Source organism: Acinetobacter sp. CY17 (assembly GCF_059515825.1).
In genome coordinates this window covers 1-57,671 of record NZ_JCAKMX010000008.1, presented here as the reverse complement: position 1 = coordinate 57,671, position 57,671 = coordinate 1, and the positions used below count along the sequence as shown (strand labels likewise).

Here is a 57,671-nt window from a genome sequence, read left to right as displayed (position 1 = left end):
AAATCGGACCACGTAAGGTGCCGTCGGACTTTTCTAGTCCAAAGGTCCATTCGGTGAAAATATGCGCTTCCGCTGCAAAATCTGTTGATTCCCAATCCTCAGTCACAATGTCTTCATCAGCGGCATATTCCCAGGCACCACCAAATGGGGTGAGGAAATACCAGAAACATGCTGAAGAAACACGATGACGGCCTGGACCTGCAAAGGTTTGCCAACCTCGACTGTCAATATGCTGACCGCCAAAAATCACTTCATGGATGTCGCGAACTTTAAAAGCAAGATGGTTAAAGCGAGTGCCTGGTGCTTTACCATTCATAAAGAACAGGTGATGATGATTGCCCTCAACGGAACAACGAATGAATACACCACGATCTGCATAGCGGTCAGAAACCAGAAAGCCTAAACGTTCAAGATAAAACTTTACTGCTTCACCGGCATCATCAACACCAATGGCCAAGTGACTAATTTCATAAGGCTGAGCTTTTTCGTAACGGGGAGCTCGGCTATTGACACGTTTAGGCTGGCTTGGCGAGTTAAATTGTGTATCGGTAAACGGAACATAGCTGCGCTGTGCTATACGGAAAGCAATGTGAATGCCCAAATCATCCTGACTGTGTATGGTGCCGTCAGCATCTACAGTCACTTCACGGTCAGTGCTCAGCTCTGCAGCAATCGCATCTAAGCCGGCCTGATCTTCAACGCCCCATACCATTTCACACATGCCACTTGGATTGCCGATAGGTGTGCGGTCAGGATGGGTTGTATCAGCTTGGAAAATCTCGACTTGAGAATTGTCTGTGGTCACAAAAAGGTAACTATTGTCCTGATCGCTTTCGACCTGCTTCAGGCCCCAATCATTGGCAAAGCGTAAAGCATCATCTAGCTGTTCAACGCCAAAGCGTATACGGTCTAAGCCTTTTATTTTAAAATTTTGTGCTGTGGTCATATCGTGCTCCGTTGGTCAGTACCAAAGTGTTATTCATCCTTGGTCTTCACTGTACGAAGCATTGGCATGTGAAAATAGCATTTAACTCATAAAGCAGTTATGCATATTCTGGATATCTGATTTAGGATTTCAAACCTAGGATGCATCACTCAATTTTGTTTAATTAAGTTCAAACAAGATATGAGTGGAGTTCAACTGACATGACGTCATTACCGTTATTTAATCATCATGTTCAAGGCAAAGTAGACGCGGCATGGATTACCTTTATTCCGGGTATAGGCAATGATGCAAGTTTCTGGGCAATGCATGCTGAAATTCTGGCAGAGCATTTTCAGGTACTGACCTTTGATCCCTGGGGACATAACCTTAGTCCATTACCGCCAGAACCATGTTCTTTTCAAGCAATTGTCGATGGGGTGATTGCGTTATGGGATCATTTAGGCATTCAAAAAAGTAGTGTGGTTGGTCTGGGTTTTGGCGGTTCTGTCAGTTTATCGCTGGGGCTGATATCTCCGGAACGGATTGAAAAAATTGTGGCGTGCTGCTGCCGTCCTCGTCAGCCAGATGACCGTCACGAATTTTGGCGTGACCGTTGTGCCAAAGCGCAGGCCAATGGCTTGGATAAATTAGGTGATGTTACGGTGGATCGTTGGTTATCTGAAGAATTTCGTGACACGCATCCTGAGGCTGACCAGCAACTACGCGCTATGATTAAACGTACCACAGTAGAAGGTTACTGTGCCTATGTGAATGCTTTTATTGAAATGGACTTTTCAAGCTCACTCGGACAGATTCAAACTCCAGTATTGCTATTGGCCGCAGAGCATGATCATGGTGGTGGTCCGGTGGAAGATATGCAGGCGATGGCAGCGCAATTGCCGAATGCGAAATTAGAAATTATTCAGGGCAGTGGTCATATCTGTAATTTTGAAGCGCCTGATCAGGTCAGCCAATATTTAACAAATTTTTTAACCCATAAATGATTTTCATGGAGTGAATTCACGATGAATAACAATAAAAGAGTGGTAATTATCGGTGGTGGACATGCCGGCTGCAGCTGTGCCAAAGCTTTACGTCATGAGCGCTTTACTGGTGAAATTGTATTGATTAGTAATGAGGCGGACTTACCCTATCATCGTCCGCCATTGTCAAAAAGTTTTATTAAAGATGTAGATGAGTTGGATTTATCCAAACTCTGTCTACAGCCAGAAACTTTTTATGAAAAATATCAAATCGATTTACGTTTAAATACTGCAGTGAGCGAAATTGACCCCGATGAAAACGTGGTCAAGCTCTATCATGGCGATCTGCTTGAATATGATTATCTGGTATTAGCCACAGGAACCCGCCCACGTCAATTGCCTTTACCGGGAATTGAACTACAAGGTGTCATGAGTCTGCGCACTTTACAGGATGCACGGCAATTACGTTCAGCACTTAACACAACTGAAAATGTCGTGATTATTGGTGGTGGATTTATTGGTTTAGAGTTGGCCTCTACAGCACGTAGTTTAGGTAAGAATGTTACGGTGCTCGAGCATATGCCACGGGTTTTGGGTCGTTCTGTATCGCCATTGGTGTCGGATTATATTGCCGATATACACCGTAAAAATGGCATTCAGATTGAAACCGGTGCATTTATCAATGAATTTGTTGGTGAAAATAGCAAAGTGACAGGGGTACGCTGTGCCAATGGCATTATTCCTGCTGAATTGGTGTTGGTGGGCGTAGGGGCAATTCCAAATACCGAACTGGCAGAGCAGGCAGGCATTCAATGTGATAATGGGATTAGCGTCAATCGTACCATGCAAACCAATATCGCCAATATTTTTGCCATTGGTGATTGTGCCAACCATGAAAATCATTTTGCAGGCGAACGTCGTATCCGATTAGAATCGGTACAAAATGCGAATGATCAGGCCATTACCGTAGCCAAGTTCGTTACCGAACAGCCTGCGGAATATAAAAATGTACCGTGGTTCTGGACAGATCAGGGCGACATTCGTTTACAGATGACCGGGCTTTCTTTTGATACCAGTGATTATGTAATTCGTGGCGATATGAAAAGCGGCCGTTTTTCCGTGTTCCATTATGCCAAAGATAAACTTGTCGCTATTGATTCGGTGAATCAACCAGTAGATCATATGATGGCAAGAAAATTGCTGGAAGCAGGGATCACGCCGTCTAAGCACCAAGTTGCAGATATTCATACCAATTTGAAGAGTTTTTTGACTCTTAATTCGGTATAAAAATCTGAACCGGTCTGTGCTTCAGACTCATTTTTTATAGGGAACATGAATAGGGAAATATGCATGCCATCAATACTGGATTCTAAATGGCTGGTGTTTATTAAAGTCGCAGAGTTAGGCAGCCTGTCCAAGGCAGCGCATGCGTTTAATGTACCCCAGTCTATGATTAGCAGGCATATTGCCCAACTTGAAGAACAATGCAGCACACGCCTATTTAAACGTACTGGGCGTGGTGTGGTCTTGACAGAATTGGGTGCCGAATTACTGCCTCGCATTATTAAACTAGCAATTGAGTGTGGTGTGATTGAGGATGATATTCGCACTTATGGTGGTGAACCGATAGGTGAAGTCCGTGTAGGTTTGTTACCCGCTTTGGTGCATCAGCTTTCAGGTGCGCTTTATAGTTATATACAGCAAAATTATCCCCGTATTAATTTACATTTGAGCGAAGGTTCAAATGTGCATTTAGAAGAAATGATTGAGGAGGGGCGTATTGATATGGCTTTACTTCTTCGTGAAGGGGAAGTTATTAAGCCAGAAGAAGCTGTGATTGCTGAATTTGGCTTAATGCTAGTGGGGAAGATCAATGATCCCTTAGTGGAACAGCCGACTATTAAACTAAGGGATTTACAAGATTTGCCCCTGATTGTACCAAGTCGACCCCACCCTTTACGTGCCCGTCTAGATCAGTTGGCAAGGCAGATGGACTATAACTTTGAATGTGTCTTAGAAGCAGACTCGAACCGTTTACAGCATGAGATTGTGGCTGCAGGTGGTGGATATGCCATTTCTTCGGGTCTATTTGGTCTTGAAAACCAACAGCGTTTAACAGCCAGTTTGATTGTAGAGCCAGAATTGTCACGCAGTGTTGTCTTGTCACATACCATACGCCGTCCAAATACACGTGCATCACGGGTGATTCAGCAATGGTTTGAGAAACAAGCGCCGCTGATATTGAAAGGGATGATTGTGAATCGATAATGTTTTGTATGAATCAATAGAGTACAAAAAATGGGAGCATTTCATTAGCTCCCATTTTTTATAGGTCGTTCATTTTAGACTTAGATACTTAAAGTTTAAACTTGAACAGTTTTCCACTAATAGCGAAAGCGAGTGGAGAAATTACAAGGGAGAATAAAAACGCAACAGGCCAAGCGATAGCAAAGCTTGTTAACCATTCTTGAATCATTAAAGAGGTCAAACCTAAGTTTAGGATCGAAAAGAAGAGCGTCATAACAAACGCCATCATTCCTGAAATAAAAACTTGGGTGATGATAATGAATTTTTTCTGGTTCATTGCGTAAAAACCTTTATGTAACATTGATTCAGCATGTGCTGAATGATGGTTAACGCCAAGGGTTCTAAACAGACTAATTCTCATATAGATGAGGGCCAGAATAACCAACTGACCTATCATTTTTAGGCAATAAACGTGCATTATAATTTTTTTGTTTATTTAATTCAAATGAGCATGAAGCTGTATGGCAGCAGTTTTGTGATTTCTTCGTATTTATTTTTTTGAAAATCAGCAGCATCTAGCTTCAAGTTTGATTGTAGATTCTAATCTTTCACACAGTGTTAATAGTGATCCTAGAAAAAATAATGGACCTTACGAAGCCGTGCTTCTCACTGATCCAAAGCTAACGTAACATTAAATTTAGAGATGTAATAAATAGCCAGACGCTTTAGTCCAGCATTTAAACAACAACCCATTCATTATGTGCTTGCAAACTCACATAGGCCTATAGCTGAAATTTCTCAGAAATTAGGTGTGGGTTATGTAAATAGATTCGTAAAAGCAATCCAGTTGCTTCAAGCGAACGTCAACTTTCACAAGAACAACAGCGGATCTTAGAATTTGAGAAAGAGGTCAAGCGGCGAAAGGAAGCCAATAACATCTTAAAAAAAGCGTATGTGTACTTTCTGATAGATCATGCTAAGAAAAGTATAGTCTAGTTCAAGATTTGAATATGAGTGAAATTACTGTATTTGCTGCCTGTAAATAAATGGGTATCAACACTGCAGAATACTCTGCTTGCTAAGCCAATAATATAGCCTAGAAATACAATGATTTAAAAGTCCAGCATTGGCAGAATCATATGTGATTGGGTATACCTGGATTAGTATAAACCATCAACTTTCCCTAAGATTGCTTAGGAAATCATTGTACCTTGCAATCAAAATATTCTTGTCCTATCCATCCATTTTATAGATATCTGCTTTACACCTTACATGCTAGCTCCGCATATCGCAGATCAGTACATTAGAAAAAAATGACTGAAACGGAGTTCAGCAGTGAACCACGCACACCATCCAACCTTATTTATTAATGACGACCATGTTGCACAACTCGCAACTTGGTCAAGTGCCATCGAAGCACTCAGTCATGCTTATAGCCAACCTATTTCTAATGCCATGGTGCCACCACGTACTATGGCACGCGGTGATGGTTTTTGGTTACGTAGCCTTTGTGCAGTTTCACCTTCTAAAGAATACATGGGTTGTAAACTCATCGCTGCAAGCCCAAAAAACAAAAAAGCCAGCTACCTGATTTCATTATTCGATCAAGACACTATGCGCTTGGCTGCACTTATTGATGGCAACCGTATTACCGACATCCGCACCGCAGCTAGCTCTGCTGTAGCGGTGAATGTTTTGGCAGATGCAGATCAATTCGATGTTGTGATCTTAGGATCAAGTGCACTCGCACGTAGCCATCTACATGCACTCAATGCTACAGGTCGTGTGGCAAAAGTACGTGTATTTAGCCCAACTGAAGCCAACCGTGAAAAATTCGCACAAGAATTTCATGCTCAATATGGCTTAGATATTCAAGCCGTTGCAACAGCAGAAGAGGCTGTTAAGGGTGCCAATGTGGTGATCTGTGCGTCACGCAGCCGTGACGGTGGGCCAGTCTTTGATGCTGCATGGCTTGAACCGGGGATGACCGTGGTATCAGTCAGTTCAACCTTGCCAGAACAACGTGAACTAGATGTTGAAACCATGAAAGCTGCAAGTCTGATTGTGGCAGATATGCCAGAAGAAGTGATTCATGAAACAGGTGACGCGCTAGTTGCACAGCAAGAAGGCTGTGATGTGGCTGCAAAGACAGTTTCTTTATCTGATGTCATGTCAGGAAAAGCCAAAGTACGTAATTCACCAGAAGAGATTGTCATCTACAAATCTGTTGGCTCAGCGCTACAAGACATCGTGACTGCTGAAATGCTGCTACGTAATGCCAAAACCGCAGACAAATACCAAGAAATGAGCGACAGCATTGTCACCATCGACCGTTAATTCAAAATTTAAAACATCAATATTTAAGAACGTAACCCAACAGGGAAAGGAGAATTTTCATGGCTAACTATAAACGCAGTGAAGCACGTGCATGGGCAAAAGAATATTTAAAAGGTTGCTCATCAGTCACTATTCCAAGTTATAGCCAAGACTTAAGCCGCTTAAATGAGAAGGGTATTCGCCACGATATTCAGAAAGTCATCGATTTGGGTTACACCTATACATTGTTATGTACAGAAGTGGCAATTACCCCTGAGGAAAATGCGCAATTTACCGCATGGGCAAAAGATCAGGCAGGTGACAAATTGGGTTTATTCTTCCACGCAGGCTTTGGCACACTGGAAGAAAATATTCGTGCAGTAAAACTGGCGGAAAAAGCGGGTGCAGATATTGTGCTGCTGTCTTATCCATCCAATTTCTGGCCGACTTCTGAACAAGATATTTATGACTATACCAAAGCTTTCTGTGATGCGACAGATTTAGGGGTGATGTTGTTTGCTATTCCACTTTGGGGCTTTGAGCGTGTACATCCACAAGGCATGTCACCAGAACTGATTCAACGATTAATTGATGACTGTCCGAATGTGGTGTCATTAAAAGCAGAACAGGGTTTCCCGCATATTGCCGGTTTAGTGGATAGCTTTGAACGTTTTAACGATCAGATCGTTGTGACCTGCCCGATTGAAAGTGACGTGATTCCACTTCTTCGTTACATGGATATGCAATTCTCAGGAACCAGCTATACGCAGTGGATGGGTGATCATTTTGTCAAAACCTTTAATCTAGCGAAAGAAGGCAACTTTGATGAAGCGATGCAATTGTACTGGCAAGCTCAGCCGGCTCGCGGTGCAGTAGGTGCTGCAACTGGAGCCTATATGCCAGGTTCTAACTATATTAACCGTGCGCATTGGAAATACATGGACTGGTTAGCGGGTTTCAATGGTGGTCCGCTTCGCGCGCCGATTGCCCGTATTCCAGATCGTCAGATGAAAGTATTGCGTCAAGGCTTAATCGCTTCAGGTTTGCCATGCACCGATGACCCAGACAGTGAATTCTTGGTTGGTCGTTTTCCAGAGTAAGGCTTAATAAATTAAGGATAGATAAATGAATAGTTTTGCACATTTAAATCCAGCAGACCTCCTGAAAGATCCTGGCCTTTGGAAAACTGGTGCCTTCATTAATGGCCAGTGGATTCAAGAAACTGCTCATGGTAGTTACAGCTTAAATAACCCAGCAACAGGATTAGAGCTGGTTAAATTGCCACGTTGCAAGGAAGAAGAAACCAATCAGGCGATTGCCACTGCACAAACAGCTTTTGAGAAATGGCGTAAAACCACAGCCAAACAGCGTTATGAAATTATTAACCGCTGGTATCAGCTGGTTGTGGAACATAAAGAAGACTTAGCCACCATCATTACTTTGGAAGAAGGCAAACCTTTATCTGAAGCGCGCGGTGAGATGGATTACGCCGCTTCATTCTTGCAATGGTTTGCTGAAGAAGCGAAACGTATCCGCGGTGATATATTGCCAGCACCGAAAGACACTCAACGTATTGTGGTGTTGAAGCAGCCGATAGGTGTCTGTGCAGCGATTACGCCTTGGAATTTCCCAGCAGCGATGATTACCCGTAAAGCAGGACCTGCATTGGCAGCTGGTTGTACCATGGTGGTAAAACCAGCAAGTCAAACGCCGATGACGGCGTTGGCGCTGGCAGAACTTGCTCGCCGTGCCGGTGTGCCGGATGGTGTATTCAGTGTGTTGACCGGTAATGATACGCGTGTCATTGGTGGTATTCTGACTTCACATCCTTTAGTCCGTAAAATTACCTTCACAGGCTCGACGGAAGTGGGTCGCACACTGCTAGAACAATCAGCAGCCACCATTAAGAAATGTTCAATGGAACTGGGCGGTAATGCACCCTCCATTGTATTTGATGATGCAGACCTCAACTTGGCGGTAGATGGCGTCATTGCCTCTAAATTCCGTAACACAGGTCAAGCCTGTATTTCTGCCAACCGTATCTATGTGCAGGATGCCATTTATGACGAATTTGCACAGCGCTTGGTAGCTAAAGTTAAAGCGCTGAAAGTCGGCAACGGCCTGGAAGAGGGCGTAGTTCAAGGCCCGCTGATTGATGCTGGCGCAGTCGAAAAAGTGCAGTCGCATATTGCCAATGCTGTGGAGCATGGCGCATCGGTAGTGTGCGGCGGACGCCGCAGCGAGTTAGGTGGATTCTTCTTTGAGCCGACAGTCTTGACCAATGTCACTAAAGACATGGTAATTGCGCATGATGAAACTTTTGGTCCAGTTGCGCCCTTGATCCGCTTCAGCACAGATGAAGATGTCATTGCGCAAGCCAACGATACCGAATTTGGACTGGCAGCATATCTGTATAGTCAGAACTCTGCGCGTGTTTGGCGTACTTCTGAGGCTTTAGAAGCGGGCATGATCGGTATTAATACTGGACTGATTTCAAATGAAGTTGCGCCATTTGGAGGCGTGAAACAAAGCGGTTTGGGCCGTGAAGGTTCACATTACGGCATCGATGAATTTCTTGAAATGAAATACATGTGTTGGGATGGATTGTACACAGACTAAGTCAATCGTCAATTGGTCTTAGATCTAATATTGGGCTGTTTCAACTTTATTCACAATGCGGGACAGCTCAATAGCCAATGCAAGATGCAGTAAAACGGCGATATAAAAATACAAGGCAACAGGGGTATTCCGAGGAATGGGATACAGGAGAAATGGAATGAATATTATTGGTATAGATCAATTGATCTACGGCGCAAATGACTTAGCTGCCTCAGTCAAATTTATGCAGGATTTTGGTTTGATTGAAGTGCCACATCAAGTTTTTGGCCGCTATTTTGAAACTTTAGATGGTACAGGTATTCTGATTGCAGAAGCAGATCATGAAGCTTTGCCGCCAAAGCTCCCATCTATGAGTCAATTACGCAAAATGGTCTATGGTGTTGCAGATCAGGCGACTTTAGATGCTATTCAAGCAGAGCTGAGTACCGACCGTGAAGTGAAAGTACTCGATAATGGTGCTTTGGAAACTGTAGATGACTCAGGCATTAGTATTGGTTTTCAAATCAGTATTCGCCGTGAATTAAATTTGTCTGTAGAAAAAATCAATGCACCAGGTGCTCCACAAGGTCGTGAATATAATCAACTTGGTGTAGATCATTCTATCCAAATTCAACCTCGGACTTTAGGCCATACTGCTGTTTTTGTGCCGGATGCCGCGAAGGCGGAGCATTTTTTTGTCAACCGTTTAGGGTTCCGTGTCAGTGACCGTCTAGGTGGTGGACCATTCCTGCGTGCTGGCGGTACTACAGATCACCATACCTTATTTCTCATTCAGGCACCGGAACATATTAAAGGTGTTGAACATATTTCATTCCATCTTTCTGGGCCAAGCGAGTTGATGCTGGCAGGCCAGCGTTTTGAAAAAGCGGGGCACGAAAGCTTTTGGGGTCCAGGTCGCCATGGTTTAGGTTCGAACTGGTTCTGGTATTTCGACGGACCATTGGGTTGCCGTTTTGAATACGATGCTGATATGGATCAGCTCGATACCAACTGGGTGCCACGTGAGCTTCCATTACATGAAGACAATGCCCAAGCGTATTTGCTGGAATTCAGAAAGCAGAACTGGGCACCATTTAATGGTCCAGTCAAAAAAGCAGGCTAATCATTTTTTAACCGAACAGTGTTAAACCGAGATGCCCAGCAACGCTCAGGATGAGCGCAAGCCAGGGATACAAAACAACAATCAGGGAGATGTCGCATGTTTAAATATATTCAAGTGACTGCAGGAAGTGATGAAGACTACGTAGATCATTTATGTGATCGCGTAGAGGAAAGTTTAAATAACGGTTTTTTACCGATTGACGTGTTCAATGACGATGCGGTATTCCGTGCAGAAATGGAACGTATTTATACCCGCAACTGGATTTTTATTGCGCATGAAACTGAAATTCCGAATTCAGGCGACTATGTATTGCGCCGTTTAGGTTTGGATAAAGTGATTGTGACACGTGACAGCGAAAATAAAATCAATGTTTTGCTGAATCATTGCCGTCACCGCGGGACAGAGGTATGTCATAACGACCGTGGTAATGCAACCAGTTTTAAATGCCCGTACCATGGCTGGGTGTATAAAAATAACGGCGACTGGATGGGCGCACCGCATATGAAAGATGCCTATGGCGGCAAACTTGATGCGAAAGAATGGGGATTACTTCGCGCGGCTAAAGTTGAAAGCTTATATGGTTTTATCTTCGCCTCTTTAAATGAAGATGTGCCTGATCTACGTGAGTATCTCGGTGACACGGTATGGGCCTTGGATGCGATTTTCGGTATTCACCCTGATGGCGTGAAATTACTTAAAGAACCAGAGCGTTTCCAAGTCAAAGCCGACTGGAAAAGTGGTGCAGAAAACTTTTGTGGCGATGCCTACCATGTGAGTACGGCACATATGTCTGCGGCGAGTTCAGGTTTTATTCCAAGCGTCAATCAAGTCAGCACCCATGCATCGGGTTATGACTTTGGTAACGGCAACAGTTTTATTGGTCATAACTTGTCCGATATGGTCGGTATTCCCTTGCCAAATTGGGGTTATCCACCAGAGCTGCAGGCGCAGTTTGATTTGTCTAATCTAGATGAAACCCAAATTAAAATGATTAAGGAAATTCCGCCAACCATTGGTACGATTTTCCCGAACTTCAGTTATATGCGTTTACCGCATCCTTCTGCACCGGGTGAAATGCCTATTCCATTTACCAACATCCGTATGTGGCAACCGGTTGCACCTGGAGTGATGGAACTATGGAACTACGAGTTTGAATTTAGTTTTGTACCAGAACAGTATGCTGAAAAAGCCTATGCTGCAGGCCAGTATGCCTTTGGTTCAGGTGGGATTTTTGAAGCGGATGATACTGCGGTTTGGGAAGGCATTGCCAAAGGTGCGCAAAGCCCGTGGTTGCGCAAAGAGAAAGTCAATTTGCACTACAGCCAAAAACAGACCGGTAAAGATCCAAGCTGGACTGGCCCAGGCGAATTCCATCCATCCATTTATGGTGAATACTGTCAAATCGGGTTCTGGCGCCGCTGGCTGAAAGAAATGCGTGAAGGCAAACAAGCCAAAGTGACTTGCCTGGTTGATGAAAATGAACAGCAAAAAGGAGTGGCGTAATGGATTATTCAACTCACAACACTGTACACAAATTTTTGGCGCAGGAAGCGCTGCTGCTGGATGAACGCCGTTTTGACGAATGGTTTGCACTTTTGGATGATGAGATTGTCTATGAAGTGCCATTGCGGATCAGTTCATATCATTTTAAAGATGAGTTTCCTGGTGAAGCCTACCGTGTTCTAGATCGTAAAGCGCATATTAAAACCCGTATCGATCGTATGGCATCGGGTCAGGCATGGGCAGAAGTGCCACCATCGCGCACATTACGTGTGATTGGTAGTGTGATGATTGAGCCGACTGAACAAACCGATGTCGTCAATGTCCACAGTGCGACGATTATGTACCGCCAACGTGGTCATGATGAACAGGGCGATATCATTCCTTACCGCCGTGTAGACACGCTAAAAATTACAGAGCAGGGTGCTCGCTTATTGAAACGCAAGGCTATTTTAACCGAAGCGGTGTTACGTACGCCAAACTTGGGCGTGTTTCTGTAAATCAGAAACCGTCCTCTGGACTTGAAATTAAAGGATGAATCTCATGAGTAATCAAAAAATTGAAATTATTTTAGACACACATCAATGTCAGGGCTATGGCATGTGCCTGATGTCGGAAGACATTTTTGAAATACCACAAGGTAGTCAAGTGGCCAATTTAAAAATGCATTTTGTAGATATTGACCGTGAAGATGAAGTGAAAGAACTAGTAGGCTCTTGTCCGGCACAGGCGATTAGTTTTCGTATTTTAGAATCTGCATAGGGAATCTTGTTATGTCAGTTGTACACAATATGCTGAGTAAGCGCTTTGATCAAATCTGTTTTGTGGTGGAGGATTTGCAGCAAGCGATGGATTTCTTCAGCAAGACCAATGGTGTTGAAGTGTGGAATGTCGCAGAAGGCCTTTCTCAAACCCAAAAAGAGAAAGAGTATTATGGTCAAGCAGGCGATTTCCAATTTAGCTGTGCTTATGGCTTTGCGGGTGAAACCCTGATTGAACTGGCACGCCATGACGGTGGTCAAAGCGTCTATAAAGACTGGCTGGATGATAAAGGCAAAGGCCCACATCACATCGGCTTCCGCCAAAAAGATGCCACTGAATATGCACAAGCAGAACAGCATTATCTTGATTTAGGAATTCAAAAAGCCATGGCAGGTTTCTTTGAAGGACCATTTGGTAACTGTCGCTGGGCATATTTTGATACTCGGGAGCAAATTGGTTGCTTTACTGAGCTCTATTATGTCGATGGTGAACTTGATCAACGTATGTCAGAACTGAAAAGCGGTAAAAACGTCAGCATTACAGACTAATTTATCTCGAGGTCAGCCCATTTTAAAGTAGAGAGTAACATGGGCTGAAACACTTATCCTTAAATTTAAAAATAATGGGCAGTCATGCTTAGGCGGAGCTTTGCCTAAAAATCGCTTGAAATAAGAAAAGGAGCAGAGGATGGCAGCCACAGAAATATCGATTGCGGATGCATTGTATAAGGCTGAACTAAATCAGCAAGCCATTGCACCGATTGGGGAAATTTTAGGTGAAACTGAAACAGTAGATCGTGCTTATGCTGTTCAGGATATCAATACCCAGCGTGCGCTGAATCAAGGTCGTCGCCTAGTCGGGAAGAAAATTGGCCTCACCTCATTTGCAGTACAAAAACAGCTTGGCGTGGATTCACCTGATTTCGGTATGCTATTTGAAGATATGGCATTTCAAGATGGTGAAACTATTCCATTCCAAAAGCTGATTCAGCCTAAAGTTGAGGCGGAAATTGCCTTGGTGCTGAAAAGCAGTTTAACCCATAGCCAACATTGTGTGGCTGACATTATTGCAGCTACAGATTATGCCGTGGCTGCCATTGAAGTCGTGGATAGCCGTATTGAAAACTGGAAAATTTCCTTACTGGATACAGTCGCAGACAATGCTTCAAGTGCAGCCTTCGTTCTTGGAACGCAAAAAGTACAGTTGGCGGATGTTGATCTGGTGAATTGTCGTATGCAAATGACACGTTTTGATAAGGTGGTTTCAGAGGGACAAGGTAAGGCCTGTCTGGATAATCCACTCAATGCTGCGGTTTGGCTGGCAGATGAAATGGTGCGGCGTGGACGGCCTTTGAAAGTTGGTGACATTGTTCTGACCGGTGCATTAGGTCCAATGGTGGCAGTAAAAGCAGGTGAGGAATTTAAGGTCGAGATTGAAGGCTTTGGCTCAGTCTCTGTACGTTTTAGTACATAACAAATAGGGATACATATTATGGCAAAGATTCAATGCGCCATCATTGGTTCGGGCAATATTGGTACCGACTTGATGATCAAAATTATGCGCAATCCAAAATATCTGGAAATGGCTGCAATGGTCGGTGCAGATCCTCAGTCTGATGGTTTGGCGCGTGCTGCACGTTTTGGTTTTGAAACCACCGCTGAAAGTGTAGAAGGCTTGCTCAAACTGCCATCATTTAAAGACATTAAGATTGTCTTTGATGCCACGTCTGCTGGAGCACATGCCCATCACAATGCAGTATTGCAAAAATATGGCATTCAAGTAATTGACTTAACACCTGCGGCAATAGGACCTTATGTGGTGCCGGTCGTAAATCTGGATCAACATTTGGATGCAGTCAATATTAATATGGTGACTTGCGGTGGTCAGGCAACTATCCCAATGGTACATGCAGTGTCAAAAGTAGCGAAAGTGCACTATGCTGAAATTATTGCCTCAATTGCAAGTAAATCAGCAGGACCAGGGACTCGTGCCAATATTGACGAATTTACCGAAACCACATCCAAGGCTATTGAAGAAGTTGGTGGAGCAAAGAAAGGTAAAGCGATCATTATTATGAATCCTGCTGAACCACCACTCATCATGCGTGATACTGTTTATTGCTTTGCGGAGTTAGGAGCTGATCAAGAGGCAATTCGACAATCAGTACAAGAAATGGTGACGGCTGTGAATGCTTATGTACCTGGTTATCGCTTAAAACAAGAAGTTCAGTTTGAAGAGTTTAATTCAGCCCAACCGTTAAATATTCCAAGTCTTGGGAAGATGGCCGGACTTAAAGTTTCGATCTTTTTGGAAGTAGAAGGCGCAGCACATTACCTACCAGCTTATGCGGGCAACCTCGACATTATGACTAGCGCAGCTTTAGCCGCAGCGGAGCGTTTTGCCCAAATGCACTTAACCAATTTAAACACTCAACCAACTACAGTAGGAGCATAAAATGATTGATCCGCAACGTAAAATTTATGTTTCTGATGTGACCCTGCGTGATGGCATGCATGCGATCCGCCATCAATATTCCTTGGATCATGTTCGTCAAATTGCCCGTGCTTTAGATGAGGCTGGGGTAGATAGTATTGAAGTGGCACATGGCGATGGGCTACAAGGTTCAAGTTTTAACTATGGTTTTGGTGCACATACCGATTTGGAGTGGATAGAAGCAGTTGCCAGTGAAGTCAAAAATGCCAAGGTTGCAACGTTATTACTGCCTGGAATTGGTACTATTCACGATTTAAAAGCAGCCTATAATGCTGGCGCACGCGTGGTTCGGGTTGCGACACATTGTACCGAAGCCGATGTATCTAAACAGCATATTGAACATGCGCGTGAACTGGGCATGGATACAGTCGGCTTCTTAATGATGAGTCATATGAATACGCCGCAAGGTTTGGCACAGCAAGGTAAGCTTATGGAAAGCTATGGCGCGCAGTGTATCTATGTGGTGGATTCTGGCGGTGCAATGAATATGTATGACATCGCTGAACGATTCAAAGCCATGAAAGATGTACTCAACCCTGAAACACAAACTGGTATGCATGCACATCATAATCTAAGTTTGGGCGTAGCAAACAATATTGTGGCGTTGGAACATGGCTGTAATCGTATTGATGCCAGCTTAACAGGTATGGGGGCGGGAGCAGGCAATGCACCACTCGAAGTATTTATTGCAGCTGCCCAGCGTATGGGTTTAAACCATGGCTGTGACGTGAAAAAACTGATTGATGCTGCCGAAGATATTGTGCGTCCATTACAGGAGCGTCCAGTGCGTGTAGACCGTGAAACCTTGGCACTCGGTTATGCAGGCGTCTATTCAAGTTTCCTACGTCATACGGAAACAGTCGCTGCAAAGTATGGTTTATCCGCTTTTGATATCTTAGTTGAGTTAGGTAAACGCCGTATGGTCGGTGGTCAAGAAGATATGATTGTAGATGTAGCATTAAACATGCTCAAAGTACGATCTGCATAAATTTAAATGTGCATGCTAATGCAGTATTGGCTAGAACAACTTTGGTGGGTCTGACGTCCTCGTACAGAAAGAGATTGTTGAGGATGATTATAATCCGAAGAGTGTAATGACATCCTAGATAGCGCCCCTTAAGCCTGGATATCTCCAGTGAGGTGTCATGGGCTTAAGGAAAACATAGTAACTTTTAAGTTTTTTCTATATTCATGATCTTTATATTATGTTGAGTGGTTCTCATTTTTGATCAATTTATGAATTGTAATGATAATAATTATTGATACTGATTGAGTTGAGATATTATTCTGTTACACTTTGAAACTGAAAAATCATGATCCTTTCATAATTGAGTTGCACAGAGTATGAGTACGCCATTTCTAAAATCAACATTAGCTTTTTCTGTATTAACGGCAATGGCTGGTCACACGCTAGCGAATGAAGTGAGTACAGCAGAGACAGAAGCTGTCAAACTGCAGACGATTGTTGTCACAGCAGCAGGTTACGAACAGAATGTAAATCAAGCGCCTGCTGCAATGACCGTGATTACTCGTGAAGAGTTAGATAAACGCAATTACAATGATATTAATGACGTTCTACGTAATACTCCCGGTGTTGTAGTCACCGGTTCTGGTTCTGCGCAAAGTATCAGTATTCGCGGTATGGGTTCTAACTACACGCTGTTTTTAGTTGATGGTAAGCGTCAATATTCAAAAGATGTCAATCCAAATGGTGATGACAGCGGTTTTGAAAAAAATATTCTGCCGCCTATGGCCTCGATTGAGCGTATTGAAATCATTCGTGGTCCAGCATCTACATTGTATGGTACTGATGCGATGGGTGGTGTCATTAATATCATCACTAAAAAAGTGACTGATGAATGGACTGGAACATTCGAGCTAGGAACAGTATTACAAGACAGCAATGCGTCTGGTGATATTAAAGAAGGATCAGCTTACTTGGCTGGGCCATTAATCGCGAATAAACTTGGCTTACAGTTAGGTATAAATAAGCAAGAACGTGAAGAAGATAGTTATGTTGGCGGCTTCCGTAATACAGAACGAGAAAGTGTTAACAGTCGATTGACTTATATATTGAATGATAATCATGATTTGAAGTTTGATGCGAACTTTATTAAGCAAACAGGTGAAACGACAGTAGGTAAAACGGTTGCTGTTGCAGGCCCAGGTGAAACACAGGCAGTAGGAAGTAAAGGTCGAAATTATCGTAGTGTATATAGCTTAACCCATAATGGTCGCTATACGGATGCGTTGACCAGTAGCAGCTATGTGCAACTTGAAAATTCAAAAAATCCTGATCGTAGCAATGGTCTTACAAGTGGTATTGAAGCAGATACTTGGATTGCAAATACTCAATGGGATTGGGACTTAAATAAACATCAATTCGTTTTCGGTGCTTATTTTAAAAATGAAGAATTAGTCGACCGCGCGACGAATCAAAATGATGCACTTCCTATTACAGAGTTAGAGCGTTGGGGATTTGCTTTATTTGCTGAAGATACGTGGTCAATCACGGATCAATTTAACCTAACCACAGGTTTACGTTATGATCATGACGAAAACTATGATGGTAATTTTTCACCACGTATTTACGGGGTATACAACTTTAATGATGCTTGGACTGTAAAGGGTGGGGTATCTACAGGTTATAAACAACCAGACTTAAAACAATCTTCAAGTGATGTACATTCAGCAACCGGTAAAGGTAGTGCCTTTATTATGGGGAATGATGATTTAAAACCTGAAAAATCTATCACTTATGAGTTAGGTACAGCTTGGCAAGGTGATCGCTCAAATGCAACTCTAACTGCATATTATACTCAATTTAAAGATCGTATTAGTGAAGATCGTACTTGCCAATCACCAAATGGTGCAAACAATAAACCATCTACATGGGTATGTCCTGATCCGTTTGACCGTTTAGATGAGAATGGCAATCCACTTATGTGGAACTTCTACGGCAGCCGCTTTAATATTGATGAAGCCATCATGCAAGGTGTGGAAGCAACTTATGATGTAGCGTTAGCTGAGAATGTGAATCTAGCTGCAAATTATACATATACCGATACTGAAATTAAATCAGGTCAATATAAAGGTAATCCATTAAATCAAATGCCAGAACATATGTTCAATATTACCGTTGACTATAACGTTAATGATCAATTGAATGTCTGGAATCGTTTACATTATCGTAGTGAAACATCACAATCTTTAGGCCGTTCATCAATGACGGTAGAAAATCCTGGTTATACTTTCCTTGATGTTGGTTTCAATTACCAATTTAATCAAAACTTAAAAGGCAAGTTTGGTGTATATAACCTGTTAGATGAGAAGGCTGAAGATGCAGATGGTGATCAACTGCTAGATGGACGTCGTTACGGAGTAGGACTGGTGGCAACATTCTAATAGTGCCAAGCTATGAGATGATTTAAAATAATCGCCTGATATCCTCTCAGAGTAGATCCTCATGACTCAGTATGAGGATATCAGCGATTGGCATAAGCCATTTCTATGATGCAGACAATTATCCCAGTTATTCACTTATCATGTGGTTGAGGTTTCATCGGACTCTTTAGCTATAAAAATAAATAATAGTCTAATGCGTTAAATTTCTAACACATCACTTTTAAATTCATATATTTTGCTATGATGATTTTTATTTTCATTCAAAAAATGTATGTCTGATTTAACGTTAGCGTTGCAGCGTGTCCCTAAATACATGCCCATTCGAGATGCACTTGCTCATCAAATAGAATCGGGTCAATTAAAAAGTAATGAAAAACTACCTTCTGAGCGAACGCTCTCTGAGGGGCTCTCTACAACTCGTGTCGCTGTTAGAGAAGCCTTGTTGATGTTGGAAATGGAAGGTTTAATTTATCGCTTAGATCGACGAGGCTGGTTTGTACGTTCTCCACGTATTGTCTACTGTCCTCAATCAACAAAAAGCTTTAACCAATATGTCTCTGAGCAAGGTGCTTTACCTAGTACATTATTGCTATCCTCGCAGTGTATACCTGCCACGGCGTGGGATGCTCAGCATTTGCACGTAGAGGTGGGTCAACAGATTTACTCAGTTTGGCGTAAAAGAAGTATTAATGGACGCCCTGTGATGGTCGAACATCTGCGTATTAAAGCGAATATCTTTCCTGGTTTACTCAATCATGATCTAAGTCAATCTATGACTCAATTAATGGCTGAGCATTATCAACGCTATTTAACACGTGCCCATATTCAGTTATATCCAGCGGCCTTAGCTGAACAACAGGCCAAAGCCTTACATGTCAATGTCGGAAGTATGGGCTTATATATTTCGAGAACCAATCGGGATCAATCTGGCAGCATTACCGATGTAAATCAAGAATACTGGTTACATGATATTTTGGAATTACACTTTGAAGCGAATTAATCTGGTTTAAACCAGATTAATTAAACTGTCACAAAGTATTGTTTAAATAACACGCATAAAAGAATGACATTCATTGGGAATGTACAATGCGTTTAAATAAGATCAATCATAAAAAACATATATGGATAAGCAGTTTAGCTGTATTTGGCATGTTATTCGGCTCAGGTTGTACGACCAGTACAGTAGGTCAAGAGCAAGAAGAGTTAACGGTCTATACGGCTGTAGAAACCGACCAACTTAAACGATACCAATGGGCGCTTAAAAAAGCATATCCTGAACTTAAAGTGAAATGGGTTCGCGATTCAACTGGCATTATTACGGCTAAATTATTAGCTGAGAAAAATAACCCGCAAGCTGATGTAGTAATGGGATTGGCATTAACCAGTCTCTTGGTGATGGAGCAAGAGCACTTACTGCATCCGTATCGTCCAAAAAATGTAGAGGCTTTAAAAACGAGTTTTTATAGCCAAGCGTCAACCCCGACTTGGACAGGAATGGCAGCTTGGGAGTCAGCTTTATGTGTCAATACAGTTGAATTAAAAAAGCGTAATCTACCGATTCCTCGCTCTTGGCAAGATTTAACCCAGCCTTACTATAAAGGGCTCATTGTGATGCCGAACCCAGCCTCTAGTGGGACTGGCTATTTAGATGTGACCGCATGGATGCAGTTGTTTGGTGAAGAACAGGCTTGGCAGTATATGCAGGCTTTAGATCGTAATATCGCCCAATATGTTCATTCTGGTTCTAAACCTTGCAAGATGGCAGCTCAAGGTGAAGCGGTCATCGGCATTTCTTTTGGATATCCTGGTCTTAAATTAAAAGCACAGGGTGCGCCATTAGAACTAATTCATCCTCAAGAAGGCTTGGGCTGGGAAATGGAAGCCTCGGCGATTGTCAAAGGAACCTCCAATTTAAGCAGTGCGCAAAAATTTATTGATTGGACCGTGAGTGAAGCTGCCAATCAATCTTATGCACAAAACTTTGCTTTAGTTGCTCATCAAACTGTTCAACCGCAACATGCAGGTATGCCCACAAATCTTGAAGAAAAGTTAATCCCACATGACTTTGCTTGGGCAGCACAACAACGAGACCGCATTTTAAAACGCTGGTCAGCACAATTCGAAAACTAATTGATATTTCAACGATAATATAATGAATATTCCATCCGCTTTACAGCACGCGACTGCGCACAATAGATCGCAATTAGAGTCTTATTTCAGACGCTATGATCAGCGACAGCAAGAGGTAATTTTACAAATTACCGATATCCAAAAATCGTATCGAGATAAACAGGTACTTGAACATATCAACCTAGATTTACGAGCGGGTGAGCTGATTAGTTTTTTAGGACCATCTGGCTGCGGAAAGACCACATTGCTGCGTATTATTGCGGGCCTTGAGCAGCCGAATTACGGAAAAATCATTAAAAAAGGTCAGGAGATTACCCGCTTAAAAGCAGCAAAACGTCAATGCGGAGTGGTGTTCCAAAATTATGCACTTTTTCCAAATTTAACCATTTCAGAGAACATTGCATTTGGACTAGATGCGAAGCAATGGCCGAAACCACAAAAAGAAGCACGTATTAGTGATTTGCTAGATTTAATTGAATTACCGCAGATTGCAGCACGTTATCCTCATGAGCTTTCTGGTGGACAGCAACAACGTGTAGCACTTGCTCGGGCATTGGCTATACAGCCCGATCTTCTGTTACTTGATGAACCCTTGTCTGCACTTGACGCCGTAGTGAGAGTCAAACTTCGACAAAATATTCGTTTAATTCAGCAGCAATTTAATATCCCAACAATCTTAGTGACACACGATCAAGAAGAAGCCTTAAGTGTATCTGATCGGATTGCAGTGATGTGTGACGGAAGAATTGAACAGCTCGATACCCCGCATAATATTTACTATGCACCCCAAACACGCTTTGTGGCTGCATTTATTGGTAATATGAACTTTTTAGCTGGGCATGTAGATCAAAATCATCAACTTCAACTGTCGATGTCTACCACCCAACTCACCAAGCAACACAGTTTACAAAAAGGTGAGACATTTGAAATCGGGTTTAGACCCGAAAGTGCATATTTAAGTTTGGACTATCCAGATAATCCTCAAGGCATCATCGTCAAGGTTCGTCCTATACAAATAGAATTCTTAGGGGCAAAAAAACGTGTGCTGTGTCATGTGTCGATATCTGATGGAAAGCCGATTGATCTACAAGTCGATCTTGAACATCACACGGTCATTACTTTAAATCAAGACATGTGGCTTTGTGTCTGTGCACCTGATCTGTATTTATTTGATCAGCAGGGGCATGTACGATGCTAGATTCAAATACAGCTGCGGCAATACTGAAGAGTAGTGTTGTGAATCGAGGCGGTCAATCCTCATTACGCGCCAATACCTTATTAGGGGGTATTGCATGTGTATTTACCTTATGTTTACTCATTCCGTTAATTCTATTGTTACGTAGTGCATTTTTAGATTCAGATGCAAACTTTGTAGGTTGGGACAATTTCACGCATTACTTTTCCAATCCTGCGCTTGTGTCTTCAATCGGCCATTCACTTTGGATTGCGCTACTTGCAATTTTAATTACGCTCCCTATCGCGGCGTTGTATGCTTTTGCTATTACCAATACGCATATGGCGGGTAAAGCTTGGTTTAAGAGCATTGCTTTTTTACCTATTCTGGCACCTTCGATTTTGCCTGCTTTAGCCTTAGTGTATTTATTTGGTCAGCAAGGTGTATTTAAGCACGTCCTGGGTGAGATCAGCATTTATGGACCTTTAGGTATTTTAATCAGTTACTGTTTTTGGTTATTTCCAGCAGTATTTATTTTAATGTTAGGCGCCTTTCGTCAAGTAGATCGTCGTCTCATAGAAGCAGCACATACTTTAGGCAAAAATAGTCTACAAACGCACTGGTATGTAACGCGTCCTGCCATTCAATATGGCTTAGTTAGTGCAAGTCTAGTGGCGTTTACTTATGTGGTCACCGATTTTGGTATTCCAAAAGTGATTGGTGGGTCATTTAATATGATGGCACTTGATGTCTATAAGCAAATTATCGGTCAACAAAACCTCAATGTAGGGGCAGTAATTTCAATTTTACTGCTCTGTCCGGCAGTACTCGCTTTTTTAATTGATCGCTACCAAGCCAGTCGGCAACATCTTCGTCAGCAAAATATTGCTCAGCCTTACTACTTACCTAAACATCGGGTATGGGACAAATTACTCTTCGGGTTTTGTAGTCTTGTTGCAGGTAGCATTGTTCTGATTTTAATGACAGCCATTCTAGCTTCTTTAATTCGCTACTGGCCTTATGATCTATCACTTACCTTCAACCATTATCGTTTTGAATATGTGAATGGGGGGTGGAAGAGTTATTGGAATTCTTTGCAGCTGGCATTTTGGACCAGTATTGTCGGAACAATTTTAATATTCACAACTGTTTGGTGTATGGAGCGTTTGGATCCTCATCCTCAGCTCAAACACTATATACGTATCTTATCGCTTTTGCCTTTGGCCATCCCCGGCTTAGTGCTCGGCATTGCATATATTCTGTTTTTTAATCATCCGAGTAATCCTTTAACCATGCTCTATGGCAGCATGACTTTATTGGTGATCTCAACGTTAATGCATTACTACACTGTACCGCACTTAGCTTTAACACAAAGTATTCAACATATTCCCCAGCAACTTGATCAGGCGGCACAAACCCTCGGGGCTTCACGTTTTAAGCTCTTATCGAAAGTGTATCTTCCCATCATGCTGCCTGCTTTAGGGGATGTATGGGTGTATTTGTTTGTCAATGCAATGACCACAGTCTCAGCAGCAATTTTTTTATATTCCCCAGAAACCAGTCTTGCCGCTATTGATATTCTCAATATGGATGATGCCGGGGATACAGTATCTGCTGTCGCACTGAGTGTTGTGATCTTGATCACCTCTTGCTTGGTCAAGCTGCTGCATTGGGGGGTAAGTAGAACATATTTGCAGCGTACTGAACGATGGCGTGATCGAACCTCTGCATAACAAGATATTAAAAAATAAAACTGAATGAAGACTATATCTATGGTTACCGATTTAAATATTGTCGGCGCAGGCATCTTAGGCCTTGCAGCTGCGATTCAAGCCAAACAACAGGGCTTAGCTGTTCGGTTATTTGAAAAAGATGCTGTACCTAGCGGGGCAACTCGACGCAATTTTGGAATATTAGGCAGTGCAACGCTCAGCCATCCGGCGGATTGCTGGCACGGTTATGCCAATGCAAGTGTTGAATTTTATCAACATATTCAGGCCAACATGGACATTTCCTTTAAAGCACGTACAGGTGTGTATCTCGCGACAGATCCTGTTCAGGATCAAGTCTTACACGAATTCGAACAAGCAGCAGCAGACTATGACATTCAAGCTCAATATCTGAATAAAGATGCCTTATTAGAGCGTTATCACTACCTAGATCCCGACTCAGCTTTACACGGTGGCCTCATTGTAACTGGTGAATATAGTGTCGAACCTGATCAAGTGGCGCTGCGTTTAATTCAATATGCAAAGCAAATTGGTGTCGAAATTTATCAGCAGGCTTGTGTTGTAAGTGCACAATCAGAGCGTGGGTCTACCTATATTCAATTGGCTACAGGCGAACGTTTTGAGTCGAAAAACTTGCTGATTTGTCATGGGGCTATCACCGATATTCTCTATCCTCAGGCTTTACAGGGCTTAGATGTACAGCGTTGCCATTTAAATATGGCGATGACGGCAGCATTACCTTATCAACTGAATGCATCGATTTACTCGGGTCTTTCAATTGCACGTTATCCAGGATTTTCAATTTGTCCAAGTTATCAGACGTTGCTTTCCCAGCCACAAGATGAAATCGTAGAGCGTTATGGCATTCATATTTTGCTTAAGCAAAATCATCTCGGACAGTTGATTGTTGGTGATAGTCATGAATATACCACTTTAGACCAGCCCGCTTTATTCGAACAGCAAGACCATATTTATCATTTCATTCAAACTTACTGTAAAGAGCAGCTTGGCTTTAGCTTGCCACCATTCATCAAGCGCTGGCAAGGACAGTATTTATCACATCCTGAACAGGCCGCGTGTTTTTTTGAAGTAGAACCCAACATTTACATTGCCAACGCAATCGCAGGCAAAGGAATGACAACAGGTCCGGGGTGGATCAAACACCAATTAAATCAACACATCTTCTAATTTTATTAAAAATTTTAATTGAGGGAAAATGGATATGAACGCACAATTTGAAGCAGATAATCCGTACTTATTACTTACACCTGGACCCTTATCAACATCAGTAGGGGTACGCCGTGCTATGCAACGTGATTGGTGTACATGGGATCAAGAATATAACCTTTTGGTTCAAGAGATTCGTCAGCGCTTAATAAAAATCGCAACCACACAGGTCGATGATTACACAGCTGTGTTAATGCAGGGGAGTGGAAGTTTCTCTGTGGAGGCCGTATTGGGTACCTGTATACCCGAACATGGAAAAATTTTAATTGTTAACAATGGTGCTTATGGTGCACGTATGGTCCAGATGGCCAAGCGTTTAAAGCTCAATGTTGTGGAGTTAGCTTACGCTGAAACTGAGGTACCTGATTTAAACGATATTTCGACCATGCTGTGTGATACACAAATTACTCACGTGGCATGTGTGCATTGTGAAACGACGACAGGCATGCTTAACCCAATTCAAGACATAGGAAAACTGGTCAAAGCTAAAGATAAAATTTGGATTGTGGATGCGATGAGTTCATTTGGGGGAGTACCTTTTGATATTGCCGATTGGCAGATCGACTTTTTAATTTCGAGTGCCAATAAATGTATTCAAGGGGTTCCAGGTTTTGGCTTTGTACTGGCAAAAAGGGAACACCTTGAACAATGCCAAGGACAAGCTCGATCTGTTAGTTTAGATCTGTATGACCAATGGTTCACCATGGAACAGCAAACAGGAAAATGGCGCTTCACTTCACCGACTCATGTAATACATGCATTTCATCATGCTCTACTAGAACTAGAACAAGAGGGCGGGGTAAACGCACGTTACCAACGCTATCTTAAAAATCAAACAACACTGGCGACCGGAATGCAAACATTAGGGTTTGAATGTGTTATTCCACAAAACCAATATCAATCTCCGATTATTAGTACTTTTCTATATCCACAGCATACTGCTTTTAATTTTGACGCATTTTATCAACAGCTCAAAAAAGCAGGCTTTGTAATTTATCCAGGAAAGATCAGCGACTTAGCATGTTTCCGCATTGGCAATATTGGCGAAGTATATCCTGAAGATATTGAGCACCTTTTACACGCAGTTGCCGAATACCAGACACATATTTCAGCTTAATTTAGCAATCGTCACGTTAAAGAGAATAAATATATGAATACCTCACCAATACAAGCCATTATTTTTGACTGGGCCGGCACGACTGTCGACTTCGGATCTTGTGCTCCAATTTTAGCGTTTCAACGTCTTTTTGCAGATCAAGGCGTCGAGATTGATGTGAATGAGGCACGTGCCCCGATGGGGCTTGAAAAACGTGATCATATTGTTGCTTTACTTAAGATGCCGCGTATTGCGCAAGTCTGGAGAGCTGTACATGGCCAAGACGCAAATGAAGCCGATATTGACCGTTTGTACCAAGAATTTATTCCCCATCAACTCGAAGCTATTCCTCAGTGCGCCGATTTGATCCCGGGTGCCTTAGAAACATTTAAAGATTTACGTAATCGTAAAATTAAGATTGGGAGTAATACGGGCTACGCAAGTATGATGATGCCTGAATTAATCGAAAAAGCTGCTCAACAAGGTTATCTGCCAGATTGTATTGTAACTGCGACTGATGTCACACGTGGACGTCCATATCCGGATATGCTATGGAAAAACCTGATGCAATTAGGGACTTCTGATATTAAAAGCGTGGTGAAAGTAGACGATACAGTTGTTGGAATTTATGAAGGGCTGAATGCAGGTTGTTGGACAGTTGGTCTTGCTGTAAGCGGTAATGAGGTAGGAATGTCATATCAAGCATGGCAAAATTGTACAATTGAAGAACAAGGACAGCTTAAAACAAAAGCCTATAAAAAAATGCAAAGTAGTGGCGCACATTATGTTATTGACACTATTGCTGATTTACCAAGTGTATTAGATCAAATCGAAATACGTCTAGCCCAAGGTGAAACACCTTAGTTACACCATGTTGACCTGCTCACCTCCCTCCAGGGAGGAGGTTAACCTAATCGTATTAGTATTAAATTCACTTCAAATCTTCTTCCTACCAGATCAAAAAATCTATTAAACAAGCTCCTTCCGTTGGGTCAGGAGCTGTTAATAGAGGTTAATTTCAAAGTCTTAATGCACCTGAATACCAAAAAACATACTTTTTTGCTCATTTGGTTGTAATTCTTCGAAAGTGACCTGAACAGCTTTATCATTATGCTTAATCTTAGCCGGTACATTACTCATCGGTAGTATGTCACCTGAGTACCAGGGTTGAGTATAAGCTGGATAACTATCATTCAAGCTGATGTTATATAGAACTTTTGAGCCTAAATTTTTAACCTCTATTTGATAAATTAAACAATCTTGAGGCTTAATCAAAGTATTTGCTGCTGAGAAAGGAGCTTCAAATACTTGTGACTTCGAAAAAATGCTGCAATTTTCAACCTTAAATTGTCTTTTTATAACTTTAATTGGACTTGTACTTACAATAATAGTATCTGTATTAGCCAATGCACCTAAAGCATTTGTTTGATTGTGATTATTTGGAATAACAATCAATTGCACTTGACTACGTGTACCATGAACACTGGTGATCGGCGCCTCAACTTTTAGCAAAATTGTAAGTTCAGTTGATTTTGCTAAAGATATTCTATGTTCCTTGATTGCAGTATCTTCAGTATCTAATACGCCATTATGATTGGTATCGATAAACAGACTATATAAAAATCCATTATTCTCTTGTGGGACTAATTGAATATCAAGGTCATTTTCATCAATTTGTCCACGATTAAATAAACGGTGGTTAAATACATAGGTACCACCAATATCAATTTGTGCATTTTGATCGTTAATTAACTCAAGTAAACGATGTTGTGTATGTGATGAAACTACTTCATTTTTTACAATATCAGTTAACCCGAACTGCAAAGATGAAATTGCAAACCAAATTGGATGACTGGCTTGAGCAGATGAACGTATCTGAACTACAGCACACACAACTTTTTCTGACAAAGGACCGACGCTTACTTGATTGATCGCTTTGCTAGAAGCTAGGAGATCTGATTTACACTGCTCAGTTGTAGCATCATAAAATTCAATATTGAGCTGTTCATTATATGGTACAACACTATTAGGAATTAACGAGCTATAACCACCTTCAGTTAGTATCTGGTGTTCAAGTTCACGTCGTGAAGCATAAAGTTGATAATCTTGGCTCATTTGGCTTGAATTTTTAATTCCAAGTGGAAAGTAAGCAAATCCATTGTCGGCGAACTGTTGCCAAAGTGCCCGACCATTATCTTGAACGATCATTAAGCCTGTACCGCTTTGTCGTGTGTCGAGGTTAAATAAGTCGCTGCCTGCTGCATAGCGATTACTGACGACACTTGTATTATCCTCCAAATAAATGTCATTAAATTCTGTCAGTACACTGACCTGATTCTGAATTGAAGCAACATATTCGGGGATGCTTTGATCTTGCGCTGTGGTCTTAAGGTTATATAGATGAAAACGTAGGTGACTCTCTGAATCTATATTACCCAAATTCAATGTATTAGTTAATAACTGTTGTACAGCATCTTTAGGTAATTTAGGGCAAGTACTTTTTTCAGTTAAACTCTCACAATGCAGTGTCGTGTTAGCATCAGCGATTAAATTTGAAATAAGACGGTCATGTAATGAGACATTATTTGCAGGTAAAGCAGTCTTATTAATTAAATCAAAATGATATGAGATTCGTTCATTTGGATAAAACATGCGGGTGGTGGGTTGATTGGTCAATGGGTCAACCGTAGTTTTTATAATTTTGAGATCTGTATCATTATCTTTGATAATGAAATCAAAATTATAATTCGCTGTGCCTTGGCTGCAACTCTTCATAGAAGCAATAATTGCTTGGCTACTGCTATCTAGCTTGAATGAAAAAGGTAGTGTTTTATCACCTTCAATTTTATCATTATCAAATAATTCAATTACTAATCCATTGATTTCAACACCCTGAGTATAGTCTAGGTTTGCTTTATAGTCAGGTGTATAGGAAAAACTGACATTATGATTACTGTCGATAGTTAAACCATCTACACTTGAAAGCTCAATATAGTTTTCTCCTACACGCCGATATAGTCGATAATCTCTGCCGTAGACTGGACGCTTTGCCATACCAGTTGTAGAATTATGGGTGATGTTAAAATTGAGTTTCGGCATATCAGATGCTTTATTGATTTGCCCTACAATTTTGAATGCCACAGGTAGTTTATTTTTGTTATTTTCAATATATTGGCCATTATCGGTAGTAAATTCGACAGCAGGCTTGAGTTTTAGTACGATATTGTCAAGAAAGTTACCTAATGTAGAGCCATTGGTGGCACGGAAAATAAAAGAATAAACCCCTCCTTTCTCTGGAACGTTACTACTGACTGTTGCTGTGCCACTACGTGTGACCCATCGACCCTGTTGTGAGCGGGTAACTGAACTAGTTGCAATACTTTGGACAGAGGTAACTGCATAAGTTGCATTACCTGCTACTTGATCTGCCACTGTACCAATTAAAAATTCAGCAGTTTCTGTACTAGTAGTTCGTGCAGCATGTTGAAATGACCAACTAAAACTTTCATTTCGAAATAAACATACTTTTTGATATAAGGCTGCTGCTTCTTCAGCATTTAATTCTGCATATTGATCATTAGTGGCATTAGGCATACCCCCAGATGACTCATGACCTGCGCCACGCCAAATTTCAATAATGCGACCTGTATTACCCCAAAATCGATGTGTAGTACGCCATCCAGGGATAAGATCTTGGGAAAGTTGAGTGAATTGTGGCGTAATCGTAGGTTGACTAAAATCCAAATTTACAAAGCTACGTTGAATTCCTACATTTGCTGCTTGATCTGCGACTACTGAGGCAAAACTAGATGAGGCGATTGTATAGACGAAAAAAAGTGCCATTACAGGACGTAAAAAAGCCGACATATTAATGAGAGACCTCAGGAGATAATGCGTCATGCGTAGATAAACGCGGTGGTATTTTTGGCGAATAACTGAGCGGCCAAAATGTAGTGTTAACGCCTTCACAACCTTTTTGATTAAGTTGTAGCAAAGACGGTAGATCATCGTGTTGGGGAATAATATCTACATCAATACTTTTTAAACTGCGTCTGATTGCTTGTTGAGCTGCAAAAAAATGTGGTTTCGCATGTCTCCAACCTAACTCACAATATTCAGCAGCTCCCCAAACCAATTGCACTTCTGCATGTGCAATTGTTTCAGGTAATAGTTGCATGGCATTACTTTGTTTGAGGTAAGCAAGTTGTAACCACAGATCACGACGCATTACTTGAGCATTCGTTAGGATGTGAGTACTATCACTTAAAGGTTGTTGATTGGTTAAGGCAAGATGTATCTTTCTTGCTTCATCAAACGCCTCGTACTTCGCTAAAGAAAGCCCTTTCTCTGACCATTCATGCTTTGCATAACTTAGCCACATTTTCGCTTTATAGTGATAATAGCGTTGCTGTGAATTATGAGGAGAAAATTTTCCTAATGCATGACTTAATTGCTCTAGATCCTGTTCAAAACCTCCATGAACAGAGGGAGAGAATATTAGAAAAAGTAGGCACAGTTTAGAATAATTGATATGCATATTTAACGAGTTCCCTTGGGTTCTAAGCTCGGATTTAGCTGAGCTTTACGACTGGCAAAGAGTTGTTCGTCAAACTTGAATCTAAATTTAAAATACGCACCATCAGCATCAATATTTTCGTAAGCCAAATCTTCTTCCTGATAGCCAAAGAAGTTATAACCTACAGATATCCACACATTAGTAGCAACTAAGTATCCGACTTCAGCACCTAGTAAATATTGGGTGTTATTCTGATCCCAAAGAGTTCCCATATTGATACTGCTATCCCAGCGTTCATTAAGATCATAGAGCACTCGACCTCGTATTAATTGAGAAATAGCATTACTTTGTAAACTATTATGCTGCTCTATGGCCCATTTGGCTGCATATTGACTTGATACGGTTAAGGCACGTAGAGGATGAAAATTGGTATGAATTGAACCAATGTAGTTTTGACGCTGTACTGGTTTGATTAAGTCTTGCTTATTATCTTCATAATAATGTTCAAATTTACCAAGTAAATCAAAGCGATTACGGAGCTGATCACGCCATGCAAGGCCCACTTGAGCACGGTTACGTAACACATCACCACGTTCACTCGATTGTGCTTTAGTGAGGTTAAAACTATTTTTCACCAACAGACTGAGTTCAGGGTACATCTGACGTGCATATGCAAGGCTATGTAAAAAGTCATTTTGCTGCTCAGCATAGCGTGCCTCGAAACGAGTCGAAGCTTTCCAGTTATCCGCAACTAGATATTCAAAAGCTAAACTTAGAGCAGTACTATCATTAGTAGCGGTCTGTGTTTCGCCCAAAGTTTCTGTCCGCTCAAAACTAGTGCTTAAGTAAACTTTAGGTTGAATTTGCCAGCGATTACGTAAGCCAACAGCCGCCTCGGCTTCACGTTGACTCATACTGTCAGCTACACGATATTCACTAAATACAGTAGCGTCTTTCATATATTGGCTTGAAATGCCAAATAGAGTCCGATTAGTTTTATTTTGACTATTTAATGCATATAATCCGTCTAAAGACGAAATTAGTTCGTGACGTGCATATAATTCTGTATTCGGTAAAACTTGTGCTGTACCACCTACGGCAAGAACCTGGCGATCCTCCTTCACTACGTCCTGCTCGTATTCTAAGAAAGCTGTTGATGCACGCCAAGGTAAGCGTGTATTCGCTTTTAGGCGAGCGGTTGTACCATTATACGTCTCGGAGTAACCTTCAACTGATTGATTGCTTTCATCGTAATGACGTACACCTGCTTCAAGAGAGAAACTTGGATTAAATTGGTGTTCAACACTGGCTAACATGCCTTGTTTGATATAATTGTTATTTTCATCCTCATTGCGGATTGCTTCAATGCGAACGAGACCTATCTTCTCAGCAGGAAGCGAAAATTTAATACCAGTTTCAATTTGGCCTGCTGAAATAGTTGCTGCATCATTATAAAAGGAGGTCTCAGCTTGGTGATGATAAGCACGTATTTGCCCAATTTTACTTTGATGAGCAAATTCAATACGTGCAGCTACACCATCTTGTATTTTACCTACGCTATTTTGGTTGAGGCTTTTGTTATGGTCTTCACTTTGTGCAATTTCTGTCAATAATTGACTGCTTTTTGCAAGCTGGATGACGCTGTTTAGACTTTTTAATTTTTGTGGGTGTAGAGGATCATTGTTGTTAACCCATGAGCCACCAATTTTTACATTAGAATTTAAGTTATAGCGTAAGCTGCTACCACTTACATTATACTCTGCACCTATATCTTCTGCTTCGACAGTGACTCGAATATAACGTGGATTAAACTCAGCGTCTACACTGCTAACTGGTTGTTTTAAGTAAATAGTTTTATTGTAGGTGTCAATCTCATAATCTACAAAACGTGTTAAGAGTTCACGTTCAATAATTTGTGTACTGTTATTACGATCACGCGTAATAATCTCTACCTTTTCACTGTTCTCTAGCATCAAATCTGTAGAGATGCCTGTTAGTGAGTAAGGTCCAGTTAATCCAAAAGCACGTTGTTCTTGAGTAACCTGACGTGATTTGGTGTTTGATGAGAAAGCGCTAGTAGACAAACGATCACTGTCGTAACCTACTTTAATACCTGTTAATGAACGATTATATTGACCTAAAGCTAAACCTTCATCTTGCTCTGTACGAGTCACATAATCACCATACATAGCATAGTGACGACCTTTATCCAAGCGTAAATATAGTTTGCCTGTAGACTGAGCCTCAAATCCTTTACTTGCAGCATCGCCATAAATAGGATAGTACTCATCAGGCTGAATATCACGGAACAAACGTGTACTACTACTTTTGGTTGAGTCGTATGCTAAAGTCAGTAAGTAATCACCACGTACTTTGCCCTTTAGAAATAGCGCCGCGCGGCCATTGAGTTGGCTTTTATCCCAAGCAGCAATTTCATTGAGTTGTTCTTCGAAGCCTTCATTTCGTGTAGTACTTTGAATATTATTTAAATCAAATGCATTAAAATTGAGGTGACCTTCAAGTAAACCAACAGCAATCAAAGGGCGTAGATCAGCAGTAAAGTCTAAACTTAGTTCTTGTTGTAGTAAGCCACTGCTGATTTTTAGGGTGCCTTTGGCTGGAGCAGTAGGTGAGAGCACATTAATGAGCAGCTCACCCCCTTCGATAAATTGTTGAATTCCTGGTTCGTTTGGATTTAAGTCTTTTAGTTGAACTAGACCTAAATTACTTTCAATGTTTATAGGACTGCGTGTACCTACTTTCACGCCGTGTTTGTCAAGAAGTTGCACACGAATTTGCATATGGTCGCGACCATTCGCCATAACCTGTTCTTGAACACGTATTAAGTGTAAACGCTCAATTGCACCAGGAACAATTAGCTGAATCGTTTTGGTTTCGCGTACATTACCGGCAAAATCGAGTTGTTCCAAACGTAAATTATTTTTACCTGCTTGTAGATCTAAGCCAATATATTCCAGCCCTTGTTTATTTTTTTCTACCAAAGTACTTAATTTGGAGCGGCGATGATCTTCTACTAAGTTTCCATTGAGCCATAGGCGTTGTGTTGCACCCATTAGCCCTTGCAGTTGAATATGTGTCTGATTACTTAATAACACTTGTTGGTCATAAACATTTAAGAAAACCAAATTTGAATCAGGGTGTTGCTGTAATTGCTGTTCAAGACTTAAATTTGATAGCTTTAAGTTTAAAGCTTGAGTGTCAAGGAGTTCAGTTGGACGGAGTGGCAGGCAATTTTTACCATCATTTTGTGTTAAACATCCTTCGCTTTGTTCAAGACGACGACTACGGCTAATGTATTGAGGTGCATCAATGGATAACTGCTGATTGATAGCTTTTTCTAAATTTAACTGACTCAGAGCACTTTGTTGCTGACGTTGTACAATCTCAGTCAGCAGATCTGTAGAACAAATTTCTGCTTGATCAGCAATTGCGAAATCAGCACGATGGATTTCACCACGTTTCAAATCAATAAAACGTGAGCTTGCATCTCCTGCCTGACGACTAGATAGCAATACTAATTCTGCATGAGGGAGGGTAGTTGGATCAATCTTTAAGACATGAGTAATTGGGCGAATACCATAAAAATCATATTTGCCCTCACGATCAGTAATTACATAGCTGCCATCTTCTAAATAGAGGCGTACGCCTGGAACACCTGATTCGCCTAGGTCTTGTATACCGTTTCGATTACAGTCAGTGAAAACCTTGCCAATAATGAATCCTTCACTTCGAAAAATCCCCGCATTTATATTTACTTTGGCCTGTGCTTCATTAGAGCGTAACTGACTCTCTTTATCGTGAGCACGAGCTCGGTTAATTCCGTCTCCATTAAGGGCAGAATGACCGACTAAAACTTTATACTCTAATTTTGCAGTTTGTTGAGTAGCTAAGGTACCTATATCAAAACGTAAGGTTGATGTCGCTGCACCCTGAGGCTCATGAAGATTTTGACCGTTGAGCTTTACGCTTTTAACTATGTATTTAAAACCATAAGGAAGTTGGTCTTCTAACTCTACGTTACTTAGATTGCGTTCACTGTTGTTGGTAATCGTGATGTCATAATAACTAAAGTCTCCGACTTCAACATTTGTACTGCGTACAGTTTTTTCAATAGTTAGATTTCCTTGCTCGATTATAGGGTCTAAAGGAATATCAGTGAGATGATTCATCTCCTTAGCATTTAGTGTAAATGTATTGCCATAAGCACTTACTGCGTCAACGTTATATTGAGTAAAGGACGCTAATGGGTAGTGTTCTTTATTACTAGCGAACTGATAATTTTTCCCAGCGATACCAGTTGTATCTACGACCAATTTATATCGACCAGCCTGCAACTCAGGATAATAAAACTCACCTAAATTATTGGTTGATTCTGGCGCTATAACTTTATTACTTTCGTTATTTAAATACTCTACTGGCTGTCCTAATTCATTTAACAAAATAACTTTTGCACCTGAAATAGGTAGTTGTGTTTTAGCATCAAATACAATGCTGTAAGGTTCTATTAAAACACTGCTATTAACATCTTGTAATGGGATCGTATTTTGATTGGTACTAGATACGCAACTTGTAGCAATTACAGATACCTGGTCGCGCTTTAAAGTTTGCAATATTTCATCATCTAGATCAGCTTGTGCCTTATTTTCTAAGGTAAGGCTAAAATGAAAAACACCACTATCTATATCACTTTCTTCTACGATGAGATCAACAACATCATGTGTAAGTTGTGAATAGACTTTGAGTCTTACTTGTTCAATAAGATTAGAATTTTGATTGCATTGGGCTGCAATTGTTTCGATATACAATGGACGTATGAGTTTGCTTGTTAAAATTGTATTTTTAAAATCAATATTTTTAAAAGCAATCGTAGCAGGTTTTGTTGGAGAAATAGTAGGTTGTTCTATTTGGACGTAGACTGCATTAGATGGAAGTTGAGCCAATGGTAATTGGTTATCTAAAAGCCCTTGGTAACTCATGTAAGCGATATTTTCAATTTTTGCATTGAAAACTTCCCCTTGAGCAAAAGTGATTTGAGGCATAGTAGTTAATACTAAAACACAGATCCATACGGGTTGACGTGAGCTTTTCTTAATTCGTTGCACAAATACCACACACAAAAAACATAAAAGAGATCTGACCCTAACTTTAGGGTCAGATGAAACGAGAACTTATTGGTCGATTTTGACTGCGAACTCGAGAGTTACAGTTTCGCTTGGTAGGAGGGTTTCAACTGTATAGCTGATCTGACGATTACTATAAGTGGCCGTTGCAGGTTGCAAAGAACCTTCTACAATTTTGGTATAATTAGGCACCACGTCAGATAGCGTGATTTTACTTGCTTTTACATTACCATCGTTGCTTGCGACAATCTTGTAGTAAACACATTGACCTGGTTTGGCTTTAAGATCACTAGTAACATAACTAGTATTCAAGCTAGTGCAATTTTCAGAAAGGGCTTGTGTTTTAAGCAAACGTACTTGACTTAAGTTAATGACGGTACGGTCAGTAATACTTACTTTGCCTTTATCATTGCCTGCAGGTGTAAGAGTGATTACTGTGGTATCTGATTCACCAGATACAGCATTGACCGGTGCTTCAACCTTAACAAAAATCGTAACTGATTCATTCTGTGATAGACCAGCTTCATTTCCTACTTTTGTTAATAAATCTTTTAAAGAGGCATTACGTTCTTCAGAAGTAATACCAGTAATCATTTCATTTTGAGTTAAATTTCCATCATTATTGGTGTCAATATAAACTGAAGTCACGCTTCCTTCTAAAGTGGAAGACCAATCAATATTCAGTGGGTAGGTTGAGTTGTCACCTTCAAGTACGTTACCGACGTTAGTTAAGGTGTGGCTATATGCAATCGTACCGCCCGGAGCAACTTGACCTTGACGATCTGGTGTAAAAATCAATTGACGTTGTTCTTCTACTTTTATAGCAAAAGTAATATCGTCTTTGGTACCTGAGGTAGGTGAGTTAATCTCAACTTTGATATTTTCTACAGTGCCCGCCGGTGTGCCAGCAGGAGGGGTTACTACTAAACAGAAACTCTTAGCTTCGCTAGGTGCAATACTATTCGAATTGGTAACTTTGCTGGTCGTGCAGTTGCCTACATCATCTTTTTCAAAGATTTCAACAATCCAATTGTTTGGTATGTTTGGAACACGAATAATATAGTTATCAGAGATATTGCCGGTATTTACAATAGTAATGTCAAATACTTCTGGAGTCGCAGGTGGGGTTGTCCCTGTATCTACAGGAATAGTATTCCCAGGACCTTGGCCTTTATCAGAAGTTGGGTCTTTGAAGATCGGACGGTGAACCAAATCAACCGAATTACCTTGTAAAGTTGATATAATTAATTTGACTGTATCTTTTTCTGTATTTTGTGTTGATGTACTAACGAGAGTTATGCCTGCTGGGCTTGATAAGACTTGACCTGATGGTAATGTAATACGTACAACAAATTGTTCCTTTTGGCCTGCTAAGATTGGACCGGTATCGACAATTCCATCACCATTAGTATCGGTGAGTGGCGTTTTACCATCAGCATTTAGAATCTCAACAGTAGAACCTTGTGGTAAAGCTGCGAAACTGCCTACGACACTATTACGATCAATAGTTAGGTTATAGGTATTAGTGACATTACCACGGTTGTGAACCACGATAGGATCACTTTCACCTTGACCAAATATCAACGCAAGACCTTGTTTACCTGCAATAACAACTTCATCATTGGCAGTTAAGTCAGTGGTTGGTTTTTCTTTATCACTAAACTGATCACTTAATGAGTCATTAATTGCACCTGCATAAAAACCTTGTAGAACAATGATGGATTGATTCGATGGAATGGTGCTTGAATCAGCAGGTGGCGTATTTGGTGCAGTCGGCACATCAATCATTTCTAAAGGTATAGATGAGCCATTTGAATCAAGCTTACCATTTGGATCGATATAAGCAGTGTTGCGAATTTCACCCGCTTGCGCTTCTTCTTTAACCTTTACTTTAAAAGTTAATTTTGCTGTAGTATTAGCTGCTAAACGATCAATGTTTAATAAAAATGCACGTTTACTATCATCGAATTGAAATTTATCGTTATCATCTTTGCTTTCTGTTAGAACAGTATTACTTCCGTTGTAATACGCGGAACCTTTAATGAAGTCTACATTACTTGGTAATACGTCGAAGATTGCAACATTGGTAGCTGCACTATTACCCGTATTTTTAAACGTTAAAGTATATTCAATTTCTTTGCCCACTTGTGTCACACTGACATTGGCTGCTTTAGTCAGTTGTACTACAGCACCTGAAGTAATTTGGGTAGTATCAATATTTGATTTTGAAACCTCAGTATATAGTGTAGTAGATGCTGCTGTTACACTGAGCTTTAATTTGTCTAACTGACCTTCTAGTGCTGTACTTGGTGTTACAGCGACAACTACCAAGCCTACTGATTCGCCAGCACTAAGTTCAATAAGACTAGAGGGAGTCAAGGCAATTTGATTATCAGCAAGACCATCTTTATTACGATCTAAATAGACTGAGAACTTACCACCTGCACTGAAATCGAACGTTGAACCTACTTCATCGAGGTCTTCAATATTTACTGCGAACTTGTCAGTACCATTACCTGTGTTCGTTAGCACATGTGAGAATGTGACTTGGCCATTTGGTGTTGCTTGAGCACTGCGATCTGCTTCAAGTGTGAAACTACCGATTTGTGCAACTAGAGTTTTTACTTCGTTGGATGTTACGACACGCTCATTCCCTGTGTTATCTGTGTAAGTAGCAGTTGCAACGTTACTGATGTTGGTCCCTGCAAGTGGCACTATAGCTATAGCTTGAGGTGCTATAACGCATAAGCCACCCAATAAAGTTAAAGACGTCGCAATTTTGCCAAGAGTAAAATGTTTATTCATGTAGTGCTCGATATCAAGGTCAAAATTGACCAATTAAAAAATTATTCAGAAGTGTTAACGCGAACTTGAGCTGAAACCGAAATTTTTTGTTTAGGTTTTAACTCAGTGATATGCCATTGAAGGGCACGATATTCATTTAGAGGAATGTTTACTTGCTTGCCATTTTGTAAGCGCGTAAGTGGGGTAGGTGCAAAATTTTTCCCATCTAATGATGCCTGGGCACCTTTAGGGAAACTTTGACCTAAATAAGTTACGGACTGGGGAAGTGGTAAATTGAGTTTTAAGTTCTTTAAACTTTTTTGTGAAACGTTTTCATAGCTCACTTGATATTCCAGAGCTTGTTTTGGCTTAACTTGCTCATCAGCTTTAAGCAATTTTTTTTGTTGCTTTTGATCAACATGGAAAACTTCCATTTTGGCAATTAATGGACTTTCATTTGCATATGCAACTGAGAGACCAGAAGTAAGACAGATAAGGACAAATAGACTACGCATTTGTTTGTGATTTTGTGACATAGTTTTAAAATTTTGTAAAAAGAGGAGCGCATTTGTACACGAAAAAATAAATAAATAAAGAAAAAAAATATGAAAAAGAGGTTTTTTTTGTAAACTTAGTGTTGATTTATCAGCTTATTTCTTTATTTTTAAAATCAGATGAACATACTATTACAATCTTTTTAAAATGATGTTTTTATTGGTAATTTTTTACAATCGTATATTCTTATCAAGATTTTTCTAGTTTTTTATTATGAATTCTGTCTAAATAATCGAAGAAATGAATAAGGTATTCAAATTAAATTAAGAAATCTTAATTTTAAAACAAAAAATACACAAAAAATTACATTATATTTTTTGGGTTTTTAAGGCAAATTGAGTGCTCAACATGTTTGAAGCGATATAGTTTGATGAAAATTTCGTTGATGACTAGAATCAAGCAAGCCTCTATGTTTAGGGCAAGCCACATTTCAAAATACCGAACGTGGCATAGTGTTTTCGCTACATTTCCCCAAATTCAACGAAAGAACCTAATCATATGCTGATCGTGTGCTATCTTAATATGATCAGGAATTATATTGTGCATCAGCCACATATCCATCTCATGACTGAGATGGGTCATCCATGTTTGTTTAGGCTGTAAATGTGAAGCTAAATCTAAGACTTGGGCTAAGTTATTATGATTTCTACCTTTGACTTCGGGCGGATGAGAGCAATCAATCACTAAAGCATCTAATGGAGATTGGCTTAAAAAGTTTAAGGTGTCTTTAGGCAAACCCACTGTATCAGTTAAATAGGCGATCTTGTGCCCGACTTGATTTTCAATCAAATAACCAAAGGTCAATTTTGAATGGATCAATGGGAGAGGGGTGAATTGAAGATCACCCAATATGATCGATTTAAATGGCTCAAGATAAACAAATTCAAGTAAACCCGAATTTTTATACAGATCCGCACAGCCATCAGGATCAGGTGGGCAGTAGACCTGAATTTTTGAACCTTTACCCCAACGTAGGTGAAATAAGCCTTGTACATGATCAGGATGAAAATGCGTCAACACAATTCCGGATAAAGAATTGGGTGCAAAACGCTGACATAAATCTGTGAGTCCAGCATCAACTAAGATGCGACTTTGTTTGCTTTCAAGCAAAGCTGAGCAATTTCTACGTTGATAAAACGGAGTATCTATAGCTCTTTGACATGCGAGACAGTCGCAGCCATAAACAGGCACACCTGCTGCATCGCCTGTGCCTAAAAAAGTAAATTTCATAGAGGCTCTCTATATATATACTGATGTAGAAAATCCACTAAAATATGGCCGGCTTCACTTAAACTGGTATTGTTATGCAAAACAAAAACGTGAGAGCCCGAAGGTTTAAGCTGTTGATTACGGGCCAAGCGTTGCTCAATCTGTGTGATCGAATCACGGCCACGCGCCTGTAAACGTTGCGCTAAAATGTCATGATCAACGTCAATTAAAATGGGCACTAAGTTACTGTAACGTGCTTGAGCTTGCTCTAGATGTGCCCGTGAGCCATTAATGAGCACATGATGACCTTCTGAAAGCCAAGTATCAATTTCAATACCAATCCCATAATGTAATTGATGACTTTGCCATGTCAGTGCAAATAAACCTGTACGTTGTCGAGTGAGAAACTCAGTTTCTGTTAAAGCAATATGATTTTCATTGAGATCAATCGGTCGAGTAATATAACGATGTGCAAAAACTAAATTTTCATCTGCAGCAAAATGTTGTTTGGCCCACTGGATCAGGGCATCTTTGCCTGATCCAGAAGGTCCCATGAGGTAAAAAACATGGGGCTTATGCATAGTTAAATCCAGCTTGATAGACTAATTGACCCTCAGAGAATACGTATTGGGTTTGTAGAACATCTTGTATTTGGGCCACACACACTAAATCAGCTCGTTTACCGACCGCAATTTCACCACGATCAAACAGTCCTGCTGCTTGTGCTGGGTTATAGCTGACGAGATTGACTGCTTGCGATAGGCTGATATCAGTCAGCTGGGGTAAACGAAACGCTGCACTTAACATGGTCGCTGGGTGATAATCTGAGCATAAGCAATCTGCAACGTTGGCTTTAACGGCATCGAGTGCACGCATAGAGCCTGATTGGCTTTGACCACGCAAGATGTTAGGGGCACCAAAAATCGTGCGCATGCCTTTGGCTTTGGCTGCTTGGGCTGCGCTTAAATTAATTGGAAACTCAGAAACTTTCACCCCAAAGCCATGCAGTAAGTCAATTTTTTCAGGACAGTCATCGTCGTGTGAGGCAATTTGAATATTGTGTACTTTAGCCTTGGCAATTAAGGTTTCAATACGGCTTAAAGTGAGCTCAGATTGCGCGATTTTATTGGCAATTAAGGCATCAAGTTCAGCTTCAGTTTTTTTATAAGTTCTTGATAAATAGTCTTTAAAAGCATTGACATCTTTAAACTGACCTTGGCCAGGTGAATGATCCATAATCGACACTAAATCAATGGCATCTTTGTCGATGAGTGCAAGCAATACATCAAGTGCTGTGGGATCTGTTACTTCATAACGACAGTGAATTCGGTTATCCACCAAGGCATTTTCATTCCACTCGCGCATGGTCTGTACAATATTTCTTGCCACTTCATTATTACGTACGCCAAATTCATCATTGGCAAATGAAATGGCATGAAAAACCGTGGTGATCCCGTTGCTGGCATTGCGTTTATCTGCTTGGGCGCATGCAAATCTGAGGGGAAAATGCACTTTTGGTCTGGGTTCCACTTCTTTTTCTAATGCATCACAGTGTAAATCAATAAGACCTGGAATTAAGGTTTGACCTTTGAGATTAATGTGTTGTACGTGATCTGCAACAATGCTTGGATTAATGGCTTGAATCACACCATCTTCAACTAAAATTGCGCCGTGTTCAATAATATGGTCTTTTAATACTAAGCGTGCATTATGTAAGTAGTAAGCGGTATTCATGCGATTTGTTTTTCCTTGTAAAGGGTGGTGTGAGCAGGTGGTGGACTCAGTTCTACAATATGATCAGCAAGTTGTTGGGTAATGTTTGGATCATGGAAAATGGCTAGCATGGCTGTGCCGTATTGTTTTAGGTTTTGGATGAGTCCCATTACTTTTTCTGCTGTTTTGGGATCTAGACTTGCCGTAGGCTCATCAAGCAGTAGTAAGCGTGGTTGTGAAATCAAGCCACGAGCCAAATTGACGCGTTGGCGCTCGCCCCCAGAAAAGGTGGCAGGAGAGATATGCCACAAGCGTTCAGGCAGATTCATCGCATGGAGTAGTTCTTTAGCTTTCTCTTGAGCCAATTCAGCACGTATGCCTTGTTGCAGCAAGGGTGTCGAAACCACATCGAGGGTCGCTTGTCGTGGTAAGCAATGCAAGAATTGTGTCACAAAACCAATTTCGTGACGGCGCAGCGCTAGAATTTGATGTTCATCACTAAATGCTAAATCAAGACACCCATCTTGTGCACTGTGGTACAAAATATGCCCTGCAGTCGGCAAGTAGGTTCGGTAAATCCCTTTTAAAATTGAAGATTTACCCGCACCTGTTGGACCAATCAATGCAGTTAGTTGTCCTGCATAGACTTGAAAGCTGACTTCATGTGATGAAGGAATAACTTTATTTTGTTCGTGTAAATGAAATGATTTACTGTAATTTTTCACATCAAGAATAAGAGAGGTCATGTAAATTTTCCTTATAGCGCAGAAGCGACAAGACGTTGGGTATAGGCATGCTGCGGATCTTCTAAAATTTGATCCGTTAAACCTGTTTCAATGATGCGTCCATATTTCATGACCAAAGTGCGTCCTGCCAATAAGCGAATCACGCCCAAATCATGAGTCACTACAATCATCGCGGTATTTAATTCCTGTTGAATTTCCATAATCAAATCTAAGATGCGTGCTTGCACTGATAAATCGAGTCCTGTGGTCACTTCATCTAAAAAAAGCAGAGGGGGCTGAGTGGCGAGGGCTTTGGCAATCTGTACGCGTTGTTGCATACCCCCTGAAAAATTACGTGGTAATTCATCTACACGCGAGAGCAAAACTTCAGTACGGGCTAAAAGTGTTTTAACGCGTTTTCGAATCTCGCCATAGTGCATGAGATCACTCATGAGTAAGCGCTCTGCGATATTGCCACCGGCACTAATATTAAAATTTAAGCCCAAATGCGGATTTTGATAGACCATGCCAAAGCGATGATTTTTGAGCCAACGTTGCTGGGCAGAGTTCAGCTCAAATAAAGGATGGGCTTGATCCTCCTCATAGAAGGTGGCTTGGCCTGCTTCTGGTATTTGATCGAAATATAGATTTTTAACAATGGTTGATTTACCACTGCCTGATTCGCCCATAATGCCTAAAATTTCACCCTCATACAGATCAAAAGACACATCATGGATCGCAACCACACTGCCACAATGTGGACAGACGTTAGTTTCAGCCTCAGGACCAGTTGAAGTGATACATAAGGGACAACCTGTGCCATAGGTTTTGCTGAGATTACGGACAGAGAGTACTTTTTTCATTATGAATTTCCTGGTTCAGAACGACGTGTGAGTTGTTGCTCACACCAATCACTGTCTGAACATTGATAAAGTTTTTGACCTGTCTCTTGCGTAAATTCGTCTAAAAATGAATCCTGACAACCACAGCGGCTACAGGCACGGCGCTGTCCGGACGTATCATCAAAGTTTTCAACACGAAATGGTTGATCTTCAAATGCTAGGGGTTCAGCGTGTGTAAAAGGCGGCACTGCATAGATTTTCTTTTCACGGCCCGCACCAAATAAAATTAATGCTTTCGATTGGTGGAGTTTGGCTACATCCCAACGCGGGATCGGGGATGGATCAATCACATAATGTTGGTTAATTTTGGTCGGATAACGATGTGAGATGGTAATTTCATTAAACTGCACGATATCTTCATATAATTTCACCAATAGACGTGAATAATCCGCTTCGCCGTGCATCACTTTACGTTTATCTTCTGACGGTTCTACAATCACCAAAGGATCAGGATAAGGCACCTGTAGAACTAAGATTTGTTGTTCAGTTAAGGGTTGCTCAGGAATACGATGGCGTGATTGAATTAAGGTTGCATCTTGCGTACGTGTAGTGGTATCAATTCCTGGACAGGTCATTTCAATAAATTGACGCAAGTTCACAGCATTGACAGAATCATCAGACCCTTGGTCAATGACTTTCACTTGTTCTTGTTGACCAATTAATGCAAGGCTGAGTTGTAGGCCACCGGTACCAAAGCCACGACCCATTGGCATTTCACGTGATGCATACGGTACTTGGTAGCCTGGAATACAAATGGCTTTTAATGTGACACGGCGGATTTCTTTTTTGGCATATTCATCTAAGAAGCCAAAGTTATAGGCGTTTTTCACAGCGGGATTGAGCTGAGCATTCATGTGCATGCCTCTTGTTGTTGTGCGGTACGTAAACGATCAAGATCAGATTGGAACGTAACGTAATGTGGCATTTTATAGTGTGAGGCAAAGCCCATTGAATCCACACCATCGATATGTAACAACACAAACTCTGCATCTTCCGATGGGTTACTTGGCCCATCTTTTTGGCCTTTTTGCAAAGCACGATCTAAAATCGCCATTGAAATGGCTTTAACTTCGTTATGACCCAAACAAGCGCCATAGCCCAAGGTAAACACAGGTTTGGCATCGCCTTGGGCTTCATACATAGCAATCACTTCGCACTCTGTGACTAAAACTTCACCCGCCTCAATCAGCTCCCCAGTTACTGCATGTGGCAACATAATCGGCACATATCCGACACGCAGCTCTGCCACAGTCGGATGTACATCGCCATAACCACGCATATTGGAATAGGCAAGCGCTAACAATGAACCAGTTTCAGCACGTGCCATTGTGGCTAAAGTAGCTGAACGTGATACTGGGAAAATTAAAGGCTCACGAGTAATATCAAAGGCTTGTGATGTATGATCAGTTTCTAGGGCTGGTAATAAGCCCTCTGCACGCAAAGCACTGATCACCTTTGGAAAACTCATTGGTGTGCTAGAAGTGGAATTCGGTTGTTTTAACCATTCTTTGGCATAGTTTTGAAAAGTCGTATCGGATTCATTGATCAGTTCCATACGCAGCAAGCGCAGAGCATAATCAGGTGTTGCCCCGAGCATTTGTCCACCAGGAATATCTTTAAACGCTGCAGAAATACGACGAATTACGCGCATATTAGTGCTATCGAGTGCAGGAGTTGCACACAAGCGTGGACGTGTTGAGCGCCAAGCACGTAAGCTAAACGCAGCTTCTAAGGTATCACCTAAACTTTGTTTAATCGATAATGCTGCAAGTTCAGGATGATAAACCCCACCTTCTGAAATCACACGATCGACTAAATGACGTAGCTGAAATTGAATAGTGTGAAGATCTAAAGGTTGAGCATCTGGATGGTGAAGTGCTTGCTCTGTTCTTAGCAGTTCAGTCACCGCCGCAGCACCTGCAATGGCTTGACCACCACCTTTAATCGGAACGTAGCTCATTTTAGTTCTCCTTGGTCTGCAGTTGAATATGCGTGGTACGTGGAAGCGCCACAATCGCATCTGGACTGGCTAAAATCATGTCGATACCCAATGGGAAATGTTGGTTCCATTGGAGACGTTGCTTAAGCCATTCTTGGCTTAACCCCTCAACCTCAAGGGTGGCGGTAGTCGCAATTCCAGGGCCTGTGAGTTTTAGGTTTAAAGCATGACTTTGAGAATAGAAGCCATCTACCGTTAAGATCAGCGTTGCACCATATTCAGGTGAGGCTAAGCTGCCCAAATTAGGGTTAAGCTGAGTCAGTTGCTTGCCGGCAGCTACAATAAATTGTGCCTCGTTAACCTCAGTTTTTTGTGCTTGTAACAAAGACCATTGCGCAGGTTTTAAATGTTCAATGCAATCGGCTACACGTGATTCACCATCGAGTAAAGTGGCCAACACGGCATTCAACGCATGATTGTCAGCAATGAAAGCCTTCAAGTTTTTGATTTGGCCTGGATAAGAAAATGCATCAAGGAGTTCACGATAAACCTGCTGTTGAACAGGTGCTTGCCAAATCGGTTCAAGGTGCATGATTAATCCTCCACTGCATCAAGTGTGGCAAAATCCACACGGGTTTTTGCCAAGATCTGATTGCGCTGTTGATCAAGCTGACTACGTTTCGCTTGACCTTGCTCTAGACATTGAACAGCTTGTTGCCAGCCAGGTAATTGATGCAACAAAATAGCATCTAATATCGCTAAGGCTTTGGCTAAGTCAGCATCATCCGCCATCACTTGAGCATGACCTGTGCCACAGACATCACCGGCATAATGCAACTCGACATGACATGACGATAAGGGAAATTCCCCTAAATAAAATTGATCATGAAAAGCACTTTCTTTGAAGCTTAACAGCCCTAAACCTGCTTGAGGCAATTGTAATAAAGAGACGGCTGCATCACGTGTGAGTGTGTCAGCAAGTTGTATTAAGTCTTGTGTTGGATGTGCAGTTAAGGCACGAACCCAATCTTTTTGAGGAATATTGATCATGTTAATTTTTTTCTAAGCCAAGCTGAAAAGTAATCAATGACTAAAATGGTGAGTAAAATAATTAAAATCAGCGCTGCTGCTTGATCATAGTTAAACAGACGTAAGGTATCGTGCAGCGCAAGTCCGATACCACCGGCACCGACTAAACCTAAAACTGCTGCCATACGGACATTACGGTCAAAGATATACAGCACATAACCGAGTGCTTCACGCAAAATGCTTGGCCAACCGGCATACATCACCATTTGTGGGAAATTTGCACCAGTTGCAGCAACGCCTTCACATACGCCTTTATCGATTTGTTCTAAACTTTCGGCAAAGAATTTACCCAAGAAGCCTGCAGTATGAATGCCTAAGGCAAGAGCACCGGCTAAGGGGCCTAAGCCAATGGCTGCGACAAAAATTAATGCCAACAATAAATCGGGTAAAGCACGGGTAAAGTTTAAAAATTCGCGGCTGATGTAATACAAAGTTGGGTGAGGGGTAAAGTTACGTGCAGCAAAAGGTGCGATCATAAAACCAATCACGAATGCAATCGCTGTGCCCCACAAAGCGGTGGCAAGGGTCACGCCGAGTAGTTCTAGATATCTAGACAAATCAGAAAAATCAGGTTGGCCATAGCGGCTGAAATATTCAGCCATATCTGAGATACCATAAGCCAACATCTCAAATGAGATTTCTAAATCCCAAATAATCCACCATAAGATGATTAAGGCCAATGCCACCCACACAGGGAATGGATTTCTTGGTTTGGCTGGCAATTTGATTTCAATTTGACTGTAACTCATTGCTTAGCCCCATGAATAATACGGTTACGTAGATAATCAGATAGACGATCGAGTAGAGTCACAATCAGATATATCGACAAGGCAATTAAAATCAAACGATCGTATTGGAATAAACGCATTGACATCACCATGTCATAACCAATACCACCAGCACCAACAATGCCTAAGATAGTAGCTGCACGCACGTTATGATCAAGCACGTACATCATGGTGCCGGCCAAATTTGGAAATGCTTGTGGAAACATGGCAAATAAACGCACTTGCATCCAGCTTGCGCCGTGGGCTTCAACCCCTTCAACTGCTTTAGGGTCAATGGTTTCGATTGCTTCAGCAAAAAATTTACCCATAAAACCGACAGTTACAAAGGCTAAAGCCATGATGCCAGGCAACGGTCCTAATCCAACCGCCGAGACAAAGACCAATGCCCAGACCAACTCAGGCAATGAGCGCATCAGGCTTAAGGCATCACGAGTGAGGCGATATACCACCGGATGGCAGGTGGCGTTACGTGCTGCAAGAAAACCTAAGGGTAAGCTAATCACAATCGCAATCGCTGTGGCCAACAACGACATTTGTAAAGTTTCTAATAACTTAACGCCTAAGGTGGGTAAATAGTCAAAATTTGGCCAGACCATAAAATTGACGATAAATTCAGAAAAATTACCTAAAGATTGACTAAGACGCTCAAGCTCAATTTCAACCAGCGGTGCAGTTAGAATTAGGCTTAAAAGCGCAATAACAATAATCGCAATTAAGCCAAAGGGCGGTAGACCATTACGCGTTGGCCAGCGCAGCATGAAAACTTTCATACTCGGCCCCCTCTTTGTGGTAAATCTTTTGTAGGGCAATGTTGTCTAATTGATCAGGTGAGCCATCAAATACAATTTGACCTGAGTTCATACCAATAATACGGTCGGCAAAACGTCGCGCTAAATCAACTTGATGTAGGTTCACTACCACTGTAATTTGGTCGCGGGTACAGATCTCACGCAATAACTGCATAATTTCTTCACTTGAAATTGGGTCTAAGCTGGCTACAGGTTCATCAGCTAAAATAATTTGAGGTTGTTGTGCTAAAGCACGGGCAATGCCCACCCGCTGCTGTTGACCACCTGAGAGTTTGTCAGCACGATTCCATGCTTTATCTACCAAGCCCACGCGTGCTAAAGCATTTTTTGCAATGTCCATATCACTTGGTTTAAATAAATAAAACATACTGCTAATCCAAGAACGATGAGCTAAACGCCCAGTCAGTACATTGGTCACTACCGACAAACGTTCAACCAAATTAAATTGTTGAAACACCATTGCTACATGGTGACGGATTTGCCGCACATTCTTTTTACCCATGATCTGCTCGCCAATGGCAACTGTGCCTGAACTTGGCGTTTCTAAACCATTCATCAGGCGTAGGAGTGTTGATTTACCTGCTCCACTTGGTCCTAAAATCACGGTAAAGCTACCGGCTTGAATTTCAGTATTAATCCCTTTTAAGGCTTCAAAGCCATTAGGATAACGCTTAACTGCTTGTTGAATGGAAATCGAAGACATCTTATTTTTCTCTAGTCAAAGACACACTTGAGCGTCTGATTTATTTCATCATTTGTTGTTTTTGTAAGCCTAAGTCTTTCACCATATTGCGAATCATCTGATAATCTTTCGGTCCTACAGCAGCGTAATGACTCAAGTCACCATAGCCTGCAACCTTAATTTCTTTATGTGCATTTAAGATGGCGCTGCGAATTTTAGCTTTAGTCGCTGCATCTAAATCTTTACGATACGCCAGTGGTGAACCTGGCAGTGGTGCAGATTCTGCAATTACACAGTTGGTTTTTTTGTTAATCATGCCTGAAGCAAGCATTTTGTTATAAGTGATATCACTGTCTGCTGCCACGTGCACGATTTTATTTTTCACAGCAAGCTGTGCTGCATCATGTGAACCTGCATACGTGAATTTACCAAAATATTGCGTTGGCATTTGACCTGTGGCTTTTTTAACCATATATGTTGGCATTAAACCACCCGATGTCGATGCAGGATCAACGAAGGCCACACTTTTACCTTTCATATCTTGAATCGATTTAATACCTGAATTGCACTGTGTGACAAATACGGTTTTATAGGTGTGTGATTTACTCCCTTTACGTACACCGACTGCAAATGCCTCAGCGCCAGCTTCTTGTTCAGCTAGGTAATATGACAATGGTCCAAACCATGCAATATCTACGCGTTTACGTTTCATGGCTTCAATGACACCCGCGTAATCAGTTGCAGTGAAGACTTTCACGCGCTTGCCTAATTTTTTTTCCAATTGAGCACGCATCGGCTCAAATTGTTGGATCATCTCTTCATTGTTTTCAGCAGGAATTAAACCCATCACAATGTCGCGTGCCATAGTTTGTGTGCTAGTTGCTAACATTGATAATGCAAGTGCACTTGCAGCAAGGGCAGATTTCAAATACATTTAGAGTACTCTCGTAAGGTAAATTGATCGGTAGGACGTTCAAAGATTGATGCGCAGTTGAATCCGGTCTGCACAGAACCGTGTTAAAGCGTATTCCAGTGGGGTACCATCCCGCTCGTTTACGTTAATACTTTTGACGCGTAAAATTGGTTGTGTCTTCGGCATAATCAGTAATGAAGCATCATCACCTTGCGGGAGGACTGCACTGACCAAGCTTTCCACACGTTTTAATTGCCATCCGTAATGCTCTTCAATAAACCCATGTAAAGAGCCTGTCTGATATTTTTCGATAAAATCAGGAAAGTGTCGTTCAGGAAAATAATGTGAGCTGATACAAATAGGTTGTTGGTCTGCTAAACGCAAAGTTTCAATGTGAATGACACGTTCAGAAGGGGCAAGATCGAGGTGTTTGGCAATATGTGTTTCGACCATTAACACCATCTTGTGTCGAACTTGCATAGAGGTGGTTTTGCCCAAATTCTTCAATGTGTCAGTAAAACGAGTTTGTGCAGCAACTGTATAGTCAAGCGGTTGGGTCAACACAAAGGTACCTTTACCATGACGACGTTCAACAATACCTTCTTGAATCAGTGCATCAATTGCATGTCGAATGGTGTGACGATTGACCTGAAACCGTTCAGCTAATTCAAACTCTGATGCCAAACACTCCCCAGGTTGATACTTTTGGCGAATTTCTGTACGGATCGTTTTGGCAATTTGGCTATAAATCTTTTCTGTACTATTACGTTTTAATAAAGTCATTGTCGTCTAGACATCTGTACATGTTTGATACTTAAGTTAAGGGCTTTATGTGACATTTAAATTAAGTCTATATTTAGTTTTGATGAATTATTATGCATTCTTCTAATGCACTCAGATGGTCTGGTTAGTTCAAAATCTTGAATATATACCTTAAGTAAAAGTCGGTTTTTTTAATTTGGATGCTTATTTATACGAGAGAAAATATTCAATTAAAATAAGCTGATGTGCTTAAATTATCATCATAGCTTCGCTGACTTGCGAGACAAATTTAAGGTTATTCTGACCGTAGATGAATTACACATATCATGATACCTATCTGCCTACAGGGTCATTTAAGAAGTCGTTACGTTGCCGCAACAGCTCATCACCTGATATAGACATTTATAAGACAAACTTAACAGGTATTTGGTGTAGGCTTATCAATGTTGCTATAGATCTAATCAACTCTTTTTGAAAAACAGTATTTAGGTTAAAGAGAATAAGGAGCAAGAGATGGTAGATAGAAAAAAATTACAGCCAGAATTAAGCTCAGCCAGTCAGACTGATCCTTCTAAAATTGAGCAAGCACGTCCTGATTTAAATTCACCTCCAACCCACAATAATCATGTTCCTGATATGAATGAAGGGAAAGAAGATTTAGTCTCTACCGGTGCAGGAACACTAGGTGGGGCTGCAGTTGGAGCTGCTTTTGGTATCGCAGGTGGCCCTCCAGGTGCTGTGGTGGGGGGAATTATTGGTGGTATTGTAGGTGGCATTGCAGGCCATGACATTGCTAAGCCTGATGCAAAAAATCCCGAAGATGACTACTGGCGAGATAACTACAGACATGCCAGTTATTATCAAGAAAACCAAAATCTTGAGTATGAGCGTGATTATAGTTCGGCCTATCGACTGGGCTATGAAAGTCGGCCCCACTATGAAAAGGGGCGTAACTTCTCTGAAGTAGAAACTGAGTTGGAAGCGAAGTGGGAACACTTTAAAGGTGAGTCTCGTTTAACTTGGGAACAGGCTAAACTTGCTGCTAAAGATGCATGGAATCGTGTGGTTCAGTAAGTAAGATAATATAAAAAATCTCCCTATTGGGAGATTTTTTATTATTCTCAGAAGTCTTAAAAGTAAGCTGATTAATTAAATTAATGTACCAAGTCTTTGGATAGTCAGATATTTTTTTACGTGAATGAACTAAAGTTGTAAGTTGGGGCTTGTTAATAACGTTGGGTAGATCATAGTCTAACTCCTCTAAAGACAGACCCACTAAATGTTCTTTTGGTGCATTCACTAATAAATAATGTACATATTGTTCATGCTGAGTCAGTCTCTAAACCTTCATCGCCGATGATTTTCTTAATGATTTTACAAAGAAAGATATCATAGCTTTGATTTGACATCATTATTTCATCCCCCATAAATCTTCGGCTTTAAGTACATAATACTTATCTTCTAGTAGTTGTTTATCGATCTTACTTTGCGCTGACAATGAATCTAAAACTTTTTCCCGGTTGCTGTTTAAGGTCTTCATACGACAGTTAAGCTTATTAAGCTCAAAGCCTAACAGCTTAGCAAGAGTCTCTACGCTGATCTTAGGTCGTGGTTTTAACTGATGCTGCTGATTAATGTCATATAAAACAGATGTAGATCATAGATCGTTAATTAACTTATGTAATGCAGTTGGATTCATTCGATGAATATCAAAACGAAATGAGCGGATCAGTTCAATAAACTCTCTACTACTTAATTGTTTTAAAGCGTTGAGTCCATCTGTGTCTTTAGGTAAGGCACGTACATGGATTTTCCAATTTTTCTTAGCATCTATTAAATAATTAAAGTAAAAATGAAATCCATATACAAGATAGTAATTCGCCGAGTCACTTGTGCTCCAAAGATCAAATGTCTTCTCAGATTTAAAGAGAGTCAAATCAGTCTCGAGACAATGAAAGATTTCCTCATAGCACTTGTATATCCCTAAAAAGTCAGGATGAATGCTTATATCTGACTCAATAATATTTTTTACCAGATTAGTTTTGAGTGTACCAAAGTTCTTATTAATGTACTGATCATTCACTAATATGAATGTTTTTTCCAGAAAGCGTCCCGCACTTAATTAGTACAAAATCAGCTTAATTAACCCGAATCATGGATAAGAAATTCAGTTGAAAAAAAAGATGACTGAGTTAATAAGAGAGTTACCACACACTTTTATTAACCAGCCATCCTATGTTCGAGTTTACAACTTTATTCTGCACAATTGATGATTTTTTTCAAAAAAATGAAGCGGTCTATTGGCAGTATCTAAAACAAGAAAATCCTAAAGTCAGACAGCGATCAGGTGTTCTATGCTTATCTGAAATTATCTTTATCGCAGTTTGGTATAAAAACTCTCAACTTCATCATTTCAAAGCCTTTTATGGAATGATAAAGCGCTTTTACTCCAAGCTTTTTAAAGGCTTGCCGTCCTATCAGCGGATCGTGTATTTGATCAATCAACATCAACTCGCACTTCAAGCATTACATATTTCTTTAGCTTCCAATGCTCAAACAACGTGTGCTTGGGTTGACTCTACAACTCTACCCGTATGTAAAAATCAGCGTATTCAACGTCATAAATCTTTAAAACAAATTGCCACACGAGGTAGAAGCTCAATGGGTTGGTTCTATGGATGCAAATTGCATGTATTGGTGGATGCTCAGGGTCAATTTATTCACACCCAACTCTCGAATGGCCATACTTCAGATATCAAGATTCTGCCAAAGTTAGCGCAAGGCTATAAGGGGAAGATCTTTGGAGATCGTGGCTACATCAGTGAGATTTTAAAAGATAAGCTAGGAGCGCAAGGTGTTGAATTGATTACGTATCATCGCAAGAACATGCGACCATTAGAACTCTCATAAGCAGTCGCCATCGTTCTATTTCAGGTTATTTCGCAGGGATTTATGCATCACTCTGTGCTTATCAAATCTGTCATGAAAATAAGCCTCAATTTATAAAGATGTAAAATCAGGCTTATCCATGATTCGGGTTAATTAATAAACAATTAACTAAGAAAAAGAAATATATATTATTGAAATTTGAGCGTTTTTTTACATATTTAATTATAACAAGATTATCTAAAAATACTCATATTACTGCTTAGCATCTCTTCAGAATGTTAATGCGTATAAACTCTTAATTTCATTGAAATATCAACATCTGTGGAAGTAATAAAAGTTCTAATAGTATGAGTTTTGAGAAATTTAAAATAATAAAATGCCTCTATATTCTAGATTAAATTAAATGTTAGAGCATTATGGAACTCACATGTTAGTTAAATTAATTACTGATCATTCAAGATTTAACGAATATAAAATCCTCTTCCTAAAAACTACATAAGTGAAGAGAATGATTTATAAATGGTGAAAAATGAGAATAGTAATATCTTCAATACTCATGCTCTCATTCAAGCACGTAAAAAAGATTAGGTTTCACGTAAACTCTATACGCTTTCTAAAGATCATCACAAGGGTAACGTGTCATAACGGTGATGAAATATTTACCCATAGGAGTTAAAACTTCATTTATATTTTTTAGGTAAAACAGTCTCCCCGGAGGCTGTTTTTTTATACCTTATAGGGTTATGAGTTTTTGTCAATTTACATACAGATCATTCAAGTATTATTAAGATCTACATAAATTTCATAAAATAATGATTTAGGGAAGTTTTTAAATTTTAAGATGATTCAAAGTATTTGAAAATTATTTTAAATATACTGTATTTTTCACATGAGGCCATGACAGTGCGTGATATTCCACCTTTAAATGCTTTGCGAACTTTTGAGTGTGTAGCGAGACATAAAAGTTTTACTAAGGCTGCTGATGAGCTTTATGTAAGTCAATCTGCGGTAAGTCGGCAAATTACGCTTATTGAAGAATATCTAGGCATTGAATTTTTCAAAAGAGAACGTACGGGCATTAGCTTGACAGATGCGGGAGCAAAATATTATGCAGAAATCGGTCCTGCTTTTAATAAAATTGCTATTGCTACCCGAGGCATCAGCTCTTATAGGAAAAATAATGATATTTCACTTAGAGTATATTCCACATTTGCAGCCAAATGGCTGGTCAAACGTTTATCTAAGCTGCATACAGAAAACCCAAAGTTACGTATAAATATTAAAACAGCTACAGCACCTGTGGATTTTGCTACAGAAAGTGTTGATGCTTCCATTCAGTTTGGTTGTGGAGATTGGGAGAACGTAAATAGTTATTTTTTATTTGCTGATGAAATACGTCCAGTATGCAGCCCAAAACTTATTCAACATCTAACACGCCCACCAGCACCTCAAGATGTACTTAAATATAAACTCATTCATTCAAATTATCGAAAAATTGATTGGCGTGATTGGTTAGCAGCGCAACAAATTCCAGATGAACTAGAACAGGAGGTGGATCAGTTTATGTTACCCAACTCATTGCTTGCATATCAAGCTGCAATCGATGGTTTAGGTATTGCTATGGCGCAGACGCGTTTAGTTGAGCAAGAGCTTGAAGCGGGTATTTTAGTCAATTTCTCTGAATTTGTACTGAAACGAAAAATGGGCTATTACCTTGTTGCTCCAGAGAACTCTCCTAAACAAAACAAAATTGAAGAATTGAAAAATTGGTTAATCAAAGAACTCACGTAGATAAAGATTTAAAACTAAACTAGAGGGAATAATGAAAACATTAATTCAACAATATGCAGAATATGCTGCCATGGAAGCGCAGCGTGACTTAGCACCTGAAACATTGCATCATGCTAAACGTGTAGTACTTGATTGGCTATCTGCATTATATCCAGGCTTTTTGTCAGAAGTTGGAGAAAATATTGTAGCAACTTTTGAAGACGAATTGGGTTATGGTAAGAGCCGTATTCCGACACTCAATCGCACTGCTTTTTCTTCTACAGCTGCTTGGATATTAGGAACAGTTTCGCATGCAGTTGAGTTTGATGATATTTTTCGCGATGCTGTCTATCATCCAGGAGTACCAGTCATTAGTGCAGCCTTGGCTGTAGCGGATGAATATCAACGTTCAGGTCTTGATTTTTTAAAAGCTATTGTTATTGGATATGAAGTGTCGACTCGTTTAGGTGCAGCAGTGCAACCATCGCATTATACTTATTTTCATACTACTGGAACGGTGGGAGCGATTGGTAGTGCGGCGGCGGCGGCATTTTTAATTAATCCTTATGACCAGAATTTATTTAGCCATGCTGTTGCAACTGCAACAACGTTTGCCTCTGGCTTACAGCAAGCTTTTCGATCAGATGCGATGACAAAAGCCCTACATGGTGGACACGCAGCATCAATTGGTGTTACCGCAGCAAAAGCAGCAGCTAAGGGAATTACAGGAGCCCTAGATATTTTAGAAGGTGAAGTTGGATTTGGAGCTGCTTTATCTAAAAATCCACAATGGGAAAAAGCAACGCTTAATTTAGGTCGAGATTATAATATTTGTAAGATGACGCAAAAAAATCATGGTTGTTGTGGTCATACTTTTGCTGCTATTGATGGTGTTGTAGCTATACGTCAGACATTATTAGACAAGGGATTATCTCTTTCAGAAGTTGAAAATATTACGGTTGAAACTTATCAAACAGCACTTAATGTAACAGGTAATTTTAATCCAGAATCCGCATTCCAGTGTCGTTTTAGCCTACCTTATGTGGTAGCACATGGTTTCCTACACGGCAGTGTCCGTTTGAGTGCTTTTATGGATGAGCAAATGGCATCACTAGCAACACGCGCGTTAATGAAAAAATTAACTCTGCTAAGTGATGATGAACTTACATCTAAATTCCCTAATCAGCGTGCAGCAAGAATTAAGATCACTTTAAAAGATGGTCAGATGTTTGAACATTTCTCTCCATGTCGTAAAGGTGATCCAGAAGCACCGCTAACTGATCAAGATTTAGATGATAAATTTTTTGAATTAGTCGAGGGTATTATCACAAAAAACCATGCCAAAGATTTAAGAGATCAAATTTGGAAATTGGAAGAATTAAATATAGTTGATTTAAAAGTATAAGTATTTAAATAAATCCAATTTATAGCAACTAGAATTACACCCTAGTTGCTTTTTTTATCACTATTGAAAAACACTAAGATTATGAATATAAATAAAAAATTATTTAACTCTCTTTTTTTATAAATTAATTTTAGTGGATTTTAAAATAAGTCATGGTGTGATGACTAATAAGAAAACATGCTCTAAAAATATCCAATATTCTAATTCAAAAGGGTAGATTACTAGACGTAGAGTTAGACATATGGATTTCAATTTAACCGAAGAACAAAATGCTTTTGCTGAGTCGGTGCGTAAGTTTGCACAAAAGGAATTAGCGGATGGTGCATTGGAGCGAGCTCATTCCCATGATTATCCTTGGGAAGTCGCTGCAAAATTAGCAGAGATGGGTTTGATTGGTATTACTGTTAAAGAAGAAGATGGTGGTATTGGCGGAACCTTAATGGATGCTGTGATTGCCATTCAAGAATTAGCTTTGGTATGTCCTAAAAGTGCAGATGTTGTACAAGCTGGTAACTTTGGCGCAATTCGAACCTTTGCAGAATATGCATCTCCACATTTAAAAGAAAAATACTTACCAGATCTGTTAGCAGGCAAAAAACTGCTTGCTTTAGGTATGAGTGAACCAGGCGCAGGTTCATCCGTGACTGAACTAAAAACCTCAGCAGTTGAAAATGGTGATCACTACATCATCAATGGCTCTAAAGTATTTTCAACACATAGTCCACATGCCGATACCTTCTTGATTTATGTGCGTTTCGGTGAAGGGCTAGATGGTATTGGATCAGTGATGGTTGATCGTGGCACACCAGGTTTTGAAGTTGGTCAGCCTTCCGCATTTATGAGCGGTGAAGAATGGTGCCAGCTTTATTTCGATAACTGCCGTATTCCAAAAGAAAATGTATTGCTTGGTCCAGGTGGATTCAAGAAACAAATTTCAGGTTTTAACGTTGAACGTATTGGTAATGCATCACGTGCATTAGCACTTGGTCGCCATGCCTTTAATGTTGCACGTCAGCACTGTCTGGACCGTGAACAATTCGGTAAACCTTTATGTGAGTTCCAAGGTCTGCAATGGAAGTTTGCGGAAATGGCACTGAAGTTAGAAGGCTCACAACTTCTTCTTTACCGTGCTGCAATTAATTCTGATGGCGGTCTGCCATCTGCGTATGAAACAAGTATTGCCAAATTGTCATGCAATTTGACGGGCTGGGACGTCGCTAACGAAGCACTACAGGCCATGGGTGGATACGGCTATTCGACAGAGTCATTGGTTGAATACTGTGTAAAACGTACTCGAGGTTGGATGATTGCCGGCGGTTCGATTGAGATTTTGAAGAATCGTATTGCAGAAGACGTATTTGGTCGTCGTTT

Annotated in this window: 46 protein-coding genes and 3 pseudogenes (1 of these 49 running past the window's edge); 28 read left to right on the top strand and 21 right to left on the bottom strand. The window is 40.7% G+C overall.

What is annotated here, in order from left to right:
* Positions 1 to 946, bottom strand: the 5' portion of a protein-coding gene (locus tag AC5YCI_RS07570; protein ID WP_496175382.1) for a VOC family protein. 32 nt of this gene lie to the left of the window's left edge; the window shows 946 of its 978 coding nt (coding positions 1-946); it begins with the start codon at positions 944 to 946; its stop codon lies off the left edge, out of view.
* Positions 947 to 1,146: 200 nt separating this feature from the next.
* On the opposite strand from AC5YCI_RS07570, the gene AC5YCI_RS07565 reads away from it, so the two are divergent.
* The 3 genes from AC5YCI_RS07565 to AC5YCI_RS07555 all read left to right on the top strand — a co-directional run bounded on the left by AC5YCI_RS07565 (position 1,147) and on the right by AC5YCI_RS07555 (position 4,176).
* Entirely contained in the window at positions 1,147 to 1,929 is a 783-nt protein-coding gene (locus AC5YCI_RS07565) for an alpha/beta fold hydrolase (protein ID WP_496175381.1), read from the top strand.
* A gap of 21 nt (positions 1,930 to 1,950) precedes the next feature.
* Entirely contained in the window at positions 1,951 to 3,195 is a 1,245-nt protein-coding gene (locus tag AC5YCI_RS07560; RefSeq protein ID WP_496175380.1) for an NAD(P)/FAD-dependent oxidoreductase, read from the top strand.
* A gap of 63 nt (positions 3,196 to 3,258) precedes the next feature.
* On the top strand, positions 3,259 to 4,176 hold the full coding sequence (locus AC5YCI_RS07555; protein WP_496175379.1) for a LysR family transcriptional regulator: 918 nt from the start codon (positions 3,259 to 3,261) through the stop codon (positions 4,174 to 4,176).
* 88 nt (positions 4,177 to 4,264) lie between these two features.
* Here AC5YCI_RS07555 and AC5YCI_RS07550 read toward each other — a convergent pair whose 3' ends face one another.
* Positions 4,265 to 4,492, bottom strand: a complete 228-nt coding sequence (locus tag AC5YCI_RS07550; RefSeq protein WP_496175378.1) for a DUF2798 domain-containing protein — start codon at positions 4,490 to 4,492, stop codon at positions 4,265 to 4,267.
* A gap of 375 nt (positions 4,493 to 4,867) precedes the next feature.
* Between AC5YCI_RS07550 and AC5YCI_RS07545 the strand changes: the two are divergent.
* From AC5YCI_RS07545 to phnX, 20 genes and pseudogenes are all read left to right on the top strand, one after another.
* Positions 4,868 to 5,234, top strand: a pseudogene (locus tag AC5YCI_RS07545) (transposase); the annotation flags it as partial.
* A gap of 256 nt (positions 5,235 to 5,490) precedes the next feature.
* Entirely contained in the window at positions 5,491 to 6,492 is a 1,002-nt protein-coding gene (locus AC5YCI_RS07540; protein WP_496175377.1) for an ornithine cyclodeaminase family protein, read from the top strand.
* A 59-nt stretch (positions 6,493 to 6,551) separates the two neighbouring features.
* On the top strand, positions 6,552 to 7,571 hold the full coding sequence (locus AC5YCI_RS07535; protein ID WP_496175376.1) for a dihydrodipicolinate synthase family protein: 1,020 nt from the start codon (positions 6,552 to 6,554) through the stop codon (positions 7,569 to 7,571).
* A 25-nt stretch (positions 7,572 to 7,596) separates the two neighbouring features.
* Positions 7,597 to 9,090 carry an NAD-dependent succinate-semialdehyde dehydrogenase gene (locus AC5YCI_RS07530; protein ID WP_496175375.1) on the top strand — a complete coding sequence of 498 codons (1,494 nt, stop codon included), beginning with the start codon at positions 7,597 to 7,599 and terminating at the stop codon, positions 9,088 to 9,090.
* Positions 9,091 to 9,247: 157 nt separating this feature from the next.
* Entirely contained in the window at positions 9,248 to 10,192 is a 945-nt protein-coding gene (locus tag AC5YCI_RS07525; protein WP_496175374.1) for a VOC family protein, read from the top strand.
* Positions 10,193 to 10,288: 96 nt separating this feature from the next.
* Positions 10,289 to 11,695 carry an aromatic ring-hydroxylating oxygenase subunit alpha gene (locus AC5YCI_RS07520; RefSeq protein ID WP_496175373.1) on the top strand — a complete coding sequence of 469 codons (1,407 nt, stop codon included), beginning with the start codon at positions 10,289 to 10,291 and terminating at the stop codon, positions 11,693 to 11,695.
* Positions 11,695 to 12,192 (top strand): aromatic-ring-hydroxylating dioxygenase subunit beta, encoded by a 498-nt coding sequence (locus AC5YCI_RS07515; protein WP_496175372.1) that lies wholly within the window; start codon positions 11,695 to 11,697, stop codon positions 12,190 to 12,192. The genes AC5YCI_RS07520 and AC5YCI_RS07515 overlap by 1 nt, the downstream gene beginning before the upstream one ends.
* A gap of 43 nt (positions 12,193 to 12,235) precedes the next feature.
* Entirely contained in the window at positions 12,236 to 12,454 is a 219-nt protein-coding gene (locus AC5YCI_RS07510) for a ferredoxin (protein ID WP_496175371.1), read from the top strand.
* An 11-nt stretch (positions 12,455 to 12,465) separates the two neighbouring features.
* Positions 12,466 to 13,002, top strand: a complete 537-nt coding sequence (locus tag AC5YCI_RS07505; RefSeq protein WP_496175370.1) for a VOC family protein — start codon at positions 12,466 to 12,468, stop codon at positions 13,000 to 13,002.
* A 139-nt stretch (positions 13,003 to 13,141) separates the two neighbouring features.
* Positions 13,142 to 13,927: a 2-keto-4-pentenoate hydratase gene (locus tag AC5YCI_RS07500; RefSeq protein WP_496175369.1), complete on the top strand. Its 786-nt coding sequence runs from the start codon at positions 13,142 to 13,144 to the stop codon at positions 13,925 to 13,927.
* A gap of 18 nt (positions 13,928 to 13,945) precedes the next feature.
* Positions 13,946 to 14,908 (top strand): acetaldehyde dehydrogenase (acetylating), encoded by a 963-nt coding sequence (locus AC5YCI_RS07495; RefSeq protein ID WP_496175368.1) that lies wholly within the window; start codon positions 13,946 to 13,948, stop codon positions 14,906 to 14,908.
* Position 14,909: 1 nt separating this feature from the next.
* Positions 14,910 to 15,935 (top strand): 4-hydroxy-2-oxovalerate aldolase, encoded by a 1,026-nt coding sequence (dmpG, locus tag AC5YCI_RS07490; RefSeq protein ID WP_496175367.1) that lies wholly within the window; start codon positions 14,910 to 14,912, stop codon positions 15,933 to 15,935.
* A gap of 356 nt (positions 15,936 to 16,291) precedes the next feature.
* A complete protein-coding gene (locus AC5YCI_RS07485; RefSeq protein ID WP_496175366.1) occupies positions 16,292 to 18,352 on the top strand; it encodes a TonB-dependent receptor domain-containing protein in 2,061 nt (686 codons plus the stop codon).
* 271 nt (positions 18,353 to 18,623) lie between these two features.
* Positions 18,624 to 19,352: a UTRA domain-containing protein gene (locus tag AC5YCI_RS07480; protein WP_496175365.1), complete on the top strand. Its 729-nt coding sequence runs from the start codon at positions 18,624 to 18,626 to the stop codon at positions 19,350 to 19,352.
* Positions 19,353 to 19,501: 149 nt separating this feature from the next.
* Positions 19,502 to 20,482, top strand: a complete 981-nt coding sequence (locus AC5YCI_RS07475; RefSeq protein WP_496175428.1) for a putative 2-aminoethylphosphonate ABC transporter substrate-binding protein — start codon at positions 19,502 to 19,504, stop codon at positions 20,480 to 20,482.
* A 22-nt stretch (positions 20,483 to 20,504) separates the two neighbouring features.
* Positions 20,505 to 21,093 (top strand): annotated as a pseudogene (locus AC5YCI_RS07470) (ABC transporter ATP-binding protein); the annotation flags it as partial.
* A 580-nt stretch (positions 21,094 to 21,673) separates the two neighbouring features.
* On the top strand, positions 21,674 to 23,389 hold the full coding sequence (locus tag AC5YCI_RS07465; RefSeq protein ID WP_496175364.1) for a putative 2-aminoethylphosphonate ABC transporter permease subunit: 1,716 nt from the start codon (positions 21,674 to 21,676) through the stop codon (positions 23,387 to 23,389).
* 39 nt (positions 23,390 to 23,428) lie between these two features.
* A complete protein-coding gene (locus tag AC5YCI_RS07460) occupies positions 23,429 to 24,574 on the top strand; it encodes an FAD-dependent oxidoreductase (protein WP_496175363.1) in 1,146 nt (381 codons plus the stop codon).
* A 28-nt stretch (positions 24,575 to 24,602) separates the two neighbouring features.
* Positions 24,603 to 25,730 (top strand): 2-aminoethylphosphonate--pyruvate transaminase, encoded by a 1,128-nt coding sequence (phnW, locus tag AC5YCI_RS07455; protein WP_496175362.1) that lies wholly within the window; start codon positions 24,603 to 24,605, stop codon positions 25,728 to 25,730.
* A gap of 33 nt (positions 25,731 to 25,763) precedes the next feature.
* On the top strand, positions 25,764 to 26,573 hold the full coding sequence (gene phnX, locus AC5YCI_RS07450; protein WP_496175361.1) for a phosphonoacetaldehyde hydrolase: 810 nt from the start codon (positions 25,764 to 25,766) through the stop codon (positions 26,571 to 26,573).
* A 162-nt stretch (positions 26,574 to 26,735) separates the two neighbouring features.
* Here the strand turns inward: phnX and AC5YCI_RS07445 are convergent, their stop codons facing one another.
* The 19 genes from AC5YCI_RS07445 to phnF all read right to left on the bottom strand — a co-directional run bounded on the left by AC5YCI_RS07445 (position 26,736) and on the right by phnF (position 50,257).
* Positions 26,736 to 29,576, bottom strand: coding sequence for a hypothetical protein (locus AC5YCI_RS07445; protein ID WP_496175360.1), 2,841 nt, complete (start codon positions 29,574 to 29,576; stop codon positions 26,736 to 26,738).
* 1 nt (position 29,577) lies between these two features.
* A complete protein-coding gene (locus AC5YCI_RS07440) occupies positions 29,578 to 30,246 on the bottom strand; it encodes a hypothetical protein (protein WP_496175359.1) in 669 nt (222 codons plus the stop codon).
* A gap of 2 nt (positions 30,247 to 30,248) precedes the next feature.
* Positions 30,249 to 35,285, bottom strand: coding sequence for an SdrD B-like domain-containing protein (locus AC5YCI_RS07435; protein WP_496175358.1), 5,037 nt, complete (start codon positions 35,283 to 35,285; stop codon positions 30,249 to 30,251).
* 129 nt (positions 35,286 to 35,414) lie between these two features.
* Positions 35,415 to 38,081 carry a DUF7619 domain-containing protein gene (locus AC5YCI_RS07430; RefSeq protein WP_496175357.1) on the bottom strand — a complete coding sequence of 889 codons (2,667 nt, stop codon included), beginning with the start codon at positions 38,079 to 38,081 and terminating at the stop codon, positions 35,415 to 35,417.
* A 131-nt stretch (positions 38,082 to 38,212) separates the two neighbouring features.
* Positions 38,213 to 38,686 carry a hypothetical protein gene (locus tag AC5YCI_RS07425; RefSeq protein WP_496175356.1) on the bottom strand — a complete coding sequence of 158 codons (474 nt, stop codon included), beginning with the start codon at positions 38,684 to 38,686 and terminating at the stop codon, positions 38,213 to 38,215.
* A 496-nt stretch (positions 38,687 to 39,182) separates the two neighbouring features.
* Positions 39,183 to 39,935: a phosphonate metabolism protein PhnP gene (gene phnP, locus AC5YCI_RS07420; RefSeq protein ID WP_496175355.1), complete on the bottom strand. Its 753-nt coding sequence runs from the start codon at positions 39,933 to 39,935 to the stop codon at positions 39,183 to 39,185.
* Positions 39,932 to 40,495 (bottom strand): phosphonate metabolism protein/1,5-bisphosphokinase (PRPP-forming) PhnN, encoded by a 564-nt coding sequence (gene phnN, locus AC5YCI_RS07415; protein ID WP_496175354.1) that lies wholly within the window; start codon positions 40,493 to 40,495, stop codon positions 39,932 to 39,934. Before phnN ends, phnP begins: the two co-directional genes overlap by 4 nt.
* Positions 40,488 to 41,648, bottom strand: a complete 1,161-nt coding sequence (locus AC5YCI_RS07410; protein WP_496175353.1) for an alpha-D-ribose 1-methylphosphonate 5-triphosphate diphosphatase — start codon at positions 41,646 to 41,648, stop codon at positions 40,488 to 40,490. The genes phnN and AC5YCI_RS07410 overlap by 8 nt, the downstream gene beginning before the upstream one ends.
* Positions 41,645 to 42,373, bottom strand: a complete 729-nt coding sequence (phnL, locus tag AC5YCI_RS07405; protein WP_496175352.1) for a phosphonate C-P lyase system protein PhnL — start codon at positions 42,371 to 42,373, stop codon at positions 41,645 to 41,647. Before phnL ends, AC5YCI_RS07410 begins: the two co-directional genes overlap by 4 nt.
* A gap of 11 nt (positions 42,374 to 42,384) precedes the next feature.
* A complete protein-coding gene (locus AC5YCI_RS07400; RefSeq protein ID WP_496130682.1) occupies positions 42,385 to 43,215 on the bottom strand; it encodes an ATP-binding cassette domain-containing protein in 831 nt (276 codons plus the stop codon).
* On the bottom strand, positions 43,215 to 44,108 hold the full coding sequence (locus AC5YCI_RS07395) for an alpha-D-ribose 1-methylphosphonate 5-phosphate C-P-lyase PhnJ (protein WP_496175351.1): 894 nt from the start codon (positions 44,106 to 44,108) through the stop codon (positions 43,215 to 43,217). The genes AC5YCI_RS07400 and AC5YCI_RS07395 overlap by 1 nt, the downstream gene beginning before the upstream one ends.
* Positions 44,105 to 45,214: a carbon-phosphorus lyase complex subunit PhnI gene (locus AC5YCI_RS07390; RefSeq protein WP_496130684.1), complete on the bottom strand. Its 1,110-nt coding sequence runs from the start codon at positions 45,212 to 45,214 to the stop codon at positions 44,105 to 44,107. Before AC5YCI_RS07390 ends, AC5YCI_RS07395 begins: the two co-directional genes overlap by 4 nt.
* A 1-nt stretch (position 45,215) precedes the next feature.
* Positions 45,216 to 45,785 carry a phosphonate C-P lyase system protein PhnH gene (gene phnH / locus AC5YCI_RS07385; RefSeq protein WP_496175350.1) on the bottom strand — a complete coding sequence of 190 codons (570 nt, stop codon included), beginning with the start codon at positions 45,783 to 45,785 and terminating at the stop codon, positions 45,216 to 45,218.
* A gap of 2 nt (positions 45,786 to 45,787) precedes the next feature.
* Positions 45,788 to 46,243 carry a phosphonate C-P lyase system protein PhnG gene (gene phnG / locus AC5YCI_RS07380; RefSeq protein WP_496130686.1) on the bottom strand — a complete coding sequence of 152 codons (456 nt, stop codon included), beginning with the start codon at positions 46,241 to 46,243 and terminating at the stop codon, positions 45,788 to 45,790.
* The gene (phnE, locus tag AC5YCI_RS07375) at positions 46,240 to 47,031 is read right to left on the bottom strand and encodes a phosphonate ABC transporter, permease protein PhnE (protein WP_496130687.1); all 792 of its coding nucleotides are present in this window, start codon (positions 47,029 to 47,031) and stop codon (positions 46,240 to 46,242) included. The genes phnG and phnE (AC5YCI_RS07375) overlap by 4 nt, the downstream gene beginning before the upstream one ends.
* A complete protein-coding gene (gene phnE, locus AC5YCI_RS07370) occupies positions 47,028 to 47,840 on the bottom strand; it encodes a phosphonate ABC transporter, permease protein PhnE (RefSeq protein WP_496130688.1) in 813 nt (270 codons plus the stop codon). The genes phnE (AC5YCI_RS07375) and phnE (AC5YCI_RS07370) overlap by 4 nt, the downstream gene beginning before the upstream one ends.
* Entirely contained in the window at positions 47,806 to 48,582 is a 777-nt protein-coding gene (phnC, locus tag AC5YCI_RS07365; RefSeq protein ID WP_496130689.1) for a phosphonate ABC transporter ATP-binding protein, read from the bottom strand. Before phnC ends, phnE (AC5YCI_RS07370) begins: the two co-directional genes overlap by 35 nt.
* A 40-nt stretch (positions 48,583 to 48,622) precedes the next feature.
* Entirely contained in the window at positions 48,623 to 49,495 is an 873-nt protein-coding gene (gene phnD / locus AC5YCI_RS07360; RefSeq protein ID WP_496130690.1) for a phosphonate ABC transporter substrate-binding protein, read from the bottom strand.
* A gap of 39 nt (positions 49,496 to 49,534) precedes the next feature.
* Positions 49,535 to 50,257: a phosphonate metabolism transcriptional regulator PhnF gene (gene phnF, locus AC5YCI_RS07355; RefSeq protein WP_496130691.1), complete on the bottom strand. Its 723-nt coding sequence runs from the start codon at positions 50,255 to 50,257 to the stop codon at positions 49,535 to 49,537.
* Between the two features lie 492 nt (positions 50,258 to 50,749).
* Between phnF and AC5YCI_RS07350 the strand changes: the two genes are divergently transcribed.
* The 5 genes and pseudogenes from AC5YCI_RS07350 to AC5YCI_RS07330 all read left to right on the top strand — a co-directional run.
* On the top strand, positions 50,750 to 51,310 hold the full coding sequence (locus AC5YCI_RS07350; protein WP_496130692.1) for a hypothetical protein: 561 nt from the start codon (positions 50,750 to 50,752) through the stop codon (positions 51,308 to 51,310).
* Positions 51,311 to 52,471: 1,161 nt separating this feature from the next.
* A pseudogene (locus tag AC5YCI_RS07345) lies at positions 52,472 to 53,250 on the top strand (IS982 family transposase).
* Positions 53,251 to 53,980: 730 nt separating this feature from the next.
* Complete coding sequence (locus tag AC5YCI_RS07340) at positions 53,981 to 54,916, top strand: LysR family transcriptional regulator (RefSeq protein WP_496175349.1); 936 nt, start codon at positions 53,981 to 53,983, stop codon at positions 54,914 to 54,916.
* Between the two features lie 31 nt (positions 54,917 to 54,947).
* On the top strand, positions 54,948 to 56,300 hold the full coding sequence (locus AC5YCI_RS07335; protein ID WP_496130695.1) for an MmgE/PrpD family protein: 1,353 nt from the start codon (positions 54,948 to 54,950) through the stop codon (positions 56,298 to 56,300).
* 241 nt (positions 56,301 to 56,541) lie between these two features.
* On the top strand, positions 56,542 to 57,671 hold a 1,130-nt coding region (locus tag AC5YCI_RS07330; RefSeq protein WP_496175348.1), incomplete at its 3' end, for an acyl-CoA dehydrogenase family protein.

Excerpts from the sequence above, each read along its gene's own strand:
- phnN (WP_496175354.1), bottom strand. The coding sequence starts at position 40,495 with ATGCATAAGCCCCATGTTTTTTACCTCATGGGACCTTCTGGATCAGGC.
- AC5YCI_RS07335 (WP_496130695.1), top strand. The coding sequence starts at position 54,948 with ATGAAAACATTAATTCAACAATATGCAGAATATGCTGCCATGGAAGCG.
- phnC (WP_496130689.1), bottom strand. The coding sequence starts at position 48,582 with ATGTCTTCGATTTCCATTCAACAAGCAGTTAAGCGTTATCCTAATGGC.
- phnD (WP_496130690.1), bottom strand. The coding sequence starts at position 49,495 with ATGTATTTGAAATCTGCCCTTGCTGCAAGTGCACTTGCATTATCAATG.
- AC5YCI_RS07395 (WP_496175351.1), bottom strand. The coding sequence starts at position 44,108 with ATGAATGCTCAGCTCAATCCCGCTGTGAAAAACGCCTATAACTTTGGC.
- AC5YCI_RS07550 (WP_496175378.1), bottom strand. The coding sequence starts at position 4,492 with ATGAACCAGAAAAAATTCATTATCATCACCCAAGTTTTTATTTCAGGA.
- AC5YCI_RS07525 (WP_496175374.1), top strand. The coding sequence starts at position 9,248 with ATGAATATTATTGGTATAGATCAATTGATCTACGGCGCAAATGACTTA.
- AC5YCI_RS07480 (WP_496175365.1), top strand. The coding sequence starts at position 18,624 with ATGTCTGATTTAACGTTAGCGTTGCAGCGTGTCCCTAAATACATGCCC.
- AC5YCI_RS07465 (WP_496175364.1), top strand. The coding sequence starts at position 21,674 with ATGCTAGATTCAAATACAGCTGCGGCAATACTGAAGAGTAGTGTTGTG.
- AC5YCI_RS07535 (WP_496175376.1), top strand. The coding sequence starts at position 6,552 with ATGGCTAACTATAAACGCAGTGAAGCACGTGCATGGGCAAAAGAATAT.
- phnX (WP_496175361.1), top strand. The coding sequence starts at position 25,764 with ATGAATACCTCACCAATACAAGCCATTATTTTTGACTGGGCCGGCACG.
- AC5YCI_RS07495 (WP_496175368.1), top strand. The coding sequence starts at position 13,946 with ATGGCAAAGATTCAATGCGCCATCATTGGTTCGGGCAATATTGGTACC.
- AC5YCI_RS07445 (WP_496175360.1), bottom strand. The coding sequence starts at position 29,576 with ATGTCGGCTTTTTTACGTCCTGTAATGGCACTTTTTTTCGTCTATACA.
- AC5YCI_RS07505 (WP_496175370.1), top strand. The coding sequence starts at position 12,466 with ATGTCAGTTGTACACAATATGCTGAGTAAGCGCTTTGATCAAATCTGT.
- AC5YCI_RS07500 (WP_496175369.1), top strand. The coding sequence starts at position 13,142 with ATGGCAGCCACAGAAATATCGATTGCGGATGCATTGTATAAGGCTGAA.
- AC5YCI_RS07460 (WP_496175363.1), top strand. The coding sequence starts at position 23,429 with ATGGTTACCGATTTAAATATTGTCGGCGCAGGCATCTTAGGCCTTGCA.
- AC5YCI_RS07440 (WP_496175359.1), bottom strand. The coding sequence starts at position 30,246 with ATGCATATCAATTATTCTAAACTGTGCCTACTTTTTCTAATATTCTCT.
- AC5YCI_RS07350 (WP_496130692.1), top strand. The coding sequence starts at position 50,750 with ATGGTAGATAGAAAAAAATTACAGCCAGAATTAAGCTCAGCCAGTCAG.
- AC5YCI_RS07400 (WP_496130682.1), bottom strand. The coding sequence starts at position 43,215 with ATGAAAAAAGTACTCTCTGTCCGTAATCTCAGCAAAACCTATGGCACA.
- AC5YCI_RS07510 (WP_496175371.1), top strand. The coding sequence starts at position 12,236 with ATGAGTAATCAAAAAATTGAAATTATTTTAGACACACATCAATGTCAG.
- phnE (WP_496130687.1), bottom strand. The coding sequence starts at position 47,031 with ATGAGTTACAGTCAAATTGAAATCAAATTGCCAGCCAAACCAAGAAAT.
- dmpG (WP_496175367.1), top strand. The coding sequence starts at position 14,910 with ATGATTGATCCGCAACGTAAAATTTATGTTTCTGATGTGACCCTGCGT.
- AC5YCI_RS07565 (WP_496175381.1), top strand. The coding sequence starts at position 1,147 with ATGACGTCATTACCGTTATTTAATCATCATGTTCAAGGCAAAGTAGAC.
- phnG (WP_496130686.1), bottom strand. The coding sequence starts at position 46,243 with ATGATCAATATTCCTCAAAAAGATTGGGTTCGTGCCTTAACTGCACAT.
- AC5YCI_RS07475 (WP_496175428.1), top strand. The coding sequence starts at position 19,502 with ATGTTATTCGGCTCAGGTTGTACGACCAGTACAGTAGGTCAAGAGCAA.
- AC5YCI_RS07425 (WP_496175356.1), bottom strand. The coding sequence starts at position 38,686 with ATGTCACAAAATCACAAACAAATGCGTAGTCTATTTGTCCTTATCTGT.
- AC5YCI_RS07530 (WP_496175375.1), top strand. The coding sequence starts at position 7,597 with ATGAATAGTTTTGCACATTTAAATCCAGCAGACCTCCTGAAAGATCCT.
- AC5YCI_RS07390 (WP_496130684.1), bottom strand. The coding sequence starts at position 45,214 with ATGAGCTACGTTCCGATTAAAGGTGGTGGTCAAGCCATTGCAGGTGCT.
- phnP (WP_496175355.1), bottom strand. The coding sequence starts at position 39,935 with ATGAAATTTACTTTTTTAGGCACAGGCGATGCAGCAGGTGTGCCTGTT.
- phnW (WP_496175362.1), top strand. The coding sequence starts at position 24,603 with ATGGATATGAACGCACAATTTGAAGCAGATAATCCGTACTTATTACTT.
- AC5YCI_RS07410 (WP_496175353.1), bottom strand. The coding sequence starts at position 41,648 with ATGAATACCGCTTACTACTTACATAATGCACGCTTAGTATTAAAAGAC.
- AC5YCI_RS07435 (WP_496175358.1), bottom strand. The coding sequence starts at position 35,285 with ATGCCTCAAATCACTTTTGCTCAAGGGGAAGTTTTCAATGCAAAAATT.
- phnH (WP_496175350.1), bottom strand. The coding sequence starts at position 45,785 with ATGCACCTTGAACCGATTTGGCAAGCACCTGTTCAACAGCAGGTTTAT.
- AC5YCI_RS07515 (WP_496175372.1), top strand. The coding sequence starts at position 11,695 with ATGGATTATTCAACTCACAACACTGTACACAAATTTTTGGCGCAGGAA.
- AC5YCI_RS07485 (WP_496175366.1), top strand. The coding sequence starts at position 16,292 with ATGAGTACGCCATTTCTAAAATCAACATTAGCTTTTTCTGTATTAACG.
- phnL (WP_496175352.1), bottom strand. The coding sequence starts at position 42,373 with ATGACCTCTCTTATTCTTGATGTGAAAAATTACAGTAAATCATTTCAT.
- phnF (WP_496130691.1), bottom strand. The coding sequence starts at position 50,257 with ATGACTTTATTAAAACGTAATAGTACAGAAAAGATTTATAGCCAAATT.
- AC5YCI_RS07560 (WP_496175380.1), top strand. The coding sequence starts at position 1,951 with ATGAATAACAATAAAAGAGTGGTAATTATCGGTGGTGGACATGCCGGC.
- AC5YCI_RS07555 (WP_496175379.1), top strand. The coding sequence starts at position 3,259 with ATGCCATCAATACTGGATTCTAAATGGCTGGTGTTTATTAAAGTCGCA.
- phnE (WP_496130688.1), bottom strand. The coding sequence starts at position 47,840 with ATGAAAGTTTTCATGCTGCGCTGGCCAACGCGTAATGGTCTACCGCCC.
- AC5YCI_RS07520 (WP_496175373.1), top strand. The coding sequence starts at position 10,289 with ATGTTTAAATATATTCAAGTGACTGCAGGAAGTGATGAAGACTACGTA.